The organism is Streptomyces sp. NRRL S-87 (assembly GCF_000719335.1).
GTDB lineage: Bacteria > Actinomycetota > Actinomycetes > Streptomycetales > Streptomycetaceae > Streptomyces.
In genome coordinates this window covers 112,839-170,509 of the sequence record NZ_JOGB01000009.1, presented here as the reverse complement: position 1 = coordinate 170,509, position 57,671 = coordinate 112,839, and the positions used below count along the sequence as shown (strand labels likewise).

General features: G+C 74.5%; 42 protein-coding genes and 2 pseudogenes (2 of these 44 cut by a window edge). 29 read left to right on the top strand and 15 right to left on the bottom strand.

Annotated features, from left to right (window positions below; translation table 11 throughout):
* Window positions 1-53, bottom strand: the start of a protein-coding gene (locus IF43_RS0108195; protein ID WP_030196090.1) for an alpha/beta fold hydrolase. Its footprint begins 817 nt before the window's first position; 53 of the gene's 870 nt are visible here — the first part of the coding sequence; the start codon lies at window positions 51-53; the stop codon falls past the left edge of the window.
* 290 nt (window positions 54-343) lie between these two features.
* Here IF43_RS0108195 and IF43_RS0108190 point away from each other — a divergent pair, with 290 nt between their 5' ends.
* The 7 genes and pseudogenes from IF43_RS0108190 to IF43_RS42030 all read left to right on the top strand — a co-directional run bounded on the left by IF43_RS0108190 (window position 344) and on the right by IF43_RS42030 (window position 8,763).
* Window positions 344-763, top strand: a complete 420-nt coding sequence (locus tag IF43_RS0108190) for a molybdopterin-binding protein (RefSeq protein ID WP_030196086.1) — start codon at window positions 344-346, stop codon at window positions 761-763.
* A 445-nt stretch (window positions 764-1,208) separates the two neighbouring features.
* The gene (locus tag IF43_RS0108185; protein ID WP_030196084.1) at window positions 1,209-1,511 is read left to right on the top strand and encodes a dsRBD fold-containing protein; all 303 of its coding nucleotides are present in this window, start codon (window positions 1,209-1,211) and stop codon (window positions 1,509-1,511) included.
* 320 nt (window positions 1,512-1,831) lie between these two features.
* Window positions 1,832-2,317, top strand: coding sequence for a hypothetical protein (locus IF43_RS0108180; protein ID WP_030196081.1), 486 nt, complete (start codon window positions 1,832-1,834; stop codon window positions 2,315-2,317).
* A gap of 241 nt (window positions 2,318-2,558) precedes the next feature.
* Window positions 2,559-3,482: pseudogene (locus tag IF43_RS0108175) on the top strand (oxygenase MpaB family protein); the annotation flags it as partial.
* Window positions 3,464-6,340, top strand: a complete 2,877-nt coding sequence (locus IF43_RS0108170) for a serine/threonine-protein kinase (protein ID WP_051794927.1) — start codon at window positions 3,464-3,466, stop codon at window positions 6,338-6,340. The pseudogene IF43_RS0108175 and the gene IF43_RS0108170, both read left to right, overlap by 19 nt.
* A gap of 89 nt (window positions 6,341-6,429) precedes the next feature.
* A complete protein-coding gene (locus IF43_RS0108165; RefSeq protein WP_030196073.1) occupies window positions 6,430-8,013 on the top strand; it encodes an NAD(P)/FAD-dependent oxidoreductase in 1,584 nt (527 codons plus the stop codon).
* Between the two features lie 174 nt (window positions 8,014-8,187).
* Window positions 8,188-8,763 carry a hypothetical protein gene (locus tag IF43_RS42030; RefSeq protein WP_199922689.1) on the top strand — a complete coding sequence of 192 codons (576 nt, stop codon included), beginning with the start codon at window positions 8,188-8,190 and terminating at the stop codon, window positions 8,761-8,763.
* Window positions 8,764-8,794: 31 nt separating this feature from the next.
* Here IF43_RS42030 and IF43_RS41490 read toward each other — a convergent pair whose 3' ends face one another.
* From IF43_RS41490 to IF43_RS36175, 3 genes are all read right to left on the bottom strand, one after another.
* On the bottom strand, window positions 8,795-9,436 hold the full coding sequence (locus IF43_RS41490) for a hypothetical protein (RefSeq protein WP_158939204.1): 642 nt from the start codon (window positions 9,434-9,436) through the stop codon (window positions 8,795-8,797).
* Between the two features lie 286 nt (window positions 9,437-9,722).
* Window positions 9,723-10,442, bottom strand: a complete 720-nt coding sequence (locus IF43_RS36180; RefSeq protein ID WP_051794890.1) for a YoaK family protein — start codon at window positions 10,440-10,442, stop codon at window positions 9,723-9,725.
* The gene (locus tag IF43_RS36175; protein ID WP_051794888.1) at window positions 10,442-12,694 is read right to left on the bottom strand and encodes a serine hydrolase domain-containing protein; all 2,253 of its coding nucleotides are present in this window, start codon (window positions 12,692-12,694) and stop codon (window positions 10,442-10,444) included. Before IF43_RS36175 ends, IF43_RS36180 begins: the two co-directional genes overlap by 1 nt.
* 146 nt (window positions 12,695-12,840) lie before the next feature.
* Between IF43_RS36175 and IF43_RS0108135 the strand changes: the two genes are divergently transcribed.
* The 3 genes from IF43_RS0108135 (at window position 12,841) to IF43_RS0108125 (ending at window position 17,791) form a co-directional block, all read left to right on the top strand.
* Window positions 12,841-13,947: a nitronate monooxygenase family protein gene (locus tag IF43_RS0108135; RefSeq protein ID WP_030196054.1), complete on the top strand. Its 1,107-nt coding sequence runs from the start codon at window positions 12,841-12,843 to the stop codon at window positions 13,945-13,947.
* Between the two features lie 209 nt (window positions 13,948-14,156).
* Entirely contained in the window at window positions 14,157-15,752 is a 1,596-nt protein-coding gene (locus IF43_RS0108130; protein WP_051794925.1) for an acyl-CoA synthetase, read from the top strand.
* Between the two features lie 935 nt (window positions 15,753-16,687).
* Entirely contained in the window at window positions 16,688-17,791 is a 1,104-nt protein-coding gene (locus tag IF43_RS0108125; RefSeq protein ID WP_030196047.1) for a calcium:proton antiporter, read from the top strand.
* A 331-nt stretch (window positions 17,792-18,122) separates the two neighbouring features.
* Here IF43_RS0108125 and IF43_RS0108120 read toward each other — a convergent pair whose 3' ends face one another.
* The 4 genes and pseudogenes from IF43_RS0108120 to paaK all read right to left on the bottom strand — a co-directional run bounded on the left by IF43_RS0108120 (window position 18,123) and on the right by paaK (window position 21,896).
* Window positions 18,123-18,953 carry a sulfurtransferase gene (locus IF43_RS0108120; RefSeq protein ID WP_030196044.1) on the bottom strand — a complete coding sequence of 277 codons (831 nt, stop codon included), beginning with the start codon at window positions 18,951-18,953 and terminating at the stop codon, window positions 18,123-18,125.
* Between the two features lie 137 nt (window positions 18,954-19,090).
* Window positions 19,091-19,867, bottom strand: a complete 777-nt coding sequence (locus IF43_RS0108115) for a YhjD/YihY/BrkB family envelope integrity protein (protein WP_078909990.1) — start codon at window positions 19,865-19,867, stop codon at window positions 19,091-19,093.
* Window positions 19,868-20,324: 457 nt separating this feature from the next.
* Window positions 20,325-20,513, bottom strand: a pseudogene (locus IF43_RS43675) (hypothetical protein); the annotation flags it as partial.
* Window positions 20,514-20,603: 90 nt separating this feature from the next.
* Complete coding sequence (gene paaK, locus IF43_RS0108105; RefSeq protein WP_030196036.1) at window positions 20,604-21,896, bottom strand: phenylacetate--CoA ligase PaaK; 1,293 nt, start codon at window positions 21,894-21,896, stop codon at window positions 20,604-20,606.
* Window positions 21,897-21,977: 81 nt separating this feature from the next.
* On the opposite strand from paaK, the gene IF43_RS0108100 reads away from it, so the two are divergent.
* Entirely contained in the window at window positions 21,978-22,811 is an 834-nt protein-coding gene (locus tag IF43_RS0108100; RefSeq protein WP_030196033.1) for an alpha/beta fold hydrolase, read from the top strand.
* A gap of 213 nt (window positions 22,812-23,024) precedes the next feature.
* Window positions 23,025-24,188, top strand: coding sequence for a permease (locus IF43_RS0108095; RefSeq protein WP_030196030.1), 1,164 nt, complete (start codon window positions 23,025-23,027; stop codon window positions 24,186-24,188).
* Window positions 24,189-24,231: 43 nt separating this feature from the next.
* Here IF43_RS0108095 and IF43_RS0108090 read toward each other — a convergent pair whose 3' ends face one another.
* Complete coding sequence (locus tag IF43_RS0108090; protein ID WP_037887635.1) at window positions 24,232-25,872, bottom strand: acyl-CoA synthetase; 1,641 nt, start codon at window positions 25,870-25,872, stop codon at window positions 24,232-24,234.
* Between the two features lie 186 nt (window positions 25,873-26,058).
* Between IF43_RS0108090 and IF43_RS0108085 the strand changes: the two genes are divergently transcribed.
* The 8 genes from IF43_RS0108085 to IF43_RS0108050 all read left to right on the top strand — a co-directional run bounded on the left by IF43_RS0108085 (window position 26,059) and on the right by IF43_RS0108050 (window position 33,114).
* The gene (locus tag IF43_RS0108085) at window positions 26,059-26,859 is read left to right on the top strand and encodes a crotonase/enoyl-CoA hydratase family protein (protein ID WP_030196026.1); all 801 of its coding nucleotides are present in this window, start codon (window positions 26,059-26,061) and stop codon (window positions 26,857-26,859) included.
* A gap of 165 nt (window positions 26,860-27,024) precedes the next feature.
* Complete coding sequence (locus tag IF43_RS0108080) at window positions 27,025-27,972, top strand: OB-fold nucleic acid binding domain-containing protein (RefSeq protein ID WP_030196023.1); 948 nt, start codon at window positions 27,025-27,027, stop codon at window positions 27,970-27,972.
* The gene (locus tag IF43_RS0108075; protein WP_051794885.1) at window positions 27,972-29,054 is read left to right on the top strand and encodes a thiolase domain-containing protein; all 1,083 of its coding nucleotides are present in this window, start codon (window positions 27,972-27,974) and stop codon (window positions 29,052-29,054) included. Before IF43_RS0108080 ends, IF43_RS0108075 begins: the two co-directional genes overlap by 1 nt.
* Window positions 29,051-30,217 carry a thiolase domain-containing protein gene (locus IF43_RS0108070; protein ID WP_030196016.1) on the top strand — a complete coding sequence of 389 codons (1,167 nt, stop codon included), beginning with the start codon at window positions 29,051-29,053 and terminating at the stop codon, window positions 30,215-30,217. Before IF43_RS0108075 ends, IF43_RS0108070 begins: the two co-directional genes overlap by 4 nt.
* 128 nt (window positions 30,218-30,345) lie before the next feature.
* Window positions 30,346-30,573: a DUF397 domain-containing protein gene (locus IF43_RS0108065; RefSeq protein ID WP_030196013.1), complete on the top strand. Its 228-nt coding sequence runs from the start codon at window positions 30,346-30,348 to the stop codon at window positions 30,571-30,573.
* 338 nt (window positions 30,574-30,911) lie between these two features.
* Window positions 30,912-31,892 (top strand): threo-3-hydroxy-L-aspartate ammonia-lyase, encoded by a 981-nt coding sequence (locus tag IF43_RS0108060; RefSeq protein WP_030196012.1) that lies wholly within the window; start codon window positions 30,912-30,914, stop codon window positions 31,890-31,892.
* 80 nt (window positions 31,893-31,972) lie between these two features.
* Complete coding sequence (locus IF43_RS0108055) at window positions 31,973-32,389, top strand: ACT domain-containing protein (protein WP_030196010.1); 417 nt, start codon at window positions 31,973-31,975, stop codon at window positions 32,387-32,389.
* Between the two features lie 224 nt (window positions 32,390-32,613).
* Window positions 32,614-33,114: a hypothetical protein gene (locus IF43_RS0108050; RefSeq protein WP_030196008.1), complete on the top strand. Its 501-nt coding sequence runs from the start codon at window positions 32,614-32,616 to the stop codon at window positions 33,112-33,114.
* 52 nt (window positions 33,115-33,166) lie between these two features.
* On the opposite strand, the gene kstD is transcribed toward IF43_RS0108050, so the two are convergent.
* Together kstD and IF43_RS0108040 are read right to left on the bottom strand one after the other, a co-directional pair.
* On the bottom strand, window positions 33,167-34,957 hold the full coding sequence (gene kstD, locus IF43_RS0108045; RefSeq protein WP_030196000.1) for a 3-oxosteroid 1-dehydrogenase: 1,791 nt from the start codon (window positions 34,955-34,957) through the stop codon (window positions 33,167-33,169).
* Between the two features lie 163 nt (window positions 34,958-35,120).
* Window positions 35,121-36,257, bottom strand: a complete 1,137-nt coding sequence (locus IF43_RS0108040) for an aminoglycoside phosphotransferase family protein (protein WP_030195997.1) — start codon at window positions 36,255-36,257, stop codon at window positions 35,121-35,123.
* Window positions 36,258-36,522: 265 nt separating this feature from the next.
* Between IF43_RS0108040 and IF43_RS0108035 the strand changes: the two genes are divergently transcribed.
* Window positions 36,523-38,016 (top strand): hypothetical protein, encoded by a 1,494-nt coding sequence (locus tag IF43_RS0108035; protein ID WP_030195994.1) that lies wholly within the window; start codon window positions 36,523-36,525, stop codon window positions 38,014-38,016.
* Between the two features lie 98 nt (window positions 38,017-38,114).
* Here IF43_RS0108035 and IF43_RS0108030 read toward each other — a convergent pair whose 3' ends face one another.
* Entirely contained in the window at window positions 38,115-39,542 is a 1,428-nt protein-coding gene (locus IF43_RS0108030; RefSeq protein WP_030195992.1) for a PP2C family protein-serine/threonine phosphatase, read from the bottom strand.
* A gap of 553 nt (window positions 39,543-40,095) precedes the next feature.
* Here IF43_RS0108030 and IF43_RS0108025 point away from each other — a divergent pair.
* From IF43_RS0108025 to IF43_RS0108000, 6 genes are all read left to right on the top strand, one after another.
* The gene (locus IF43_RS0108025) at window positions 40,096-42,303 is read left to right on the top strand and encodes a xanthine dehydrogenase family protein molybdopterin-binding subunit (protein WP_030195989.1); all 2,208 of its coding nucleotides are present in this window, start codon (window positions 40,096-40,098) and stop codon (window positions 42,301-42,303) included.
* A gap of 70 nt (window positions 42,304-42,373) precedes the next feature.
* Window positions 42,374-42,832 (top strand): (2Fe-2S)-binding protein, encoded by a 459-nt coding sequence (locus tag IF43_RS0108020; protein WP_030195987.1) that lies wholly within the window; start codon window positions 42,374-42,376, stop codon window positions 42,830-42,832.
* A gap of 425 nt (window positions 42,833-43,257) precedes the next feature.
* Complete coding sequence (locus IF43_RS0108015; protein WP_030195985.1) at window positions 43,258-44,793, top strand: helix-turn-helix domain-containing protein; 1,536 nt, start codon at window positions 43,258-43,260, stop codon at window positions 44,791-44,793.
* A gap of 89 nt (window positions 44,794-44,882) precedes the next feature.
* Complete coding sequence (locus IF43_RS0108010) at window positions 44,883-46,793, top strand: APC family permease (protein WP_030195984.1); 1,911 nt, start codon at window positions 44,883-44,885, stop codon at window positions 46,791-46,793.
* A 202-nt stretch (window positions 46,794-46,995) separates the two neighbouring features.
* Window positions 46,996-47,244 carry a helix-turn-helix domain-containing protein gene (locus IF43_RS0108005; protein ID WP_051794883.1) on the top strand — a complete coding sequence of 83 codons (249 nt, stop codon included), beginning with the start codon at window positions 46,996-46,998 and terminating at the stop codon, window positions 47,242-47,244.
* Window positions 47,245-47,358: 114 nt separating this feature from the next.
* Entirely contained in the window at window positions 47,359-47,751 is a 393-nt protein-coding gene (locus IF43_RS0108000; RefSeq protein ID WP_030195968.1) for a VOC family protein, read from the top strand.
* Here IF43_RS0108000 and IF43_RS0107995 read toward each other — a convergent pair.
* Entirely contained in the window at window positions 47,724-50,324 is a 2,601-nt protein-coding gene (locus tag IF43_RS0107995; RefSeq protein WP_078909989.1) for a DEAD/DEAH box helicase, read from the bottom strand. The genes IF43_RS0108000 and IF43_RS0107995 overlap by 28 nt on opposite strands.
* A 124-nt stretch (window positions 50,325-50,448) precedes the next feature.
* On the opposite strand from IF43_RS0107995, the gene IF43_RS0107990 reads away from it, so the two are divergent.
* Complete coding sequence (locus tag IF43_RS0107990; RefSeq protein ID WP_030195966.1) at window positions 50,449-51,015, top strand: dihydrofolate reductase family protein; 567 nt, start codon at window positions 50,449-50,451, stop codon at window positions 51,013-51,015.
* A 65-nt stretch (window positions 51,016-51,080) separates the two neighbouring features.
* Here the strand turns inward: IF43_RS0107990 and helR are convergent, their stop codons facing one another.
* Window positions 51,081-53,396 (bottom strand): RNA polymerase recycling motor ATPase HelR, encoded by a 2,316-nt coding sequence (helR, locus tag IF43_RS0107985; protein WP_051794880.1) that lies wholly within the window; start codon window positions 53,394-53,396, stop codon window positions 51,081-51,083.
* Between the two features lie 333 nt (window positions 53,397-53,729).
* Between helR and IF43_RS0107980 the strand changes: the two genes are divergently transcribed.
* The gene (locus IF43_RS0107980) at window positions 53,730-54,677 is read left to right on the top strand and encodes a DMT family transporter (RefSeq protein ID WP_234332009.1); all 948 of its coding nucleotides are present in this window, start codon (window positions 53,730-53,732) and stop codon (window positions 54,675-54,677) included.
* Between the two features lie 40 nt (window positions 54,678-54,717).
* On the opposite strand, the gene IF43_RS0107975 is transcribed toward IF43_RS0107980, so the two are convergent.
* Window positions 54,718-57,671, bottom strand: the 3' portion of a protein-coding gene (locus tag IF43_RS0107975; protein WP_030195960.1) for a poly(A) polymerase. It continues 34 nt past the right edge of the window; 2,954 of the gene's 2,988 nt are visible here — the last part of the coding sequence; its start codon lies beyond the right edge, outside the window — the gene reads right to left on this strand; its stop codon occupies window positions 54,718-54,720.

Below are 57,671 nucleotides of genomic sequence, written 5' to 3'. Positions count from 1 at the left end.
CACCAGCGGCCGATCTCCTGCTGCCCGGCGGTACTGCGGTAGATCGACTCCATCGGACCCCTCGCCCCTCGACTCGCGCGCTGCCCTCGGGTTCTGCTGACGGCACTACGACGACGGGGGCGCGCCGCGGGTTCCGGGCGCGACGGTCACGGCCGTGGGTGCGGTGCCGAGGCGGCGCGGGGCGCCGGAAAGGGCCGCGCGGCGGCGGTGCCGCGGGGTGACAACCGGTAGGGAAGTGCCGCGTATGTGACGGGGTGAGGGTTTTGATCCGGTAGCTTCGCCGGTGGCGCGGGTCACCGTCGTGCTCGCGCTTCCGAACCCGACCTCGTGAGGTGTGGTCTTCATGGGCATGTCCATCCGCAACCAACTCGCCGGCACCGTCACCTCCGTCGCCACCGGGGAGGCGATGGCCTCGGTGAAGGTGCGTCTGGCCGGCGGACAGGACATCACCGCGGCGATCACCGCCGACGCGGTCAACGACCTTGGCCTGGCCCCCGGTTCCGCCGTGAAGGCGCTGGTCAAGGCCACCGAGGTGGCCGTCGCCACCGGACCCGTCGAGGGCATCTCGATCCGCAACCAGCTGGCGGGCGCCGTCGTCGGCGTCTCGACCGGCAGCGCGATGGCCTCCGTCAAGATCGCCGTCGAGGGCGCCGAACTGACCTCCGCGATCACCAAGGAGGCCGTCGACGCCCTCGGCCTCTTCCCCGGCTCCTCGGTCGTCGCGCTGATCAAGTCGACGGAGATCTCCCTGGCCGCCGCCTGACCGCTCCTGCGGGCCGGGCCCACATGCGCGCCGACCGGTCCCCGTCAGAGGTTCGGCGCGGCCCGCAACGCGCCCGGCGGCGACGGGGAACGCCGCGCCGATCAAGGCCCGTCCGGCTCGTCCGACCGCCAGGGCCGGACGGCCCCCGAGGGGGCCGTCCGGCCCTGGCGGCCGGGGGTGGGGCGTGGTGTCATGTAGAGGACGGAAAGAGTCCGGAATTCGAGGACGCGGAGAAGCGGCCCACGGTCGCGCACCGCACAATCAGGATCCGCGAGAAGCGGGTGGACTCTTTCCGTCCGCGGCCACGGACGCGCTGCCGTCGAGCCACGGACGCGCTGGCGTCGAGCCCCGGGTGCGCCGCCTGCGCCCCCGTGCCGGGCAGGATGGGGAGGCGTACGCTCGGACCGGGGGCAGGGACCCGTGGACGCAGCGGCGGAGGCCCACCATGTCGCACACCACCGAATGGCGCGTACGCCTCGACCTCGTCGAGGACGACCGCATGACGAAGGCCCGCGTGGAGCTGGACACCGGCACGGCCACGCTCACGGGGCACGGCACGGCCCGCCGCAGCCCCCAGGACGCGGACGTACCCGTGATCGGCGACGAGCTCGCCGCCGCCCGCGCCATGGAGAACCTCGCCGACCAGCTCAAGCGCGCCGCCTACGGCGACATGGCGGCGTCCGGATCCGCCGCCGGGCCGGAGTCCCTCCGCCCCTACGCCGGCTGGCCGGACCTCACCACCTCCTGACGCCGCCACCTCCTCCGCCCCCACCCCGCCGACATGCCGGGGCGTCCCGAACTGCGGTCACGGAGCCCTCGGTTGTGCAGCGGCGACCCCGTACGCCGGCCCGGCCGGACGGACTTGGGCCGCCCACCCGCCCCACCCGCCACCCCCGGCGGGCCGGGCGCGGTAACGGCGTACACGCAACTCGACTCCGGATTCCAGCCGGCCGACCCCGCCACGGCAGGGCGGCGGACGCCCGGGCGCCCCGCGGGGTGAGCGGCGCGGAACCGGCTCCGTCCCCCGTACGTCCCAATCGCACCACCGCCGCGTACGGAAGGCACCCCATGAACCCCACGCACCCCCTGCGCCCCCTCCGTCGCCTCGCCCCCCTGCTGCTCGGCTTCGCCCTGGCCGCGGCCGGCTGCGCCGGGACGGCCGACGCCAGCTCCGCCGCGGGCACGTCCGTCCGCCCGGCCACCGGCACCGTCTCCGACGACCGGGCCGACGACGGTCGGCCCGCGCCCGGCCCGGTCGACCGCGACGACCCCGCCGTCGGGCCCGCGTCGGCCGCGGTCGGAACCTGGTACCGCTTCGACCTGTACACGCACTGCGGGGTCAGTACGCTGAAGTTCTCGGGCCGGTACTGGCGGCTGATCCAGATGCGCACCGACTTGGAGTCCGGCGTGGCCGGGCCGCGGGTGGACTGGGGCCAGGACTACACCCCGGGATACGTCCAGCTGGAGTCCGACCGGGTCGCGGTGTTCGAGACGGCGGGACAGCCGCCGCTCGTCTTCGAACCCACCACCAGCCCGGTCATGCTCTGCAAGTGACTCGCACAGGGGGAGCGCGGGGATGAGCATAGGAGCGGGAGCGGGACCGGGGCCAGAAGCAGCGGCACGGCCGGACCAGGAGCCGGAACCGCGGCGGGGCTCGGGAACGGGACCAGGGCCGGAACCGGGAACGGGCCCGGGCCCGGGCCCGGGCCAGGAGCTGACCCCGGCGCCCCCGCCGGCGTCCGCAGCACCCGCTGACCCCGGCCCCGACCCCGGCCCCGGCCCTGACCCCAGCCCCGACCCCGGCCTCTACGGCCCGGGGTCCGTCACCTGGCAGTGCCACGGCGACCCGATCATGTGGCTGGCCGGCGTCCGGGCGCTCTACCTCCAGGCCCTCCACCCCCGCGCCGTCCGCGGCGTCATCGCCAACTCCGACTTCCGCACCGACACCTGGGGGCGCCTGCTGCGCACCGCCGACTTCGTCGGCACCCTCACCTACGGCACCACCGAGGCCGCCGAACGCGCAGGCGCCCGCGTCCGCCGCATCCACACCCACCTGGGCGCCATCGACCCGGCCACCGGAGCCGAGTTCCGGATCGACGACCCCGAGCTGCTCCTGTGGGTCCACTGCGCACAGATCGAATCGTTCCTGCACGTCCTGCGCCGCTCCGGCGTCCGCCTCACCCCCGCCCAGGCCGACCGCTACGTCGACGAGAACCGGGTGAACGCCCGCCTCGTGGGCCTCGACCCGGCCACCGTCCCCGCCACCACCGCGGAGCTGGCCGCCTACTTCGCCGCCGTCCGCCCCGGCCTCGCGGCCGGATCGGACGCCCGCGAGGTCGACGCCTTCCTGCGCCGCCCTCCCGTCCACCCCCTCCTCGTCCCACTCCGCGCCCTGCTGTGGCGGCCGCTCGCGACCGTCGCGTACGGATCGCTGCCCGACTGGGCCCACACCCTCTACGGCAGACCCGCCCCAGCCCCCCGCGCCGTGACCCGGCGCCTGCGCCTCACCGGCCTCCTGCTGCGCCTGATCCCCGCACGTCTTCGCTGGCAGCTGCCCCCGGGTCACATCTTGAAAGCAATGGCCCGCCTGGGGCCCGCCACGCGTCCCTCGCCGTACACACTGCGTAGAGTGGCGGCCATACTGAACGGGCCGGGGAGGGCGCAGCACGACAACGGGGGCGGCAACACGAGATGGCGGAGTTGGCTGAAAGCACACTGATCCAGGGCCGATATAGGCCGCTCGACCTGATCGGGCGAGGCGGAATGGGCGAGGTCTGGCGCGCCCATGACGAGTCCCTCGGTCGACACGTAGCGGTCAAATGCCTTAAGCCGCTCGGACCCGGACAAGACCCCCACTTCACCCAGGTGCTCCGCGAACGCTTCCGCCGCGAGGCCCGCGTCGCCGCCTCCCTCCAGCACCGGGGTGTCACCGTCGTCCACGACTTCGGGGACGACAGCGCCTCGGGCGGCCAGCTCTACCTCGTCATGGAGCTCCTCGACGGGCGCAACCTCAGCCAGCTGATGGAGGCCTCGCAGGGCCGCCCGCTGCCCGTGGCGGAGGTGATCGACATCGCCGAGCAGATCGCCGCCGCCCTCGCGTACACGCACGAGCAGGGCATCGTCCACCGCGACCTCAAGCCGGCCAACATCATGCGGCTCAGCGACGGCACCGTGAAGATCTGCGACTTCGGCATCGCGCGCCTGGCCCACGACATCGGCTTCACCGCCAAGCTGACCGGCGGCGGCATGGCCATGGGCACGCCCCACTACATGTCGCCCGAGCAGATCGCCGACGCCGAGGTCGACCACCGCAGCGACCTCTACTCCCTCGGCTGCGTGCTCTACGAGATCGCCACCGGCGCCCCGCCCTTCGACCTCGGCGACTCGTGGTCGGTGCTGGTCGGCCACCGCGACACCCCGCCGGTGCCGCCGCGCGCGCACCGCGAGGAGCTGCCCCTGTACTTCGAGGAGGTCGTCCTCGACCTGCTCGCCAAGGCCCCCGAGGACCGCCCGGCCGACGCCCGCCGGCTCCACCAGCGGCTGCTGGCCGGCCGCACCGGCGGCACCGCCGCGGTCCGGGTGGCCGCCCCCCGGCCCCCGGCCGAGCCCACGGGCCTGCCGCACCCGCACGAGGCCCCGGGCCTGGCGCACCCGCACGAGCCGCCGGGCCCGGCGCAGCCTCACGAGGCCCCGGGCCTCGCGTACCCGGTGGAGGCCCTGGGCCTGCCGTACCCGGCGCAGGCCGACGCTGCGGCGTACCCGGCGGAGGCCCCGGGCCTGGCGTACCCGGCGGAGGCCGCGGGCCTGGCGTACCCGGCGGAGGTGGCGGGCCCGGCGTACCCGTCGGAGCTCGACGGCCTGTCGTACGCCGGTGGGACCGTAGCCGCCCGGCACGCAGGCGAGGTCACCGGCCTGCCGTACGCCGTCGAGCCCGTCGGCTCGATGCCCGGCAGCGGGTCCACCGGCACGCCCCCCGCCGGCGGAGTCACGGCGGAACCGCTGTACGCCCCCGGGGTCACCGGAAACCCGTCCGTACACGGGGTCGCCCCCGGGGCGTACGTCGCCGAGACGGGGTGGCACGCCGCGCCCACCACTCCGGAAGAGGCCTGGGGCCCGCCGCTGCCCCCGTGGGCCCGCGCCATGGTCACCGGGCCCAGGGCGGTACGCCCCCCGGCCCCGCCCGCCGCCGACGCCCCGGCCCCGCACGCCCTCACCGGACCGTGGACCCTCGCCGCCCAGGCGGTCGAAGCCATGGCCGCCCCGACGGCCGTACCCGCCCAGGCTCCCTCCGCCGTGCCCGCCCAGGCCCCTTCGGCCATGACTGTCCCGGCACCCGCCGCCGAGCATGCCCCGGCGCCGGGCGCCGACCTCGGCGACCCCCGGGTGCCCGGCCAGCGCGGCACGCCCACCCCCGAGTACCTCGGGCTCCTGGAGGTCCGCCACGGCACCGGACTGAGCCTGGGCCGGCTCGGCCGCTGGGCCGAGGCGGCCGAGGTGCACCGTTCGGTGGCCGCCGCCCGCGCCGAGGCCCTGGGCCCGGACCATCCCGAGACCCTGGCCAGCCGCTACGAGGTCGCGGTCACGCTCAGCCGCACCGGCCGGGCCGGCGACGCGCTCATCGAGTACGGCAAGGTGGCCGAGGGCCGCCGCCGCACGCTCGGCCCCGATCACCCGGACACCCTCGCGGCCCGCCAGGAGGCGGCGTACGTCCTCGGCCAGCTCGGCCGCCACCAGGAGGCGCACGAGCTGTACGCCGAGGTCCTGGCGGCGCGTGAACTCGCCATGGGCGGGGACCACCCCGACACCCTCCGCTGCCGCCACAACCTCGCCGTCAACCTCTCCCGGCTCGGCCGCCCCGAAGAGGCGTACCGGGCCGTCGAGGAAGTGGCCGCCGCCCGCGCCCGCGTACTCGGCCCGCTGCACCCGGACACCCTGCTCACCCGCTACGAGGCGGCATTCGCCCTCGGTCAGCTCGGCCGCTGGGACGAGGCGCTGGCCGGCTACAGCGAAGTGGCCACGGCCCGCGAGCGGACCCTCGGCCGGGACCACCCGGACACGCTCGCGGCCCGCTACGAGGTCGGCATCAGCCTCGGCCGCCTCGGCCGCGGCGCGGAGGCGCTCACGCTCTACCACGAACTCGTCGCCGACCGGACCCGGGCGTACGGCGCCGCGGACCCGGAGACCCTGCGCGCCCGGCACAGCCTGGGCGTGAACCTGGGCCGGCAGGGGCACTGGGAGGCGGCCCTCGGCGAGGCGCACCACGTCAGCGGGCTGCGCGCGAACGTCCTGGGGCCGCGGCACCCCGACACGCTGGTGAGCCGTCGCGAGGTCGCCGTCGCGCTCGGCTGGCTCGGACGGTGGGCCGAGGCGCTCTCCGTGTACGAGGAGGTCGCCCGGCTCCGCGAGGAGACGCTGGGCGCCGACCACCCGGACACCCTCGCCGCGCTGGGCGACCAGGGGCACTGCCTGGAACGCCTGGGCCGGGCGGCCGAGGCCGCCGAACTGCACCGGCGCCTGGCGGCCCTCCGCCACCACAGCCTGCCCTTCGGCAGCCCGATGCCCCCGGTCGCCGGCTGACGCCACCGCCACCCATGCCACACACGGCTCCGCCGCACCACCCCCACGCACCCTGGCAGTCACCGATCCCGCCGTGCTAGGCAAGGGCCATGACCGCACGCGCCGATCTCCCCAAGCCCGCGCAGGACGTGTACGACGCCGTGATCGTCGGCGGTGGCCACAACGGCCTGGTCGCGGCTGCGTACCTCGCCCGGGCGGGCCGCTCCGTGCTCGTACTCGAACGCCTCGGCCACACGGGCGGGGCCGCCGTCTCCACCCGCCCCTTCGCCGGTGTCGACGCCCGCCTCTCGCGCTACTCGTACCTCGTCTCCCTCCTGCCCCGGAAGATCGTCACCGAGCTGGGCCTGGAGTTCGCCGTCCGCAAGCGCACCGTCGCCTCGTACACGCCCACCGTCCGCGCCGGCGCACCCACCGGCCTGCTCGTGGGCGGCGGCGAGGAGCGGACCCGGGAGTCCTTCGCCCGGCTCACCGGCTCCGACCGCGAGTACGAGCGGTGGCGCGCCTTCTACGAGACCACCGGCCGCGTGGCCGAACGCGTCTTCCCCACCCTCACCGAACCCCTCCCGACCCGAGCCGACCTGCGCCGGCGCGTCGACGACGAGGCCGCCTGGCGGATGCTCTTCGAAGAGCCGCTCGGTCGCGCCGTCGAAGAGCGCTTCACCGACGACCTGGTGCGCGGCGTGGTCCTGACCGACGGCTTGATCGGCACCTTCGCCGACGCCCACGACCCGTCCCTCGCCCAGAACCGCTGCTTCCTCTACCACGTCATCGGCGGCGGCACCGGCGACTGGGACGTCCCTGTCGGTGGCATGGGCGCCCTCACCTCCGCGCTCGCGGCGGCCGCCCGGTCCACCGGGGCCGAGATCGTCACCGGCCACGAAGCGGTCCGGATCGAGACCGACGGGGCCGCCGAGGCGGCCGTGGACTACCGCACCCCGTACGGAGAGGGCCGCGTCGCAGCCCGCCAGGTGCTCGTCAACGCCTCCCCGCAGGCCCTCGCCCGGCTCCTCGGCGAGGACCCGGTGACCCCCGCCGAGGGCGCCCAGCTCAAGGTCAACATGCTGCTGCGCCGACTGCCCCGGCTGCGCGACCGCTCGGTCGACCCGCGCGAGGCCTTCGCGGGCACGTTCCACATCGCCGAGGGGTACGAGCAGCTGGCCGCCGCCCACGCCCAGGCCGCGGCCGGCGAACTGCCCGCCGCCCCTCCGTCGGAGATCTACTGCCACAGCCTCACCGACCCGACGATCCTCGGGCCGGACCTGATCGCCGCCGGGTACCAGACCCTGACCCTGTTCGGGCTGCACACGCCCGCCCGGCTGTTCGAGAAGGACAACGACGGGACCCGCGAGCGCCTGCTGGCCGCCACCCTCGCCCAGCTGGACGCCCACCTCGACGAGCCGCTCGCCGACTGCCTCGCCGTCGACGAGGACGGCCGGCCCTGCATCGAGGCGAAGACACCGCTCGACCTGGAACACGAACTGCGACTGCCGGGCGGCCACATCTTCCACCGCGACCTCGCCTTCCCGTACGCGGAGGCCGCCGAGGGAGCGGGCCGCTGGGGCGTGGGCACGGGCCGCGCCAACGTGTTCCTGTGCGGCGCGGGCGCCGTCCGCGGCGGCGGCGTCAGCGGGATCCCGGGCCACAACGCGGCGATGGCAGCGCTCGAGGCGTAGTCCCCCGCCCCCCCCGTCGCGCCCCGGCCCGGCTTTTACCAAATTCGACTCCCGGGGTCAAGCCACGCATTCGTGGGACATGACCCGTCCGTCTCCATCCGGTTTATTTGAAGCAGGTCCTCACCGGGGGAATTCCCCAGAAATACGGACCACGACACCGAATGGAGAAATCCGATGAAGAAGACGTCTCGCAAGATCATGCTGGCTGCGGCTTCCGTGGCACTGGCCGGCGGCGGTATCGCCCTCCCGGCCACGGCGATGGCCGCCCCGGCCCCCCAAATCGCCGCGGCCGACAATACGCCGAACACCCCCAACACCCCGAATACGCCGAACACCCCCGGCGGCGGCAACACCCCGAACACGCCGAACACGCCCAACACCCCGAACACCCCGGGCGGCGGCGGCAACACCCCGAACACCCCCAACACCCCGAACACGCCCAACACCCCGGGCGGTGGGGGCAACACCCCCAACACGCCCAACACCCCGAACACCCCCAACACCCCGAACAAGGGAAAGGGCAAGGCCAAGGCCAAGGTCAAGACCCCGAACACCCCGAACACGCCTAACGCAACACCCCGAACACCCCGAACACGCCTAACACTCCGAACACCCCGGGTGGTGGCGGCAACACCCCGAACACCCCGAACACGCCCAACACCCCGAACACCCCTGACTGAGGTGATCCCCTCTGAACACATGGCGGAGCCGCGCAGTGACCTCACTGCGCGGCTCCGCCGCGTGATGTAGAGAGTCGAGCGCCCTCGGCCTCCGATGGCGCCTACGGCGTGTTCGGCGTGTTCGGCGTGTTCGGGGTGTTCGGCGTATTCGGCGTGTTCGGGGTGTTCGGCGAATTCGGGGTGTTTGGCGTGTTGGGCGTGTTGGGCGTGTTCGGGGTGTTGGGAGTGTTCGGAGTATTAGGCGTACTGGGGGTGTTCGGAGTATTAGGCGTATTGGGGGTATTGGGCGTATTGGGAGTGGTCGGGGTGTCGGGGGCCCCGTGCGCCGCCGCGTAAGGCGCATACGGGGCGTAGGCCGAGTACGGGCTGTACGGCACGTACGGCGCGTAGGTCGACGGTGCCGAGCGCTGCTCGCTCTTCTCGGTCGCCTGCTTCTGCAGCGTCGCCAGGTGCCTTGTCTGGAGGAACTGCGCAGGTGGCGTCAGGACGGCGATCCGCGGGAGCGCCGGGAGCTGCGGGAGCCGCGGCAGTTCGGGCAGCCGCGGGAGTGCCGGCAACTGCGGCAGTTGCGGGAGCTTGACGGCTTGCGGCGTGAGCGGCGACGACACTGTTCGCCCGCCCCGGACGTCGGTGCCGTGGGATGAATGGCCACGTGCATCCGCCGCGTGAGCACTCCCCGCGCCGAGGGCGGACAGACCTGCCGCCACCACGGTGGCGATTACGACCTGCTGGAGCTTCTGCATGAATTCTTACCCTCCGTGCCTTGCTTGCTCGACCACCCGATTACGGATTGCAAGCGATGGTCGCCAAAAGTACACACGGGAGGGGACGTGCACCGGCCGGGGCCAACGAGTCGCCCGTTCCATCACCCATTCGTCGGGCGAAGCCCCAAAGCCCTCGGGGTGGGCCTGCCGCAGGGCCTGCAGGCCGCCCCTGTCAAGCGCCGAGGGGACCCACACACCACGGGACCCACCCCCCGCGAAGCCACCTTCCCCTGCACCTCCTGCACTTCCTGCACCCCCCTCACCCTCACCGACTCCGCAGCCGAGCCTGAGGCACGAACGCCGCCGCCACCAGCAAGCTGATGCCCCCGGCGCTCCACAGCAGGGCGGACAGGGGCCAGTCCCACCGGATGAAGGCCGCGCCGACCACGCCCCCGGCGAACATGGCCCCGACCGACGCCGCCCGTCGCTGCGTGGCCCCGGGCCCGCGCCCGAAGGCCGGGTCGCGGCCGAGCAGCGACCCGGCGAGGAAGGCCGTCATCGCCCGGGTCACCAGAGTGGTCGGCATGTCCGGTACGGCCACCCGCATGGCGGTGACGTTGCGGAGGCCCATCGCACAGGCAAGGGTGGCGATGACGGCGAGGTGCCGCCCGGTCGGGGCGCTACTCAGCGGCTGAACCCCCCAGGCCACTCCGCCGGCCGCCGCCACCAGCAGGCCCTCCGCGGTGACGGCGAGCACGAACCAGCGGTGCCGGTGTGCCTCCAGCCGCCCCTCCAGCCGGGCGCCGGCGACCGCACCCAGCACGAACGCGCCGAGCGAGACCGCGGGAGCGCTGACCGACAGCCCGCCCTGTCCCATCAGCCCGAAGCCCAGGAAGAGCAGGTTCCCGGTCTGCATGGCGGTGAACACCGGACCCAGCCCCAGCAGGGCGGCCGCCTCGACGAGCCCGGTCGCGAACGTGAGGGCCGCCAGCAGCCGAGTCAGCGTCCCCGCCGGCGCGGCACGGGTCGGGAGGGGGTGTGCCATCAGTCCGCCGACCGGGTCCAGCCCACCGCCACGAGCCGGGCCGCGTCCGCAGGCCGCTCGTCGGAGAAGACGATGGGTTCCCCACCCCCACCCCCAAGCTCCGCCCCCGCGCCAGCCGCCACCCTTCCCTCATCGCGCACCTCAGCCCTCCCCTCATCCCGCGCCTCAGCCCTCCCCCCATCCGGCACCTCAGCCCTCCCCCCATCCCGCGCCCCCACCCGCACCCGAATCCGGTCGACGTAGACCCCCCGGCCCACGTACCGCCCCTCGGCCCGGTGCCGGAAGCGCAGCCGGAGCTCCTCGTCCGCCCAGCGCTCCAGGGGCGCCGTCAGACGGTGCCAGACGCGCCCCGACCAGCCGGTGACCATGCCCTGCGGCCACTGCTCGCGGCCCACCCCGTGGGCGGGGGAGACGGTGCCGGAGGAGACGGCGCCAGAGCGAACCGCGCCGGAGCGAACCGCGCCGGAGCGAACCGCGCCGGAGGAGCCGGCGCCCGAGGAGCCGGCGCCCGAGGAGCCGGCGCCCGAGGACCCGCCCCCCGAGGACCCGCCCCCCGAGGACCCGGCACCCAAGGACCCGGCGTCGAACCGCACGGACGCCAAAGGCACGGTGTCGAAGGGCACAGGCTCCCAAGAGCCACCACCGTCGACGGAGGCCTCCAGGTGCGCCGAGCCGTCGCGGGGCACGGTGTCCCACCACAGGTCGCACTCCAACCGCGCGTGTGCCCCGAGCGGTCCGAGGGCGGGCAGGGTCAGCGTCCCCGTGCCGCCGGTGGCCATCCCGGAGTACCAGGCGGGTCCGCCGTGCGCGGTCCGTACGGGCACGGCCCGGGCCACCGCGTTGGCCACCGCCACCCGCGGCGCGCTGCCGGCCCGCCAGGTGCGCACCGGGTGCACCGAGTTGCCCAGCAGGATCAGGTACGAGTCGGTGGACGGGTCGAGCACGAGGGACGTGCCGGTGAATCCCGTGTGCCCGGCCGCGTGCGGGGTGGCCATCGCGCCCATGTACCAGTGCTGGTAGAGCTCGAAGCCCAGGCCGTGGTCATCACCGGGGAAGGCGGTGTTGAAATCGGTGAACAGCAGCTCGACGGAGGCCGCCGACAGGATCCGTACGGCGCCGTACGCCCCGCCGTCCAGCAGCGTCCGGGCGAGGACGGCGAGGTCCCAGGCCGTGCCGAAGACCCCGGCGTGGCCCGCGACCCCGCCCAGCGTGTGGGCGTTCTCGTCGTGCACCGCACCCCAGACCAGTCCCCGGTCCAGCCCGGACCAGGGCGGCCGCTCGACCTCGGTGGCCGCGGTCAGCGGGCGCCACGCGGCGGGCGGCCGGAAGCGCGTGCGGTGCATCCCGAGCGGAATGGTGATCTCGTCGCGCAGCAGGACGTCCAGCGTGCTCCCGGTGACCCGTTCGAGGAGCAGGTGCAGCGCGATCAGGTTCAGGTCCGAGTACCGGTAGACGCTGCCAGGCGGGTCCTGCGGCCGCACCTGCCACAGCAGCCCCAGCTGTCCCTCACGGGTGGACTCCCGGTAGAAGGGCACCCAGGACCGTAGCCCAGAGGTGTGCGTCAGCAGCTGACGCACCGTGATCAGCTCCTTGCCGCCACCGGTGAACTCCGGCAGGTACCGGTCGACGGGCGCCTCCAGCTCCAGCGCCCCGCGCTCCAGCTGCTGCACCGCCAGCACGGAGGTGAAGAGCTTCGTCAGCGAGGCCAGGTCGAAGACGGTGTCCCGGCGCATGGGGATCCGCTCGGCGGGCGGCAGTTCGCGGGCGGTGTCGGTGCGCCCGTCGTAGTCGGCGTACCGCAGGGCGTCCCCGACCGCCTCGTGCAGTGCGACCGTCCGCCCCCGCCCGGCGAGCACCACGGCCCCCGCGTACCACGGGTGCGTCGGCGAAGGCCCCAGGAAGCGGCGGGTCTCGTCGAGCGCCGCGTCCAGATGCTCCTCCAGCAGCCCCGCCTCGCGGGCGCTCCCGTACCGCAGGCTGCGCCACCCGCCCGGTACGCCCCACCGGCGGCCGGGGCCTCCGCTGCCGCCGTCCGGGCCGCCGTCCGGGCCGCCCTCCGGGCCGGTCCCGTGACCGCCGTCCGGACCCCCGCGGCCGCCGTCCGGCCCGGTGCCTCGGGCGGCCGCGGCCCCCGGCAGCGACTGCGCGGCGAGCACGCCACCGAGTACGCCGCCGAGTGCCAGCAGGTGCCCTGCCAGCCTCCTGCGGCTCAGCCGGCCGGAAACGCCGTCCTTGTCCTCAGCCTCGCCCATGACCGGCCTTCCTCCCTCGCGGCGGCGCGTCCCCCAGTATCTGCCCGCGCACCGGCCCCACCCCGCTCCGACGGGCCCGCAAAGAATCTGACACAGCATCAGAAAATCTCTTCCCTCGGCCGTCGCCCTGCGGCATCCTGCGCCCCATGGAGACGGAGCTGAGCAAGAAACTGGGAGTCGAGCACGCCATCTTCGGCTTCACCCCCTTCCCGGCGGTGGCCGCGGCCATCAGCCGCGCCGGAGGCTTCGGCGTGCTCGGCGCGGTCCGCTACACCGCCCGCGACGACCTCGCCCGCGACCTCGACTGGATGCAGGACCACACCGGCGGCAAGCCGTACGGCCTCGACGTGGTCATGCCCGCCAAGAAGGCCGTCGACGGCATCAGCGAGGCCGACATCGAGGCGATGATCCCCGACGGCCACCGGGAGTTCGTCCGCGACACCCTCGCCAAGCACGGCGTCCCCGAGCTCCCCGAGGGCGAGGCGTCCGGCTGGCGCATCACCGGCTGGATGGAGCAGGTCGCCCGCAACCAGCTCGACGTCGCCTTCGACTACCCCATCAAGCTCCTCGCCAACGCCCTCGGCTCCCCGCCCGCCGACGTGGTCGCCCGCGCCCACGACCACGGCGTCCTCGTCGCCGCCCTCGCCGGCAGCGCCAAGCACGCCCGCAGGCACGCCGAGGCCGGGATCGACGTCGTCGTCGCCCAGGGCTACGAGGCCGGCGGACACACCGGCGAGATCGCCTCCATGGTCCTCGTCCCCGAGATCGTCGAGGCCGTGGACCCGCTCCCGGTCCTCGCCGCCGGCGGCATCGGCAGCGGCGAGCAGATCGCCGCCGGCCTGGCGCTCGGCGCGCAGGGCGTCTGGCTCGGCTCCCTGTGGCTGACCACCACCGAGGCGGAACTGCACTCCCGCGCCCTCACCGAGAAGCTGCTCTCCGCCGGCTCCGGCGACACCGTCCGCTCCCGCGCGCTGACCGGGAAGCCCGCCCGCCAGCTGCGCACCGAGTGGACCGACGCCTGGGACGACCCGGCCGGGCCCGGCGCGCTGCCGATGCCGTTGCAGGGCCTGCTCGTCGCCGAGGCCGTCTCCCGGATTCAGAAGTACGAGGTCCAGCCGCTGCTCGGCACCCCGGTCGGCCAGATCGTCGGCCGCATGAACACCGAACGCAGCGTCCGGGCCGTCTTCGACGACCTCACCCGCGGTTTCGAGAGGGCCATCGACCGCATCAACCGCATCGCCGGACGAGCCTGAGGAGCCGGACCGCCATGACCGCCCCCGAGAACGCACCGGAGAACGCCCCCGAGAACGCCCCCGAGAACGCACCGGAGAACGCCCCCGAGAACGCACCGGAGAACGCCCCCGAGAACGCATCGGAGAAGGCCCCCGCGACCGCGCCGGCCTCGGCCACGGCGGCCGCACCGGCCATGGCGGCCGCACCGGCCATGGCGGCCGCACCGGCCATGGCGGCCACACAGGCCACACCGGCCACGTCGGCCGCACCGGCCACGGCCCAGCCCCCGAACGGCTTCTGGGCGCAGGCGGTGGCCGATCCCGACCGCATCGTGGTCACCGCTCCCGACGGCGAGCAGTGGACCGCCGGCCGCCTGCACCGGGCCGTCAACCAGCTCGTCCACGGTCTGCGCGCGGCCGGACTGGAGCGCGGCGACGCCTTCGCCGTCGTGCTGCCCAACGGCGTCGAGTTCTTCACCGCCTACCTCGCCGCCAGCCAGGCCGGCTTCTACCTCGTCCCGGTCAACCACCACCTCGTCGGCCCCGAGATCGCCTGGATCGTCGCGGACTCCGGTGCCAAGGTGCTCATCGCCCACGAGCGGTTCGCCGCCGCCGCGACGGCCGCCGCCGACGAGGCCGCCCTGCCGGCGAGCCACCGCTACGCCGTCGGAGCGGTGCCGGGCTTCCGCCCGTACGCCGCACTCCTCGACGGACAGCCCGGTTCCGCCCCCGCCGACCGCACCCTCGGCTGGGTCATGAACTACACCTCCGGTACGACCGGGCGCCCGCGCGGCATCCGGCGCCCGCTGCCCGGGAAGCCACCGGAGCAGACGTACCTGGGCGGCTTCCTCGGCATCTTCGGAATCCGACCCTTCGAGGACAACGTCCATCTGGTCTGCTCGCCGCTCTACCACACCGCGGTGCTGCAGTTCGCGGGCGCGGCGCTGCACATCGGGCACCCGCTCGTCCTCATGGACAAGTGGAGCCCCGAGGACATGCTCCGCCTGATCGACCGTCACGCGTGTACGCACACCCACATGGTCCCCACCCAGTTCCACCGCCTGCTCGCGCTCCCGCAGGAGACGAAGGACGCGTACGACGTCTCGTCGATGCGGCACGCCATCCACGGCGCCGCGCCCTGCCCGGACCACGTCAAGCGCGCCATGATCGACTGGTGGGGGACCTGCGTCGAGGAGTACTACGCGGCCAGCGAGGGCGGCGGCGCCTTCGCCACGGCTGAGGACTGGCTCAAGAAGCCCGGCACCGTCGGCAAGGCCTGGCCCATCAGCGAGCTGGCCGTCTTCGACGACGACGGCAACCGGCTGCCGCCCGGCGAACTCGGCACCGTCTACATGAAGATGAGCACCGGTTCCTTCAGCTACCACAAGGACGAGGGCAAGACCCGCAAGAACCGCATCGGCGACTTCTTCACCGTCGGCGACCTCGGCCTGCTGGACGACGAGGGCTACCTGTTCCTCCGGGACCGGAAGATCGACATGATCATCTCGGGCGGGGTGAACATCTACCCCGCCGAGATCGAATCCGCCCTCCTCACCCACCCGGCCGTGGCGGACGCCGCCGCCTTCGGGATCCCGCACGCCGACTGGGGCGAGGAGGTCAAGGCGGTCGTCGAACCCGCCGAGGGCCACGAGCCGGGACCGGCGCTGGCCGCCGAGATCCTGGCCCACTGCGAGCGGCTGCTGGCCGGCTACAAGCGCCCCAAGACGGTCGACTTCATCACCACGATGCCCCGCGACCCCAACGGCAAGCTCTACAAGCGCCGACTGCGGGATCCGTACTGGGAGGGGCACGACCGGGTGATGTGAGGGGCACGACCGGGCCATGTGAGGGCTGGGGGCGCGAGGGCGGGGTTCGGGGGTTGGGCGCGGGGCTTGGGCGCGGGGGTTGGGTGCGGGGGTGAGGTGGGGAAGCGGAGAGCGGGGTTCGGGGGTTGGGTGCGGGGGTGAGGTGGGGAAGCGGAGAGCGGGGTTCGGGAGCGGGCCGGGGTCGGCGGGGCGCCGGGGTCGGGGCGTGCAGGACGTGGCGTGACGCGGAGTCGGGAGGGCCGGCGGGGTGGGGATGACGCGGCGGCGGGGGCCGTCTCGTGGTGTGTGGGTCCCCTCGGCGCTTGACAGGGGTGGCCTGCAGGCCCTGCGGCAGGCCCACCCCAGGGGCTTTGGGGCTTCGCCCTGGCCGTCGGCCACCCCTGGCCCGGGCCTGCCTCCGGTCCAGCCTGCCACCCCTGTCAAGCGCCTCCCCCACACACCACGAGACGGCGGGGGGCTGGCGCGAAGCCCAGGGCGTCTGGGTGGGCCGGTTCGGCGGGGGTGGGGTCGGTTTCCGCAGGCATCAGGGGACGGTGGCGGGCGGTCGGAGTCCCACGCATCACGAGATGGTCGCGGCGGGCTGGCGGGCTGGCGGGCTGGCGGGCTGGCGGGGCCAGCGTGCGCGCGGGAGCCCCTCAGGTTGCCCGTCGCACGGAGCCGATGAGTCCTCATGTGGCGGTCCGTCACCTCTCGGGCCCTGCCCGCCCGCCCTCTCCGGGCTTGCCGCTTCGTCTACGGCCTGCCCTCGCCCGGCCTGCGCGCCCTGCCGGCCTCCGCCCTGAACTACGCCACCATCACCGGCGTCGCGCGCTACGACCTCGAGGACGGCGGCGCCCTCCCCACCCGACATCCACCCCACCTGTCTGACACCCACCCAACCTGCCCGACGCGTTCGCACCCGTCGCAGGCGGGAGCGGCGTGGCAGGGTGGAGGTCATGAACGCGGCAGTCGTCAGGTCCCCCGCCACCGACTGGACCTTCGTGGTCCCCGTCATCGCGCTCGTCGCGCTGGTCCTCACCTGGGGGCGCGACCTGCCGGGTTGGGCCGTGGCGCTGGTCGCGCTCTGCCTGGCCGGCGCGGTGCTGGCGGCGGTGCACCACGCGGAGGTGGTGGCCCACCGGGTGGGGGAGCCGTTCGGCTCGCTGGTCCTCGCCGTCGCCGTCACGGTCATCGAAGTGGCCCTCATCGTCACCCTGATGGCCGACGGCGGCGACAAGACCGCGACGCTGGCACGGGACACCGTGTTCGCCGCCGTGATGATCACCTGCAACGGCATCGTCGGCCTGTCCCTGCTGCTCGGCGCGCTGCGCAACCGCGTGGCCGTCTTCAACGCCGAGGGTTCCGGGGCCGCCCTCGCCACCGTCGCCACGCTGGCCACCCTCAGTCTCGTCCTGCCCACCTTCACCACCAGCAAGCCCGGCCCCGAGTTCTCCGGCGCCCAGCTGACCTTCGCCGCCGTCGCGTCCATCTGCCTGTACGGGCTCTTCATCGCCGTCCAGACCGTGCGGCACCGTGACTACTTCCTGCCCGTACCGACCACGAGGTCCGCCGAATCCGACGAAGAGCACGCCGAACCGCCGACCGCCCGGGCGACGCTGATCAGCCTCGGACTGCTCGTCGTTGCCCTCGTCGCGGTGGTCGGCGATGCCAAGTCCGTCTCGCCCACCATCGAGTCCGTCGTGGCCGACGCTGGCCTGCCGCAGGCCGTCGTCGGCGTGATCATCGCCCTTCTGGTGCTGCTGCCCGAGACCCTGGCCGCGGTCCGGGCCGCCCGCCGCGACCGCGTACAGACCAGCCTCAACCTGGGCCTCGGCTCCGCCATCGCCAGCATCGGCCTGACCATCCCCGCCATCGCCCTGGCCTCGATCTGGCTGTCCGGCCCGCTCGTGCTCGGGCTGGGGGCCACCCACATGGTGCTGCTCACGCTCACGGTCGTCGTCGGCGGCCTGACGATCGTCCCGGGCCGGGCCACCCTGCTGCAGGGCGGCGTCCACCTGGTGATCCTCGCCGCCTACCTCTTCCTCGCCGTGAGCCCGTGAGGCACGTCCCCCGGGCGGGCCGCGGCCGTTCGGCCGTGCCCGCCTGGCGGGGACGCAGGCGCCGTCGAAGGATGCTGCCGACAGCTGTCCGCCGCTGCCTCCGGGAGCCCGCCGTGCGCGCCACCTCACCGAACCGTGCCGCCCCGCCAGGCGGGTCCCGGACGGCCGCCCCTGTCAAGCGCCGAGGGGACCCACACACCACGGGACCCACCCCCGAAGCGAGCCGCCCGAAGCCCCCGCCCTACCATCAAAGCGAGCAGCCCCTCGACACCGGACCATCCCCGCCCCCACACCCTCCGACACCCGCCCCCGCCCCGGCCCGCCCCCGCGGTCAGGCGCCGGTCGCCACCGGCAGGTCGGACGGCAGACCCCACTCGCCCCACGAGCCGTCGTACACCGACAGCTCGTCGTATCCGGCGATTTCGGCGCCGAGGGCCAGTACGCAGGCCGTGACCCCCGACCCGCAGCTGAAGTACAGCCGCTCCCGGCCTCCGGCCAGGCCGCTGAAGGCCTCGCGCAGCTCGGGCGCCGACCGCATCCGGCCCGCGGCCTGCACCTCGCCGAAGGGGAGGTTCAGCGAACCCGGCATGTGGCCGCCGCGCAACCCGGGTCGGGGCTCGGGAGCCGTCCCGGCGAACCGTTCCCGCGTCCGGGCGTCGAACACGGCCGAGCCGGGGTCGGCCAGCGCGGCCGTCACCTCCGCGCTTCCCACGAGCAGGCCGGGGCGCGGCCGGGCGGTGAAATCACCGCGCCGCCACGAACCCGTCGCGAGGGGCCGCCCGGACTCCACCGGCAGGCCGGCCGCCTCCCAGGCCGGCAGTCCGCCGTCGAGGACCGCCACCCGGTCGAAGCCCATCGCCTTGAACATCCACCGGGCGCGGGCGCTCGAGTAGATTCCGGCGGCGTCGTAGACGACCACGGCGCCGGCGTCGTCGATGCCGAGGGCCCGCGCCTCCTCCGTGAACGCGTCGGCACCCAGCATCGTGTGCGGCAGCGGGCTGGCGTGGTCCGAGAACGCTCCGTCGATGTCGAAGACCCGCGCGCCGGGGATGCGGCGCTCGGTGCCGCGGTGCCCGCCGACCGACGCGTCGAGGACGACCAGATCCGGGGTACCGAGCCGGGCGGCGAGCCACTCGCCGTCGGTCAGGGGGCCAAAGGGCATGGTGAACCGCCGTTCGCTCGGATGACCGGACGATCAAGATCGCAGCGCGCGTCGCGGCCTGTCAACCGCCGTGGCACGCACCCGGAACAGCACCCGAACGGACGTGCGCCCGACCCCTCGACCCGTACGGAATCCCGTCATTCGATCGGGTCAGGCCGGTGCTCCTCTCCCGGCTCCGGCAGCAGGCCGGCCTCCCGCAGCCGGGTCAGCGTGCGCTGCTCGTGCACCAGGCGCCCCACCAGCGCCCCGCCGTACACCACGAAGCCCACGCCCACCAGCCAGGACTGCACGACGAGCAGCGTGCCGAACGGGCCGTAGACCACGGCATTGGAAGCGATCAGCGGCGAGAACACCAGCTGCGAGAAGATCCGCAGGCCCAGCAGCCCCAGCGTGGTGGCCACCGCGCCGGGCAGCAGCGCGCGCCAGCGGACCCGCCCGCCGAGCAGCAGTCGCTGCGAGACCCAGAAGAACAGGCAGGTGCCGACGACGTCGGCCAGGCCGGACAGCAGGGTGCCGGCCAGGCCCGCGGTGGGGGAGGAGACCGCGATCAGCACCCCGAGGAAGAAGACCAGCAGCGCCAGCCACACCACGTGCCGCCACATGGTGTGCCAGCGGGCGGTGGGCAGGTCCCACACCTTTTCGTAGCCGGTCTGCACGGCCGACCCGAAGGTCAGGCCGAAGACGGTGAGGGCGGCAAGACCGAAGGCGGTGGTCCGCTCGAGGGCCTGGCCGCCGGAGTCGAAGAGCAGCTCGATCTGGCGCCGGGAGGCCTCCGAGACCGCGAGGCCCTGCCCCAGCCACCGGCCGAAGCCCCGGAAGCTCTCGGGCGCGGCCGCGGCGACCACGATGAGCAGCGGGACGAGCGTGAGGAAGCCGAGCGCCGCGAACCCCATGGCCCGGTGCATCAGCTCCATCTCGCGCCCGCGGCTCCACGCCAGCCCGACGGCGGACCCGGTCACCCGGTCGTGCAGGTGCCGGAGCCGACGGGCGTCCCCGGATCCCGTGCCCGACGTCTTCGGTGTCACACTTCCTGACTACCACGAACCGGGCCATACCCTGCCGAACCAGCGGCAGACGGGTGGTTTCCGGAAGGCTCCCGGGCGTGTCCCGTCCCACGGCTGCGCCGCATGTGCGCGGCCGAAAGGCGAGGCCCGCGGCCTCCACCTCCGGGCCGGAGTGGTCGTTGAGGCCGAGCAGGACGGAGCGCAGTACGTCGGGATGCTCCTCCTCGCCGGCCCACGCGAGGAACACGCCGCGGGCCCGCTGCTCCTCGCGCGCGTCCGGGCGTATCCGCTGCGGGTCGCCGCCCGACAGCGCCCACACGGCCATACCCAGGTAGCCCGCGTCGACCGCCCGCAGCAGCGGGGTGCTGCCGTCGGGCAGCCTCCGGTGCGGGTCCGCGCCGCCGTCGACCAGTGCCTCCGCCACCTCCTCGTCGAAGGCGGCCACGGCCGCGCACAGCGCCGGCACCCCCGACCCGTCGGCGGCCCCCGGATCGGCCCCGGCCGTGAGCAGCGCCCGTACGGCGTCCGCGTCCCCGGACCGGACCGCCGCGAGCAGCGCCGCATCCTCGTCCCCGACCTTGCCCGTCCCCCCTTCCGGGCGCGCACCCGCCCGTCAGCCGAGTGAACGACCCTGCGGGTCGTACCGCTAGGCCGTCCCCCGCAGGTCCTTGATGCGCTTGATCTTGCCGACCGAGCGCTCCAGGGTCTCCGGGTCCACGATCTCGATTCCCACCGAGACGCCGATGTTCTCCTTCACCGCCCGTACGATCGCGCCGGCCGCCGCCTCGCGCTCCGCCGGGGTGGCGTCCCGGCGGGCCTCGGCGCGCACCGTCAGGGCGTCCAGCCGACCCTCGCGGGTCAGCCGGAGCTGGAAGTGCGGGGCCACCCCGGGGGTGCGGAGCAGGATCTCCTCGATCTGGGCGGGGTAGAGGTTCACGCCCCGCAGGATGATCATGTCGTCGCTGCGGCCCGTCACCTTCTCCATCCGCCGGAACGCCGGCCGCGCCGTCCCCGGCAGCAGCCGCGTCAGGTCCCGGGTCCGGTACCGGACCACCGGCATGGCCTCCTTGGTGAGCGAGGTGAAGACCAGCTCGCCGAACTCGCCCTCCGGCAGCACCTCTCCGGTGAGGGGGTCCACCACCTCGGGCAGGAAGTGGTCCTCCCACACGGTGAGCCCGTCCTTGGTCTCGACGCACTCCTGCGCCACGCCCGGGCCCATCACCTCCGACAGGCCGTAGATGTCGACGGCGTCGATGCCCAGGCGCTCCTCGATCTCGCGGCGCATCTCCTCGGTCCAGGGCTCGGCGCCGAAGATCCCGGTCCGCAGCGAGGTCGAGCGGGGGTCCACGCCCTGGCGCTCCATCTCGTCCAGCAGGGTGAGCATGTAGGACGGCGTCACCATGATGATCTCGGGCTTGAAGTCCTGGATCAGTCGGACCTGGCGTTCCGTCATGCCGCCCGAGGCCGGGATGACCGTGCAGCCGAGCCGCTCGGCGCCGTAGTGGGCGCCGAGCCCGCCGGTGAAGAGCCCGTACCCGTAGGCCACGTGGACCTTGTGGCCGGGGCGGCCGCCCGCGGCGCGGATGGAGCGGGCCACCACGTCGGCCCACGTGTCCAGGTCCCGCTCGGTGTAGCCGACCACCGTGGGCAGGCCGGTGGTGCCACTGGAGGCGTGGAGCCGCCGGATCTCCGACTCGGGGACGGCGAACATCCCGAAGGGGTAGTGGTCGCGCAGGTCCGCCTTGGTGGTGAAGGGGAAGCGGGCCAGGTCCGCGAGGGACGCGAGGTCCTCCGGGCGCACGCCGGCCTTGTCGAAGGCGTCGCGGTAGAAGGGCACCCGGTCGTAGGCGCGCCGCAGGGTCTCGCGCAGCCGGGTGAGCTGCAGCGCCTCCAGTTCCTCGCGGGTGAGCCGTTCCGCCGTGTCCAGGAGATCCGTCATGCCGAACGATCATTCGGTAGAGGGGCGGCCGCGTCAAGAACTCGGGCGCGGCAGCCTCCCCGGTCTGCTTGGATGGCGGCCATGTCGATCTTCACCTCCCCTGACGGGACCGAGCTGGCCTACCGGGTCGAGGGCACGGGCGAGCCCCTCGTCTGCCTCCCGGGCGGCCCCATGCGCGCCGCCGAGTACCTCGGCGACCTCGGCGGGCTGACCCGCACCCGGCGGCTGGTCCGGCTCGACCTGCGCGGCACCGGCGGCTCCGCGGTCCCGGCCGACCGCGGCACGTACCGCGTCGACCGGCAGGTCGCCGACGTCGAGGCGCTGCGCGTCCACCTCGGGCTGGAGCGCCTGGACCTGCTCGCCCACTCGGCGGGCGGCAATCTCGCGCAGCTGTACGCCGCCGCGTACCCGGAGCGGGTGCGCCGGATCGCCCTCGTCACGCCCACGTCCTGGGCGCTGGGGCTCGGGACGACCACGGCGCAGCGGCTGGCGGCGGCCCGGCGGCGGGCCGGCGAGCCGTGGTTCGAGGAGGCCTACCCGGCCCTGGAGAAGTTCTACGCCGGCGGCGACTGGGACGACCGCATGCTGCCGTTCTTCTACGGGCGCTGGGACGCGGCGGCCGAGGCGCACGCGGCCCGCGAGGAGGACCAGACCAACCTGGAGGCCTGCGAGGCGTTCGGCGCCGAAGGGGCCTACGACCCGCCCGCCACGCGGGCCGCGCTCGCCCGACTGACCTCCGAGGTCCTGGTCCTGGCGGGCGCGCACGACGGCAACCCGACCCCGGAGCTCGCCGAGGAGCTGGCGGCCCTCTTCCCGGCCGGCCGGTGCGTGGTCCAGCCGGACGCCGGCCACTTCCCGTGGGTCGACGCCCCGGAGTGGTTCGCGGACACGGTGGAGGCGTTCCTGGCGGAGTGAGGGACGGGGCGGAGGGACGGCCGGACGCGGCGGTGGGACGGCCGGGCGGGGCGGTGGGACGGCCGGGCGGCTCGGGGCCGGGCGGCCGTACGGCTGACCGCGCGGGCAGCCCCGGGGGCCTCGGGGCCGGGGCCGGGGCCGACGGCGTGGCCGCCGCGGGCGTTCCTGCGTGTCCCGAGGCCCCGGTCCCGTACCCGGCACGAGGCTGGGCGGATGCACGCCGTCCTGCACGCCCTGTCCATCACCGGCGCGATGACCTGGCAGATCACCTGGGCCCTCATCCTCGGCTTCACGCTGTCCGCCGTCGTCCAGGCGGTCGTCCGCACCTCCAGCGTCGTGTCGCTGCTCGGCGACGACCGCCCCCGCACGCTCGCGGTCGCCGCGGGCCTGGGGGCGGCCTCGTCCTCCTGCTCGTACGCCGCGGTGGCGCTGGCCCGCTCCCTCTTCCGCAAGGGGGCGCACTTCACCTCCGCGATGGCCTTCGAGATCGCCTCCACCAACCTCGTCATCGAACTGGGCGTGATCCTGGCGCTGCTGATGGGCTGGCAGTTCACCGCCGCCGAGTTCGTCGGCGGGCCCGTGATGATCGTCGTACTGGCGGTGCTGTTCCGGCGGTTCCTCCGCGCGGACCTGCTCGGCGAGGCGCGCGAGCAGGCCGAGCGCGGCGTGGCCGGATCCATGGAGGGCCACGCCGCGATGGACATGTCCGTACCGGCGGGGGGCTCCCTCGCGCGCCGGCTGTTCTCCCGAGCGGGGTACACGTCCGTCTCGCACGTCTTCGTCATGGAGTGGGCGGCCATCCTGCGCGACATCGTGGTCGGGCTGCTGATCGCCGGGGCCGTCGCCGCCTGGGTGCCGGACTCCTTCTGGCACGGCTTCTTCTTCGAGGGGCACCCGCTCGCCGCCAAGCTGTGGGGCCCGCTGATCGGCCCGCTGGTCGCGATCGCGTCCTTCGTCTGCTCGATCGGCAACGTGCCGCTCGCCGTCGTGCTGTGGCAGGGCGGCATCAGCTTCGGCGGTGTGGTCTCCTTCATCTTCGCCGACCTGCTGATCGTGCCGATCCTGAACATCTACCGGAAGTACTACGGACGCCGGACGGCCCTGTTCCTGCTCGCCACCTTCTACACCGCGATGGTCGTCGCCGGGTACGTCGTCGAGTTCCTCTTCGGCGCCCTGGGCCTCATCCCCGACCAGGCGGACGCCGAGCTCCCCACCGAGGGGGTGAGCTGGGACTACACCACCTACCTCAACATCGCCTTCCTGCTCCTCGCGGCCGCCTTCGTGGTGCGCTTCTTCCGCACCGGGGGCCGGGAGATGCTGCGCATGATGGGCGGCGGCCCTCCGGCGCCGGGCGGCGCGCCCGCCCACGAGCACTGACGGGGCGCCCGCCCAGGGCCGCGACGGGCGTTGCCGTACGGACCTACTCCGCGGCTGCGCCCCCGTCCGCCGCCGTGGCGACGTCGCGGGCCCACCGGTAGTCCGCCTTTCCGCTCGGCGAGCGCTGGATGGCGTCGGCTATCACCAGCTGGCGCGGGATCTTGTAGCCGGCCAGCCGGGTCCGGCAGTGCGTCTGGATCTCCTCCAGCGTGGGGGCGGGCGCGCCGGACCGGACCTGCACCACCGCCGCCACGTGGCTGCCCCACCTGGCGTCCGAGACCCCCGCGACCAGCGCGTCGTACACGTCCGGATGGGCCTTGAGGGCCTGCTCGACCTCCTCCGGGTAGACCTTCTCGCCCCCGGTGTTGATGCACTGCGAGCCGCGCCCGAGGACCGTGACGATGCCGTCCTCGTCGACCGTCGCCATGTCGCCGAGCAGCACCCAGCGCTCGCCCGAGCGCTGGAAGAAGGTCTCCGCGGTCTTCGCGGCGTCGTTGTAGTAGCCGAGCGGTACGTGCCCCCGCTGGGCCAGCCGCCCCGGCACGCCCACCGGCACCGGTTCGTGGGTGACGGGGTCCACGACCTGGGTGCGCTCGTTGACCTCCAGGCGGAAGCCCTTCTCCGGCCCCGAGTCGTCGGTGGCCCGGCCGTTGGAACCGGACTCGGAGGAGCCGAAGTTGTTCAGCAGCATCACGCCGGGGGCCAGCCGCCGGAACTCGTCGCGCACCGACTCCGACATGATCGCGCCCGAGGACGACACGCTGAAGAGGGAGGACAGGTCGGTGCCGGCCAGCGGCCCCTTGAGGGCGTCGATCAGCGGCCGCAGCATCGCGTCGCCCACCAGCGAGACGCTGGAGACCTTCTCCTTCTCGATCGTGCGGAGCAGTTCCTCCGGCACGTACTTGCGGTGGATGACGATCCGCTGGCCGTAGTTGAAGGCCACGAACGACGTCAGGGTCGACGTGCCGTGCATCAGCGGGGGAGCGGGGAAGAAGGTGAGCCCCGCGCCGCGGCCGGCCACCCGCTCGGCCAGCTCCTCCGGCCGCTTGACCGGTTCGCCCGTGGGCTCGCCGCCGAACAGCCCCGCGAAGAACAGGTCCTCCTGGCGCCACATCACGCCCTTGGGCATCCCGGTCGTACCGCCGGTGTAGATGATGAACAGGTCGTCGGGCGAGCGGGGCGGGAACCCGCGCTCCGGCGACCCCTCCGCCTCGGCGTCCGCGTACGCAACCGGCGCGATCGCGGGCTCGGGCGCCCCCTCGGGGGCGTCCCCCACCCGGACCAGGTGGCGCAGCTTCTCCGCCTGCGGCAGCGCGGCCGCCACCCGCGCGGTGAACTCGCCGTCGAAGACCAGCGCCGCCAGGTCCGCGTCACGGTAGAGGTAGACCAGCTCGTCCTCGACGTAGCGGTAGTTCACGTTCACCGGCACCAGGCGGGCCTTCAGGCAGGCCAGTACGGTCTGGAGGTACTCCACCCCGTTGTAGAGGTGCAGCCCGAGGTGCTCGCCCGGGCGCAGACCCCGGTCGATCAGGTGGTGGGCGACCCGGTTGGCCGCCGCGTCCAGCTCCCGGTAGGTCAGCCGGCGCTCGGCGCCGGTGCCCGGGTGGTCGACGTACACGAGCGCCTCGCGGTCCGGGACCACGTCGACCACCGACTCGAACAGGTCGGCAAGGTTGTACTCCACCACGTCCTCCTGACCCGGGAACGACCTCGTCCGTACGGGTTCCGTACGGATGGCTGCCGATTACAACGTCGAGCGCTCCAACAGGGAAGGGCGCCGCCCAAGAAATCTGACTGACTGTCAGAAAACTATTGAACTGCACGGGCCCCTCCTGCAACCTGTTCTAGGTCGCGAGACGGGAGGACGGCAATGGGCGGGACGGAACACCTCACCGTGGAGCGCCGCGGCGCCACGCTGGTGCTCACCATGAACAGACCGGAGGCCAAGAACGCGCTCTCGCTACCCCTGCTGGTCGGCCTGTACGACGGCTGGCTGGCGGCCGACGAGGACGACGCGGTCCGGTCCGTCGTCCTGACCGGCGCGGGCGGCGACTTCTGCGCGGGCATGGACCTCAAGGCCCTCGCGGGCCGCGGAATGGCCGGCGACCACTACCGCGACCGCCTCAAGGCCGACCCCGACCTGCACTGGAAGGCCATGCTCCGCCACCACCGGCCCCGCAAGCCGGTCATCGCCGCCGTCGAGGGGTACTGCGTCGCCGGCGGGACCGAGATCCTCCAGGGCACCGACATCCGCGTGGCCGGCGAGAGCGCCACGTTCGGGCTCTTCGAGGTCAGGCGCGGACTGTTCCCCATCGGCGGCTCCACCGTCCGCCTCCAGCGCCAGATCCCCCGCACCCACGCACTGGAGATGCTGCTCACCGGCCGCCCGTACACCGCGGCCGAGGCGGAGCGGATCGGCCTCGTCGGCCGCGTCGTCCCCGACGGCACCGCACTGGAGGCGGCCCTCGGGATCGCCGAGCAGATCAACGCCTGCGGCCCGCTCGCCGTCGAGGCCGTCAAGGCCTCCGTCTACGAGACCGCCGAGCTGACCGAGACCGAGGGCCTCGCCTCCGAACTCACCCGCGGCTGGCCCGTCTTCGACACCGCGGACGCCAAGGAAGGCGCCCGCGCCTTCGCCGAGAAGCGCCCGCCGGTCTACCGGCGCGCCTGACCCCCTCCGCCCCGGCCGCGCGCCGCACACGAGCGCGCGAGCAGCCGGAACAGCAGCGCGAGCAGCCGCCCGAAGCGCCCCAGCAGCCTGCCCGAAGCGCCCGAGCAGCCTGCCGGGGCCGCCCGAGCAGCCGCCCGAACCGCCCGAGAAGGAGCCCTGACCGCCGTGACCGAAGTCCTCAGTGCGCCCCTGGTCGTCGAGTTCCCCTTCACCCGCTCCCTCGGACCGGTCCAGAGCGCCTTCCTCACCGGCCTGCGCGAGCGGACCGTCCTCGGCGTCACGACTTCCGACGGCACGGTGATGGTGCCGCCCGTCGAGTACGACCCCGTCACCGCCGCCGAGATCCGCGAGCTCGTCGAGGTCGGCACCACCGGCACCGTGACCACCTGGGCCTGGAACCCCCGGCCGCGCCCCCACCAGCCCCTGGACACCCCGTTCGCCTGGGTGCTCGTCCGGCTCGACGGCGCCGACACCGCACTGCTCCACGCCCTCGACGCCCCCGGCCCGGACGCGGTCCGAACCGGCATGCGGGTACGGGTCCGGTGGGCCGCCGAACGCACCGGCGCCATCACCGACATCGCCTGCTTCGAACCGGCCGGGGACGACGCCCCGGAGGCCGCGGCCGCCCCGCACGACGGCGTCTTCGCCGACCCCGTCACCGGCATCGTCGCCGAGGCCCGCCTCGACTACACCTACAGCCCCGGACGGGCCCAGACCGCGTACCTCGACGCCCTCGCCGAGCGCCGCACCGTCGGAGAGCGCTGCCCGTCCTGCCACAAGGTGTACGTACCGCCCCGCGGCGCCTGCCCCACCTGCGGCGTCGCCACCACCGACCGGGTCGAGGTCGGACCCGCCGGCACCGTCACCACCTTCTGCATCGTCAACATCAAGGCCAGGAACCTCGACATCGAGGTGCCGTACGTGTACGCGCACATCGCCCTGGACGGTGCCGGCCTCGCCCTCCACGGCCGGATCGGCGGCATCCCGTACGACCAGGTCCGCATGGGCCTGCGGGTGGAACCGGTGTGGACCGAGGGCGGCCGCCACCCCGACCACTACCGGCCCACCGGCGAGCCGGACGCCGACTACGACGCGTACAAGGAGCTGCTCTGATGGCACACACCGCACCGGCGAACGGCACCGACGACCGCGACATCGCCGTGGTCGCCTTCGCACAGAGCGACCACCTGCGCCGCACCGACGAGCTCAGCGAAGTCGAGATGGTCATGCCGGTCCTCCACGAGGTCCTGGTCCGCACCGGACTGAAGACCGGCGAGATCGGCTTCACCTGCTCCGGCTCCAGCGACTACCTGGCCGGCCGCGCCTTCTCCTTCACCATGACCCTCGACGGCGTCGGCGCCTGGCCCCCCATCTCCGAGTCCCACGTCGAGATGGACGGCGCCTGGGCCCTGTACGAGGCCTGGGTCAAGCTCCGCACCGGCGAGGCCGACACCGCCCTCGTCTACGCGTACGGCAAGTCCTCGCCGGGCTCGGTGCGCGACGTCCTCACCCGCCAGCTCGACCCGTACTACCTCGCCCCCCTCTGGCCGGACTCCGTCGCCCTCGCCGCCCTCCAGGCCCGGGCACTGATCGACGCCGGCGACACCGACGAGGCCGCCCTGGCCGCGGTCGCCGCACGCAGCCGCAGCGCGGCCGCCGACGCCAACCCGCACGCCCAGCTGCGCGGCGAACTCCCCCTGGGCGACTACGAGGTGGCCCCGCTGCGCACCGGGGACTGCCCGCCCGTCGGCGACGGCGCCGCCGCCGTGATCCTGGCCGCCGGGGACACCGCCCGCAGGCTCTGCGCACGCCCAGCCTGGATCCGCGGCATCGACCACCGCATCGAGGCCCACGGCCTGGGCCTGCGCGACCTCACCGACTCGCCCTCCACCCGACTGGCCGCCCAGCGCGCCGGCCTCTTCGACCGCCAGGTCGACACCGCCGAACTGCACGCGCCCTTCACCTCCCAGGAGGTGGTCCTGCGCAAGGCCCTCGGCCTCGGCGACGACGTCACCGTGAACCCCTCCGGGGGCGCCCTGGCCGCCAACCCGATGATGGCCGCCGGCCTCATCCGCATCGGCGAGGCAGCCGCCCGCATCCACCGCGGCGCCTCCGACCGCGCCGTCGCCCACGCCACCTCCGGCCCCTGCCTCCAGCAGAACCTGGTCGCCGTCCTGGAAGGAGACGCGTCATGAGCAAGGAGCCCGTGGCCGTCGTCGGAATCGGCCAGACCAAGCACGTGGCCGCCCGCCACGACGTGTCCATCGCCGGCCTCGTCCGTGAGGCGGCCCGGCGCGCCCTCGACGACGCCGGACTCGACTGGGCGGACGTCGACGCGGTCGTCATCGGCAAGGCCCCCGACTTCTTCGAGGGCGTCATGATGCCGGAGCTCTACCTCGCCGACGCCCTCGGCGCGGTCGGCAAGCCCATGCTCCGCGTCCACACCGCCGGCTCCGTGGGCGGCTCCACCGCGCTCGTGGCAGCCAACCTGGTCGCGGCCCGGGTCCACCGCACCGTCCTCACCCTCGCGTTCGAGAAGCAGTCCGAGTCCAACGCCATGTGGGGCCTGTCCCTGCCGGTCCCCTTCCAGCAGCCGCTGCTTGCCGGCGCCGGCGGCTTCTTCGCCCCGCACGTGCGCGCCTACATGCGCCGCACCGGCGCCCCCGACACCGTCGGCTCCCTCGTCGCCTACAAGGACCGCCGCAACGCCCTGAAGAACCCCTACGCCCACCTCCACGAGCACGACATCACCCTGGCGAAGGTCCAGGCCTCGCCCATGCTCTGGGACCCCATCCGCTACTCCGAGACCTGCCCGTCCTCCGACGGCGCCTGCGCCATGGTCCTCACCGACACCGAGGGCGCCCGGCGCGCCCCGCACCCGCCCGCCTGGCTGCACGGCGGGGCGATGCGCAGCGAGCCCACCCTCTTCGCCGGCAAGGACTTCGTCTCCCCGCAGGCCGGCAAGGACTGCGCCGCCGACGTCTACCGGCAGGCCGGCATCACCGACCCGCGGCGGCAGATCGACGCCGTCGAGATGTACGTCCCGTTCTCCTGGTACGAGCCCATGTGGCTGGAGAACCTGGGCTTCGCGCAGGAGGGCGAGGGCTGGAAGCTCACCGAGTCGGGTGTCACCGAACTCGACGGCGACCTGCCCGTCAACCCCTCCGGCGGCGTGCTCTCCACCAACCCCATCGGCGCCTCCGGCATGATCCGCTTCGCCGAGGCGGCCCTCCAGGTCCGCGGCCGCGCCGGCGAGCACCAGGTCCCCGACGCCCGGCGCGCCCTGGGCCACGCCTACGGCGGCGGCGCCCAGTTCTTCGCGATGTGGCTGGTCGGCTCGGAGCCGCCGAACACGTGACGCCCGCGGCCGCCCGTTCGTACGGACGTACGGGCGGCGCCGGGGGCCCACCGCGGCGATCTGTCCGGCACCCGGTCGCGTCGCTACCCTGGGCCACCGGACGACGCAAGCGACCGGAGGGAGCCAGCATGACCATTCAGCCGATGACCGGGTGGGGCAAGCCGGACCTGGACCTGAGCAACGCGGACTGGCAGTCCAGCAGCCAGGGGGCGGGGGACGTCCAGATCGCGTTCGTCGAGGGATTCATCGCGATGCGCAACAGCGAGCGCCCCGAGAGCCCCTCCCTGATCTTCGCCCCGGACGAGTGGCGGGCCTTCGTCCTGGGCGCCCGCGAGGGCGAGTTCGACCTCACCTGACGCCCAGGGGGCGTCTCGACGCCCGGGTCACCGACTCACGGGAGTGCCGCCCCGTGGTGTGTGGGGGAGGCGCTGAGGCAGGAGGGCAGGCTGGTCCGGAGGCAGGCCCGGCAGGCCGTACCGGCTCACGCGCCGAGGGGACCCACGCACCCCGGGACGGCCCGCACTGGACGGCCGGTGGCCGGGGGCCAGGTGCCGGCCCGGCGCGTCGGCTCAGGGCCGCCCCGGCGGCAGGTTCGGGCGGCGACTAAAATGTCCCGCATGGATCCGGTACGGGCGATCGCCGAGGCCCCGGCCGCGAGCGAGGCCGCCCCCACGCGGCAAGAAGGGCCCGCGTGATGACCGACCCCGTCACCGTTCCGACGTACGACGACGTGGCCGAGGCCGCGCTGCGGATCGAGGGGCACGCCCACCGCACCCCGGTCATGCGCTCCCGGCAGGTCAACGAACAGCTGGGCCTCGACGTGCTGTTCAAGTGCGAGAGCTTCCAACGCATGGGCGCCTTCAAGTTCCGCGGGGCCTTCAACGCCCTGTCCCGGTTCACCCCCGCCCAGCGCGCCGCCGGCGTGGTCGCGTACTCCTCCGGCAACCACGCCCAGGCCGTCGCCCTGGCCGCCCGCCTGCTCGGCATCCCCGCCACCATCGTGATGCCGCTGGACGCCCCGGCCGCGAAGGTGGCCGCCACCAAGGGCTACGGGGGGCAGGTCGTCACGTACGACCGCTACTCGGAGGACCGCGAGGAGATCGGCCGCACCCTGGCCGAGGAGCGCGGTCTCACGCTGATCCCCCCGTACGACCACCCGCACATCATCGCCGGGCAGGGCACGGCCGCGAAGGAGCTGTTCGAGGAGGCCGGCGAACTCGACGCGCTGTTCGTGCCGCTGGGCGGCGGCGGGCTCCTGTCCGGCTCCACGCTGTCGGCCCGCGCCCTCGCACCCCGCTGCCGGCTGGTCGGCGTCGAGCCCGAGGCGGGCGACGACGGCCTGCGCTCGCTCGCCGAGGGCCGCATCGTGCACATCGACACCCCCCAGACCATCGCGGACGGCGCGCAGACCCAGCACATCGGGGAGCTGCCGTTCGAGATCCTGTCCCGCGAGAAGGTGGAGGTCACGACCGCCGCCGACGACGAACTCGTGGCGTCGATGCGGCTGTTCGCCACCTACCTCAAGCTGGTCGTGGAGCCCACTGGCTGCCTCGGGCTCGCGGCCCTGCGCAACATGGCCCACGAACTGCCCGGCGCCCGCGTCGGCGTCATCGTCTCCGGCGGCAACATCGACCTGGCCCGCTTCGCCCAGCTCCTCCTCGGCGGCCGGGCTTAGGGGGTGTCCGGGGCGGCCGGGCTTAAAAGGGGGGCCGGCGGATCAGCCGGCCCCGGTCCACGTGGACCTATGCTGCGCCCATGAGCGGCGAAAGCGACCTCACCAAGCTCCTCGGCGGCATGCGCCCGGAACTGAACCCCGGCCGGTACGTCTTCTGCACGGTGGCCGGCAGCTCCGTCCCGCCGGGCGTGCACCCCGTGGCCACCGTCGCCGAGGCCGAGGGGCTCACCCTCGTACTGCGCCAGGAGGAGGCCGACGCGGAGCGGCTGCCCTACGACTACGTGGCCGGCTGGATCACCCTCCGCATCCACTCCGCCCTGGAGGCGGTGGGGCTGACCGGCGCCTTCGCCCGGGAGCTCGCAGCGGCGGGGCTGAGCTGCAACGTGATCGCCGGCTACCACCACGACCACCTCTTCGTACCGGTCGACCGGGCGTCCGAGGCGGTGGCCCTCCTCGAAGCCCTCGCCGCCCGCTCGGCCGCCGGGACGCAGGCCTGAGCCGGCCCCGGAAACAGGCCTGAGCCCCCGGCGCGCGGGCCCGAACCGGCCCGGCACCAGGCCTCGGCCGCCCCGGGGCACCCGCCCGAGCCGCCCCGAGCACCCGGCCCGCACGGCCCGCCGGGCCGCCGCGGCAAGGCCCCGTCCGGCCCCCTGGCGACGTCCTGGGCGGCCGCAACGCACCCCGCACCCGGAAACACCCGCCCGACCCGTACCATGGCCGCATGTCCTTCCTCCGCCGCCGCAGCGCCGCCACTCCCGCGGGCCCGGACTTCGACGTCCTGGCCATGGACCCGGAGGACTGGCCCGGCAACCTCGGGGCCGGTCTGCTCCCGGCCCCCGACGGCAGCTGCCAGGGCGTCTTCCTGCGCTACGACCTGTTCGGCGGCCGCGGCCCCGCGATGATCATCGGCAACCTGCCCGAGGGCTCGCCCGCCCGCGAGCTGGCCGACAAGCAGGTCCCCTTCGAGGTGTCCCAGCTGCTGGCCGCCCTGGAGAACGACGAGGAGGTCGAGGTCACCGGCACCGAGGACGTCCCCGTCATGCAGGGCGACAACCTCCTCATCGTGCGGCGGATCAAGCTCTCCGAGAGCCGCATCTCGTGCGTCCAGTTCGACCGCAGCGACAACGTCCTCGTGACGATCGCCAGCTGGGACCGGCCGATCACGGACGACCTGTACGCGCTCCTGAAGCCGCTCCCGGCGGAGCTCTTCCAGACCGGCTGAGGCGCGGCCGGACCGACCGGCGCGCGGCGTCGCCGGTCCGCGCCACCGGCGCTCACCCGCCCGCGATGTCGTTCGCCGCGACGTAGCCGAAGGTCATCGCGGGCCCGATCGTCGACCCCGCCCCGGCATAGCTGTGCCCCATCACGGCCGCGCTGGCGTTCCCGGCCGCGTACAACCCCCGGATCACCGAGCCGTCCGCGCGCAGCACCCGCGCCCGCGCGTCCGTGACCATGCCGCCCTTCGTCCCCAGGTCGCCCGGCACGATCTTGAAGGCGTAGTAGGGCGGCAGCCACAGCGGTGCCAGGCACGAGTTCGGGCAGACCGCGGGGTCGGTGTAGTAGTGGTCGTACGCCGAGTCGCCCCGGTGCTGGTCGGGGTCCGTGCCCGACCAGGCCTGCCCGTTGAACCGGTTGACCGCGGCCTTGAGCGCGGCCGCCGGGACCCCGATCTGCTGCGCCAGCGCGTCCAGGCTCCACGCCCTGCGCACCGCCCCCGACGCGTACCAGGAGTCGGGGAACACGAAGGTCGGCGCGACGTCCTTGAACAAGTAGCGGTTGCGGTAGTTCTGATCGACGATCAGCCAGGCCGGGATGTGCCCGCCGGACCGGTCCTTCTCGTACATCACGTGCACCACGTCGCTGTACGGCGCGGCCTCGTTGACGAAGCGTGCGCCCGCCTGGTTCACGACCAGGCCGCCCGGCAGGGTCCGTTCGGCCAGGCAGAAGTACGGCTCCTCCGGCAGCGGGATCGCCGGCCCCCACCACGCGTCCTCCATCAGCGCCAGCGCCGCGCCCGCGCGCTGCCCGGCCCTGATGCCGTCGCCGGTGTTCTCCTTGGCGCCCACCGTCCACGCGGTGCCGATGGGCTGCTGCTGGTACTGGGCGCGCATCGACGCGTTGTGCTCGAAGCCGCCCGAGCCGACCACCACCCCGCGCCGGGCCCGTACGACGCCCCGTACCCCGCCCTGCTCGACGACCACGCCCGTCACCGCTCCGGAGGCGTCCTGCACCAGATCGGCCAGCGGCGTGTCGAGCCACACCGGGACCCCGGCCCGCATCAGCCCGGCCCGCAGGCCGGCGGCCAGGGCCTGGCCCATGGTGAGCGGCTTCTGCCCGAGCAGGGCGGCCTTCGTGCCGCGGGCCAGGCACTCGGTGGAGACCGCCAGGCCCTTGGCGTTCACGGCGGCCAGGGTGAGCCACTTGTAGTCGGCGCTGAAGACCACCATGCCGGCCGGGACGGGCATGTACGCCGGGTTCAGGTGCGCCAGTTCGGCGCCGAGGACGTTGCCGTCGATCTGGTCCGGCTCGATGCTGCGACCGCCGGCCAACCCGCCCGGCAGATCGGGGTAGTAGTCGCTGTAACCCTCCATGTAGCGGAACCGCAGGGGGCTGTTGGCCATGACGAAGTCGAGCATCCGGGGCCCGTTGGCGAGGAAGGCCTGCTGCCGTGCGGCCGGCACGTCGGGTCCGACCACGGCGGCGAGGTACCGGGCGGCCTTGTCGGGGGTGTCCGGCACACCGGCCGCGAGGATGACGCTGTTGTTCGGCAGCCAGATGCCGGCGCCGGAGCGGGCCGCGGAGCCGCCGAAGGTGCCGGCCTTCTCGACGACCACGCAGCTCAGGCCGCGGTGGGCGGCGGTCAGGGCGGCCGTCATGCCGGCGGCACCGGAGCCGACGACCACGACGTCGTACTCGCCCAGGACGGGGGTCTCGTCCGTCCCGGCGCCGGTCGTCCCGGCTGCGGTCGCCCGGGCGGCGGCGGCCGGCAGGCCGGCGGTGATGACTCCGGCACCCGTGCCGGCGAGCACGGTACGGCGGGACGGTCGTGCGGCACGTGCGGACATGGGCGGCTCCGGCGGACGCGAGGGCGGGCGACGGCTCCTGATGGAGCGTCAGCATATGCGGGGCGTCAGCACCGTGCTCGCGGCGACAAGACAAGTCAAGGCATACGCGGGGGTAGCGCGTATGCCTTGACGTCCCTTGCCGCCGCCCCTCGGCGGCCGGAGGTCAGCGCGTGCCGACCGCCGCCCGGACCGCCCTGCGGGCCATCCCGCAGTCGTCGTGCAGCCGCCGCAGCAGCAGCCGCTGCTCCTCACCGCTGCTGAGCCCGCCCGCCGTGGGCGCACTCGGTCCGGTCCCGTGCATCGACCTCTGGACGGCGGTCTCGTACGTACGGATCTCCCGCGTCAGCACGAGCATCAGGTTCACGAGGAACGCGTCCTGCGACAGCGGCCCCGCGGCCTGCGCGAGCTGGCTGATCTGGCGCCGGGCCGCGGGCGCGTCGCCCAGTACGGTCCACAGGGTCGCCAGGTCGTACCCGGGCAGGTACCAGCCCGCGTGCTCCCAGTCGAGGAGCACCGGCCCGGCGGGGGAGAGCAGGAGGTTCGACAGCAGCGCGTCGCCGTGGTTGAACTGGCGCGGCAGCCGCCCGCCGGGGCCGGCCACGGCCAGGCCGTGCAGCAGCTTCTGCAGGTCGCCGCGGTCACGGTCGGTCAGCAGCCCCAGCTCGTGGTACCGCGCGATCCGCGAGCCGTAGTCCAGCGGCCGGCCGAACAACTCGGCCGGCGGGCGCCACTGGTTGACCCGGCACACGGCGCCCAGTGCGGCCCGTACGTCGGCGCGCGGCGGCGCCTCCACCGGATGCCGCTGCAGGGCCGCCACGCGCCCGGGCATCCGTTCCACGACCAGGGTGCAGTTCTCCGGGTCGGCGGCGATCAGACGCGGCACCCGTACCGGCGGACGATGCCGGACGAACGCGCGGTATACCGCTATTTCGTGGCGGTACCGCTCGGTCCACTCCGGCGAGTGGTCCAGTAAAACCTTGGCGACCGCGGTCGTCCGTCCTGTGGTCCCCACCAGCAGGACCGACCGGGCGCTCCTGCGCAGCACCTGGACGGGGGCGAACTCCGGGCAGATCCGGTGCACCGAGGCGAGCGCGGCGCGCAGTTGCGCACCCTGCGGGCCGGACAGGTCGAGTCTGCCGCTCAGCGGCTGCGCCGCGGCCCCCGGCATCCGCCGGGCCCGCACGGCGCCCTGCACCGGCACGGCCGCGCCGCGGCCGGGATCGAGGAAGGGGCCGCCGCCGGCCTGGAAGGTGCGGTGCGGTCGGGTCGGGGCGGTCACGGAGGACGATGCTGCGTACATGATGAATACGTATCCCTTCGTGCGCCGACGAGTTGCGTACGCTTCCCGCCCCGGCACCCCACGGAGAGCACCATGGGGAACCATGGGATTCCGCGACACCCTGGGGAGTGCCGGCCGGTGGACCGGGTCGGGAAGGCGCATTCCTACCTGACACCCGGCGGACCGTTGCGTACCATCTGGCGGACCCTGGCGAACCCTGGCGAATAGTCGCTCGGCATCTGACCGGGGGTTAGTGTCAAGTCAGCCGAGAACCTGGGGGCTTGACGTGAGCAGAGGACCCAACACCCGCCTGAACGACCTCTTCGGCCTCGCCGGGTGGTCCAAGGGAGAACTCGCGAGGCTGGTCAACCGGCAGGCGGCGGCCATGGGCCACCACCAGCTTGCCACCGACACCTCGCGGGTGCGGCGCTGGATCGACATGGGGGAGAGCCCCCGCGAACCCGTGCCGTCGGTGCTGGCCGCCCTGTTCACCGAGCGACTCGGTCGTGTCGTGACCATCGAGGACCTCGGGTTCGCAAGACCAGGGCGCACCAGCAGGCGGCAGCCGGGCGGGGCGAAGGACAACCCCGACGGGTTGCCGTGGGCGCCGGAGCGGACGGCCGCGGTCCTCACCGAATTCACGGGAATGGACCTCATGCTCAACCGACGCGGACTGATGGGCGCGGGTGCCGCGCTCACCGCCGGCTCCGCCATCAGCGGCCACATGCACGACTGGCTGCACACGGACCCGGCCCTGTCGATGGACGCCCCCCGCTTCAACGACCCCCTCCACGCCGACCCGGCCGGCTACGACCGGTACGAGGCCGCCCCCATCGGTTCGCAGGAGATCGAGGCCCTGGAGCGCTCCGTCGAGGTCTTCCGGGCCTGGGACGCCTCGCGTGGCGGCGGCCTCCAACGCAAGGCCGTCGTGGGCCAGCTCAACGAAGTGGGCGGGATGCTCGCGTACCGCCACCCCGAGCACCTCCAGCGCCGGCTGTGGGGCGTCGCGGCCAACCTGGCGGTGCTCGCCGGCTGGATGTCCCACGACGTGGGGCTGGAGCCCACCGCGCAGAAGTACTTCATCATCGCCGCGCACGCCGCCCGCGAGGGCGGTGACCGCCCGCGGGCCGGCGAGGCCCTGTCCCGGGCGGCCCGCCAGATGGTGCACCTGGGCAAGCCGCACGAGGCCCTCGACCTGATGAAGCTGGCCCAGTCCGGTTCCGGGGAGCGCACCCTGCCGCGCACCCGCGCCATGCTGCACACCGTCGAGGCGTGGGCGCAGGCGGCGATGGGCCGCGGGCAGGCGATGCGGCGCACCCTCGGCGAGGCCGAGGACCTGTTCGTCTCGGACAAGAACGACGTCCCGCCGCCGAGTTGGATGCAGCACTTCGACGACGCGGACATGCACGGCATGCAGGCGCTGGCGTACCGCACGCTGGCCGACCACGACCCGTCGGCGGCCCCCGTCGCCAAGCGGCACGCCCTGGAGGCGCTGCGGCTGCGCGGCACCGGCTACCAGCGCTCACAGATCTTCGACTACCTGTCGATGGCCTCGGCGTGTTTCATCGCCGACGACCCCGAGCAGGCCGACCGCTACGCACGGCTCGCCCTGGTGTCGATGGGGGAGACCTCCTCGCACCGGACGTGGGACCGGCTGCGCGAGATGTACCGGCTCACCGGGCAGTACGCGGGGTACGGGCGGATCGACGACCTGCGCGAGGAGATCCGGCTCGCGCTGCCGAAGAGCCCGACGCGGAAGGCGCGCCCGGCCGAGGTCTGAGCCCGGCGTGCGGTCCCCGGCCGGCGAGCGGAAGCACGAGGGAACACGAGGGAAGGGGGCCCGCCGCAGAGCGAGCCCCCTTCGGTCTCGTGACGCACTCAGGCGCCGACGCGGGCGACCAGCACGCAGGCGTCGTCCTCGCGCCCGGTCTCGCCGAACTCCTCGACGACCAGGCGCAGGCAGTCCTGGGCCGACCTGGCGGCGGCGAACCGGGGCGCCATCGCCAACAGGCGCTCCGCACCGTCGGTGCGGCTGAACTCGATGGTGCGGGGGGTCAGTCCGTCCGTGTGGAGGACGAGCAGGTCGCCCTCCTCCAGGCGCTCCTCGGCCTGCCCGTACACCGCGCCGGTGGTGGCGCCGAGCAGGACCCCCTCCGGGGGCTGGAGCGCGCGCCCGGTGCCGCGGCGGAAGAGCAGCGGTGCCGGGTGGCCGGCCTGGGCCCAGGACAGGGTCCGGGTGGCGGGGTCGAAGCGGCAGCACACGGCGCTGCCCAGGGCGGGCTGCACGGAGTTCTCCAGCAGTTGGTTGAGCCAGCCCATGAGGGGTCCCGGCGCGATGCCGGCCATCGCCATGCCGCGCAGCGCGCCGAGCATCATGGCCATCCCGGAGGTGGCGGTCACGCCGTGTCCGGTGAGGTCGCCGACCGTCAGCATCGAGGTGCCGTCGGGGAGTTCGAGCGCGTCGTACCAGTCGCCGCCGATCAGGGCGCTGGTGGTGGAGGGCATGTAGTGGGCGGCGAGATCGAGGGCTCCGGTGCTGCCGTGCGGGAACCGGAGGGAGCCGCGCCACGAGGGCAGTACCGCCTCCTGGAGCTCCACCGCGAGCCGGTGCTCGGTCTGCGCGATCTGGCGCTGGCGCTGGAGGGAGTCGAGGGTCTCGCGCACCGCCCGCTCGCTGCGCCGCAGTTCGCTGACGTCGCGCATGACGGCCCACATGGAGGCCGTGCAACCGTCCTGGTCGAGCACGGGCTCGCCGCGCATGTGGAGCGTCCGCACGCAGCCGTCGGTCCGGACGATGCGGAACTCGCCGTCTATGGCCTTGCCGTCGACGAGGCAGTCGGTCACCATCGTCGTCAGGAGCGGCTGGTCCTCCGCGAAGAGGGTGGAGCCGAGCTCGTCGAGGGGGAGGGGGCCCTGCTCGGGGGCGCGGCCGAAGATCTGGTACAGCTCGTCGGACCACGTGACCTCGTCGGTCAGCAGGTTCCATTCGGCGCTGCCGACCCGTCCCTGCGCTTCGGCCCCGGTCTCGGGAGCGGCGGCGGGCTGGGAGAGGTCGAGGGCCTCGGGAGCCGGCGGCAGTCCCTCCTTGAGCTGCCCCAGGTGTTCGCCGAGGTCGTCGAGGTGATGGACCGCCAGGTCGCACAGGGCGCGGTGCCAGCGGCCCTGCGCGTCGTCGTCGTCGACGACGGTGTCCCGTCGTACGGCGTCCACGTCCCCGCGCAGGCGGCGGGTCCGCGAGATCAGCGCGTCCACCGACCCCGGCTCGGGCGGCTGCGCGGGACGGTCCGCGTAGGTGTGGGACGGCATGGAGAACTCCGATACAGGCGCGGCTCGGCCAAGTCTGATGGAAGGGCCGGTTACGACTGTGGCACAGGCCGCGACGGCCTGTAAGGGAATTGGCAACATCCGTTACGTTCGTGCTTGTGGCATATGCCAAGGGCCTCGCTTGTCCCGATTCTTGTGCGAATGTTTCCGGTCAGGGGCTACTCCGGCGTAGCGGTGGACCGTAGCGCCTGAGGCGCCGCGGACGGGCGGTGCGCGGCACCTGACCCGGGCATCCCCACCCCGTTCCGCGGTCCCGTAGCCGCCACTGTCCACTCGGCACCTGAGGCCGAAACCAGCCCCTCCGACCCCCGCCTTCGTGCACCTGACCGAAGATCGCGTAACCCACTCTTTCGCCGTACCGCCCGTCACCGGGACGCCGCCCCGCCCCTCGGAAGGGTTGGGCCCGCCGACCGCGCCGAGGGGCCCCCGCGTACCCGCCGGCGAAGGGGAGGACCGGTTCCGCAGGACGGGTTCCACGCGACGGGAGTGATCGCTACGCTACGTGCCGGTAATCGGACGCGCGGGCGGGAGCGGCATGGCGGAGCAGGGCAGACGAACGTTCCTCACCCAGTTGGTGGCCGCGCCCACACTGGCGCTGGCCACCCGGATCGGGGCGGACGCCCTCGCGCCGCAGCCGGCGCACGCCGTGATCCCCTCGCTGCCCGCGCCGGCCGACCTCGTCGATCTGGGCGACCTGTTCATCCTGGCCGGCGCCCCGACCTCGCACCTGCTCACCCTGGTTCTGGAGACGGACGGCACCGTCGTCTTCCGGCTGCCCCGCGAGGAGGTCGGGCAGGGCCTGACCACCGCCGTCGCCATGCTCGTCGCCGAGGAGTTGGACGCCCCCCTGGCGACCGTGCGCGTCGAACTCGACGACGCCCGGCCCGAACTGGTCTTCAACCAGCTCACCGGCAGCTCCAACAGCATCCGCTCGCTCTACGACCCGGTCCGCCACACCGCGGCCGCCGCCCGCGCCCGCCTGCTCGCCGCCGCCGCGCGCCGCTGGTCCGTCACCGTGCGCGAACTCGACACCCGCGACGGGGCCGTGCACGCCCCGGACGGCAGGAGCGCCGACTACGGCTCCCTCGCCGTCGAGGCCGCCGCCCCCACGCTGGCCGTCCTCGCCGCCACCCCGAAGCCGGAGGCCCGGCACGCCCTCGTCGGCCGGCCGACGGGCCGCATCGACGCCCGTGCCATGGTCACCGGCCGCCAGCGCTACACCCTGGACCTCGACGTACCCGGCGCCAAGCCCTGCGTGCTGCGCCGCCCGCCCACCCTCGGCGGCACCGTCCGGGGCGTCGCCAACGCCGACGCCGTCCGGGCGATGCCCGGCGTGCTCGCCGTCGTGACCGTCCCCACCGGGGTCGCCGTCGTCGCCGAGACCTTCGGCCAGGCCCTCGACGCCAAGGCCGCCCTCCAGGTGTCCTGGGGTCCCGGCCCCGCGGACGACCTCTCGGACGCGGGGATCCGTACGAAGCTGCGCGCCGCCACCCCGGCCCCGCTGCTGCCGCCCCTGCTCACGCCGTACGTCGACGCCGAGTTCGACTTCGCCTTCGTCAGCCACGCGCCCATGGAGACCAACTGCGCGGTGGCCGACGTCCGCGAGGACCGGGCCGAGATCTGGTCGGGCCTCAAGTCCCCGATCGTCGCCCGGGAGACCATCGCGGCGGCCCTGGGCCTGCCGCTGGGCAAGGTCACCGTGCACGTCGTCCAGGCGGGCGGGTCCTTCGGCCGCCGGCTCTTCTTCGACGCCGCGCTGGAGGCCGCCCTCGTCTCGCGCGCCGCGGGCCGGCCCGTCCGCCTGATGTGGACCCGGGTCGACGACACCCGGCACGGCCGGATGCGTCCCGCCACCCACCACCGCATCCGCGCCACCTACGCGCTCGGGGAGGTGCTCAGCTTCGAACACCGCGTGGCGGCCGCCGAGACCGACTTCCGGCACGGCCTGGGCGAGATCATCACCGCGACCGCCGCCAGCCTGCCCGGCGGCCTCGGCAACGGCGCCCTCGCCCAGACCCTGTTCGCCACCACGGTGAAGTCCCCCTACCACTTCGGGCTCACCACCCAGACCCTCACCGAGATACCGACCGGCATCCCCACCGGCTCCTGGCGTTCGGTGTACTCCGCCAACACCCGCGGCGCCGAGGAGATCGTGGTCGACGAACTCGCCGCCCGGCTCGGCAAGGACCCCGTCGCGTTCCGCCGCACCTTCCTCAAGACCGACGCCCAGCGCGCGGTCCTCGACAAGGCCGCCGCCGAGGGCGACTGGGGCCGGCCCATGCCCCCCGGCTGCGCCCAGGGCATCGCCTTCCACGAGGAGTACAAGTCCCGCACGGCCTGCCTGGTCGAGATCGACACCCGCGACAGGGACCGGGTGCGCGTCACCAAGGCGGTCATCGTCGCCGACGTCGGCCGGCCGATCAATCCGCGCGGTCTGGAGGCCCAGCTGCTCGGCGGCCTCACCGACGCGATCTCCACCACCCTCCGCGCGGGGCTGCACATCGACAAGGGGCTGCCCATGGAGGGCAGTTACAGCCAGTTCCACTACGCGCAGCAGCGCGACACCCCCAAGGACGTGCGCATCCACGTCCTGCCCGCCACCGGTGAACCGGGCGGCGCCGGCGAACTCGGTGTGCCGGCGGCCGTCGGCGCCATCGCGAACGCCTACGCCCGCGCCACCGGGACGAAGCCGCGCAGCTTCCCGCTCGACTTCGACGTCGACTTCACCCCGTACCCCCGCTGAGCCCCACGCCCTGGCCGTAGCCGCGCTCCGCGCCCATCCCCACACGCCCCGCTAGTCCCTGGAGTCCCCCGTGCCCACGCACACCTTCACCGTCAACGGGCGCACCGTCAGCGTCGACGCCCCCGACGACCTGCCCCTGCTCTGGGCGCTGCGCGACCTGCTGGGCATCCGCGGCCCCAAGTACGGCTGCGGCGTCGACGTCTGCAAGGCCTGCACGAGCCACCTCGACGGCGAGGCGGTCCGCCCGTGCGTGGTGCCGGTGGCCGCGGCCGCGGGCCGCGAGGTCACCACGATCGAAGGGCTGGCCGACGGGGACGAGCTGCACCCGGTGCAGGAGGCCTGGCTGGAACAGGACGTGGCGCAGTGCGGCTTCTGCCAGCCCGGCCAGATCATGGCCGCGGTCGCCCTGCTCCAGCGGACCGCCGAGCCCACCGACGCCGACCTCGACGCCATCGCCAACATCTGCCGCTGCGGTACGTACTTCCGCATCCGCGAGGCCATCAGGAGCGCGGCGGCCCGGATGAAGTGACGGGACGCCCGACATGACGTCCCTGGCTTCCATGACGTCCCTGGCTTCCATGACGTCCCTGGCTTCCACGGCTCCACGACGTCCATGACCCCGTCCTCCGTCCGGTGAGGGCCCGGCGCTCCCCTGATCGCGCCGGGACCCCACCGCGGGATCCCGGGAGCCGGACGGTCACACCCGTCTGGCAGGTGCCGCTCCGCCGTCAGGCCCGGTACGACACAACCTAGATCGGCGCGCGGCCGATGACAGGGTTCGCTCTGCCCAGTGGCCGCGCGAGACCGGTATCACAGCGCACAGGCAGCGCCGGATGCTTCAATGCGGGTCCGGACGCCGCCGGTTGCCGTCCGGACCGCGGAACGCAGCGAAGGGGTCCGACGATTTCGATCCAGCCCGCCGCCGGAGCCACCGCCCGGTCCCGACCCGACGACGTGCTCAAGGCCCACCGGCTCGCCCACAGCGGCGGCTCCGAAGCCCTGCTGCGCTGGTTGGCCCAGCGCCTGGACGCCTGGACGGCGGTGGTGCGCCCCGACGGCTCCGCCGTCCGCGCCTCCGCGCCCGCCCCTCCCGCGGCCGGTGAGGCCGAGCTCGTCACCCGCGGCGCGGCCGAGCGCAGCGCCCGCGGGGTCCGGTCGGCGGTGTTCGAGGGGAGCGGGTCCGCCGCCCTGCTCTTCGCCCTCGACGAGGAGCCGCCGAGCGGGGTCCGCCGGCCCGGGGGCGGCCGCGCCCTGGCCGCCGTACTGGCCCGACCGTACCCGCCGGGCGCCGCCGGCCTGCTCGCCGACGCGGCCGTGCCGCTGGCGCTCAGCCTGCGCGTCGAGGACGCCGAGCAGCGCCACGAGCAGGCCGCCCTGGCCGAGTCCCGCTCGCGCGAGGCGGTGCTGCACCTGCTGATGAACGGCCGGGTCTCCACCGCCCACCAGATCGCCGAGGCCCTCACCCCCTCGCTGCCCGACCCCTTCCGGATGTACGTCGTCGAGTGCCGCGCCGGCCGCCGCGAGGCGGTCGCGCGCCGGTGCGGCGAGCTCACCGACGGCCGGGCCTGGGTGGTGCGCTGCCCGGTCTACGTGCGCCACCTCATCGTTCTCGCGCCCACGCCCCGCCCGACCGCCGCGTCCCGCCCGACCGCCGCGTCCCGCCCGACCGCCGCGTCCCGCCCGGCGCCCGCGCCCCGGCCGGCCGCCGGGGCCGGCCGCAACCCGCTTGCCGAAGCGCTGGCGGCGGCGGACCGCGAGTGCCTGGTCGGGGTCAGCGACGAGGGGTCGCTGCGCGACAGCCGGGAGGCGTACACGCAGGCCTTCCACGCCCTCGCCGTCGCCCGCGGCCGCGCCGAACGGTACGCGTGCTTCGGCACCGGGGCCGAACTGGCCCTCGCGGCGCACCGGCCCGGCGCGGCCTGGGCGGCGGCCCTGCTCGCGCCGCTGCACGCGTACGAGCCCAGGCGGCCGCAGGACCCGGGCGGCCAGGAGCTGCGCGCCACCGTGCACGCCTGGCTGAACTTCAGCTCGCACGCCACCCGACTGCTCAGGATCCACCGCAACACGCTCGCCACCCGGCTGCGTCTCGTCCAGGGCGTGCTCGGCCTCGACCTCGCCCGGCTGCCCGACCAGTCGGCCCTCTCCCTGGCCCTGCGGCTGACCCCGCGCGGCGTACCCGCGCCCGCCGACCCCGGCGGCGGCCTGGACGAGGTGCTCGCCCACCCCGACGTCGTCCGCTGGGCCGCGGGCCACCTCGCCCCGCTCACCGCCCCGGGGGCCCCGCCCGGCGCCCGCGAGACGCTGGGCGCCTGGCTGCGCCACGACACCCAACTCGTGCCCACCGCCGCGGCCCTGGGCATCTCCGTCCCCGGCGCGCGCAAGCGGCTGACCCGGCTGGAGGCCCTGCTGGAGCGCTCCCTCCTGCAGTCGCCGAGCGCCCGCCACGACCTGTGGCTCGCCCACCGCGCAGAGGCCCTCGCCGGAGCCTGACCCCGTCGCGCCGCGTCCCGGCGGCGGCCCCGTGCTCCGCAGCGTGTGTCACACGCCCCGGCGCGGACCCGTGCGCGGATCATGCCCGCATGAGGCGTATCACTCCGAAACGCGTGCTGGTCGGTGAGCCGCTGGACACCGCCCGGCTGGGCGAGACCCTGCTGCCCAAGCGACTCGCCCTGCCGATCTTCTGCAGCGACCCGCTCTCCTCGGTGGCCTACGCCACCGAGGAGATCCTCCTGATCCTGGCCCTCGGCGGCGTCACCCTCCTGCACCTCACCTGGTACGCCGCGGCCGCCATCGTCTTCCTGCTCGTCGTCGTGGCCTCGTACCGCCAGACCTGCCACGCCTATCCGGGCGGGGGCGGCGCGTACGTCGTCAGCTCCGAGAACCTGGGCCGGACGGCCGCCCTGACGGCGGCGAGCGCCCTGCTCGTCGACTACGTCCTGACCGTCGCCGTCTCCGTCGTCTCCGGCGTCGCGGCCATCACGTCCGCGGTCCCCTCGCTGAGCGACCACCAGGTGGTGATGTCGGTGGCCTTCGTGGTGGTCCTGACCGTCATGAACCTGCGCGGCGTGCGCGAATCGGGCCGCGTCTTCGCCATCCCCACCTACGGCTTCGTCCTCGTCATCTACGTCATGTTCGCCGTGGCCGCGGTCCGCATGGCCACCGGGAGCACGATCCGCGCCGAATCCGCCGACCTGCCCCTCCACGCCGTCGGTACCTACACCGGCATCGGGCTGGTACTGCTGGCGCTGCGCGCCTTCGCCTCCGGGTGCACGGCCCTGACCGGTGTCGAGGCCATCAGCAACGGCGTCCCGGCCTTCCGCAGGCCCAAGAGCAGGAACGCGGCCAACACCCTCGCCGTGATGGGCCTGCTGTCCGCCACCATGTTCGCCGGCATCACCACCCTCGCGATGGTCTACGAGGTGCACGTGGCCGCGAGCCCCACCGAGCTCGGCCTCCCCGCCGACACCCCCACCTCCACCGCCCTCGCCCAGATCGGCAGGGCCACGTTCGGCGACTGGCACGTGCTGTTCTACCTGCTCCAGGCGGTCACCGCGGGCGTCCTCGTCCTGGCCGCCAACACCGCCTTCAACGGCTTCCCGATGCTCGCCTCGATCCTCGCCAAGGACCGGTACGCGCCCGTCCAGCTCTACAACCGGGGCGACCGGCTGGTGTACTCCAACGGCGTCGTGCTGCTCGCCCTCACCGCCATCACCCTGATCGTCGCCTTCGACGCGGAGCTGACCCGCCTCATCCAGCTCTACATCATCGGCGTGTTCGTCTCCTTCACGCTCTCCCAGGCGGGCATGGTCCGGCACTGGCGGCGTGAACTGGCGCGCCCCACCACGCCGGCGGCCGAGCGGGTCCACATCCACCGCCGCATGGCCATCAACGCCGTGGGCGCCGCCATGACGGCCCTGGTCCTGGTCATCGTCCTCATCACCAAGTTCACCCATGGGGCGTGGCTCGTCGTCATCGCCATGCCTCTGCTCTTCCTGGGCATGAAGGGGGTGCGGCGCCACTACGACCGGGTCAGGCAGCAGGTGGCGGTCCCCGCCGAGGTGAAGCCCCGGGAGCCGCTGCGCTACCACATGGTGGTCCTCGTCTCGAACGTGCACGCGCCCACGCTGAAGGCGCTGGGCTTCGCCCAGGGGCTGCGGCCGACCACGCTCACCGCCCTGACCGCGGCCGCCGACGAGGACGCGGAGGCGCTGCGCCGGAAGTGGGAGTCGCACGACCTCGGGGTGCCGCTGCGGATCCTGCACTCGCCGTACCGGGAAGTGGTCGGACCGATCGTCGCGCACGTGCAGGAGATGGCGGCCGAGGACCCCGGGGGCGTGGTGTCCGTCGTCATTCCGGAGTACGTCGTCGGTCACTGGTGGGAGCAGCCGCTGCACAACCAGAACGCGCTGCGCCTGAAGGCCAGGCTGCTCTTCACGCCCGGCGTGACCGTCATCGACGTGCCCTACCTGCTGGAATCGGCCCGCCCCTGAGCCGGACGGACCGGTGTCCGCGCTCAGCGACACCCGGTCCGGGATCGGGCACTCTGTGTATCGGTCCTGTATCAGAGAGTGACATTGGGCGGATTCCGTGTCTCGACGGCCCTCGGGAGCGGCATGATCCCGGCCAAGATCCCGCCGCTTCCGGCAGTCGGACGGTCGGGTCCCTGTCGCACACGATCTGGGGGAGCACATCATGGACACCGCCCACGCAGCCAAGGACGGCACCCTCATCGGATCCGTCCAGCGCGCGCTGCGCCTCGTCGAGGCCATCCACGCCGAGGGCTCCGTCACGGCCAAGCGCCTCTCCCGCCTGACCGGGATCCCGTTGCCCACGACGTACCACCTGCTGCGCACCCTCATCCACGAGGGTTACGTGCACCGCGAGGACGGCGCGTTCCGGCTCGCCGAGCGCCTGCCGCTGCCCGAACCGCTCGCTTCGTGAGGCGACACGGCCGGCGGCGGAGCAATGAGGACGGAAACTGACCTGGTTCGCCCCTACGGTCGACCCAGGCGCCGGGGCCCCACCGGGCGCCACGACCCCGAGGGGGACACCGTCATGCTGCGAGGACTCGCCACCGTGAGCTTCTGGGCCGCCGACCTGGCCGCCGCCAAGGACTGGTACACCGACTTCCTGGGCGTCGAGCCGTACTTCGAGCGCCCCGGGTACGCCGAGTTCCGCATCGGGGACTACCAGCACGAACTCGGCCTGATCGACGCGCGGTTCGCGCCCCCGGGCGCCCGCGAGACCCCGGGCGGGGCGATCGTGTACTGGCACGTGGACGACGTCGCCGACACCGTCGGGGCGCTGCTCGCCCGGGGCGCCCGGGAGTACCAGCCCGTCACCGACCGCGGCCACGGCTTCGTGACCGCCTCGGTCACCGACCCCTTCGGCAACATCCTGGGCGTGATGAGCAACCCGCACTACGTGGAGGTGCTCGCCCTCACCTGACCGGAGTCCCGGTCCGCCGCGGAGCCCGCCCGGTCGCGGGCCGCGGTCCGCTCCGGCGCGGTCCGCTCCCTCACGGGTGCCGCGCGCCCCGACCAGCGCATGTCCAGGGCGGTCAACTGGGCCACCCGCTCCGGCGACAGGCGGTCCGCGCGGCTGCGGGCGTTGGACACCCACGCACCCAGCCGGTACGGGAACCCGGCGACCGTCTCGACGTGCGGCCGCGGCACGTTCAGGTGCCGCTCGCGGCGGTGGAACTGCCGGGCCGCCGCCAGGTGGGCCGCCCACTTGTCCGCCTGCGGGGTGCGCTCGCGGGGCCGCTCCGCCGCCCCGGCCGCGCGCACGCCGAGGACGTGCTCCAGCATCCACCGCTGGGCCATGGACCGCCGGTCCCAGTCCAGCCGCTGCCGCAGCAGCCAGCGGCCGAGGTCCTCGCCCTGGACCACGAGTTCGCCCGGACCGGCCGGGATCCGCCCGCCGCCCTCGACGTGCAGTCGGGCCAGCCGGAAGCAGCGCTGCCAGGACACCGGCCAGGTGGGGCACCAGGCCGGATCGATCTCGTCCAGCGCCTCCCGGCGCTCCGCGGTCAGGGCCCCCGGCGTCCCCTCGGGCCGCCGGGCCGCGGCCCGGTTGTTCTTCAGCCACACGCCCAGCGGGTAGTCGCGCCAGGTCGCGTCGAACGAGGCGAGCAGGTGGCCGTGTTCGGCCGCCCAGCCGCGCGCGGCCGCGAGCCCCTCCTCGTACGCCACGTCGACGTGCGACCACACCATCCCGAGGGCGTCCAGGTGCGCGATCCGCTCCGCCGACAGCGCGCCCCGTCTGCGGGCCCGCCGGGCGTCGGCGATCCACTGGCCGAGCGGGAAACCGGCCGTCCCGGGCCCGACCTCCGTCCTCCGGGGCCCGACCTCCGTCCTCCCCGGTCCGCCCTCCGCACCCGCCGGTCCGACCTCCGCCGTCTCGGGCCCGGCTTCCGCCGCCCCCGGTCCGACCTCCGCCGTCCCGCCCGGCATCCGGTACCCGAACGGCACGCGCAGGTCCCCGGTCAGCTCGGCGTACCGGCGGGCCGCCTGCAGACCCCGCCTCCAGTGCGAGGTCTCCGGGTCGAGGATCCGCAGGCGGATGAACTCCGCCAGGGCGACGGGGTCCCGCGGGGTCGAGAACCTGAGCAGCTCCCGGGCGGGCCCGCTGATCCCGCCCCGGCCACCGGCCCCCGCGCCCCGCCCGGTCGGCTGGTACGCGCCCGGCGCCTGCGGCTGCGCCAGCGCCTCCACCACCCGGGTGTCGTGGGCCCGCAGGGCCTCCAGGAGCCGGGCCAGGTCGTCGTACGCGCGGGAGGTGAGCATGGAGTCCGGGGTCTCGCCCGGCCCGAGCAGCACGGGCACGACGAGCGAGGCCACCTTCCCCTCGCCGGGCCGGATGCGCAGTGCCCGACCGACCGCCTGGACCAGGTCGGGCATCGCACCGCGCAGGTCGGCCCAGAAGACGGAGTCGCACGCGCGGGTGTCGACGCCCTCGCCGAGCACCCGTACCGAGCTCAGGAACGCGGGCCGGGCCCGCTCGAACGCCTCCAGCACGCGCCGGCGGTGCAGCGGCTTGTGCTCACCGCACAGCCAGTCGGCCCAGACCGGGTCGACGCGCAGCCGGGCCGCCACCGCCGGGAGCCCGGCCGCGAACGCCTCGGCCTCCTTCGTCAAGTGGTGGAAGACCAGCGTCCGCTCCAGCCCCTGCTCCACCGCCGTCTTCACCGCCGCGGTCTGCAGGGCGGCGAGCCGGGCCCCGCGCACCGCGTCGGACCTGGCGTCCGGTCCCAGCAGGCGGGCCGCCCGGAACCGGGCGTCGCTGACGTCCACGCACACCACCTGGTACGGGGCCACGATGCCGCGGTCGATCGCCTCCGACAGCGTGAGCCGGTGGCACACCGCGCCGAACGGCCCGTCGGGGTCGTCCTCCATGGACGCCACCAGCCCGGCGCCCCCGCCCGGCTCCTCCTCGTCCCCGCCGGCCTGCCACAGGCGCGGGGTGGCCGTCATGTACAGCCGCCGGTCGGCCGGGATGCGGGAGTTGTCGTGGACCACCGCCCACGCCTTGCCGATCCGCCCGGACGTGCGGTGCGCCTCGTCCACCACGACGAGGTCCCAGGCCGCCAGTCCGGCCCGGTGGGCGCGCTCGACGGTGCCCAGGCCGAGCGAGGCGTACGTGGCGAACACCGTGACCTTCGCGGTCCCGGCCCTCCGGCACCACGCGGCCAGCTCTTCGCCGGACGTGGTGTTGGGGAACCCCGCGTCGCGCTCCCGCAGCGACGAGACGCCGAGGACGGTCCCGCGCCGCCCCGCCGCACGCCAGGCCGCCACCGACTGGGTGAGCAGGTCGAGGCTGGGGACCAGCACCAGGGTCCGGTCGGCCCGCAGTTCCTCGGCGCAGCGGGCGGCCACGAACGTCTTGCCCGAGCCGGTGGCCATCACCACCTGCGTGCGCAGTCCGCCGGCCGGCAGCCGCCCGCCGGGCCCCGGCTCCAGGGCGCGCAGCACGGCGTCGACGGCCTCCCGCTGGTGCGCGCGCAGCTCCTGCCTGCCCATGCCCTCGCCCTCGTCCACGTGTCGTCGTCCGCCGTCCCCATTCTGGCCCACCGGCCCGGACCGTCCCGGGGGCAGCACGGCCCGTCGGCGGGGCCGTGCGGTCCGGCGGACGTAGGCTGCCCGGGTGAGGAAGATCATCCTGATGATTTCCGTCTCGCTCGACGGGTTCTTCGAGGGCCCGGACCGCGAGATCGACTGGCACCTGGTCGACGACGAGGTCCACACGTACTTCAACGACCGGCTGCGGACCATGGGCGGGTTCATCCACGGCCGGGTCACCTACCAGCTGATGGCGGACTTCTGGCCGACCGCCGACTCCGATCCCGCGAACGCCGGGCCGATGGCGGAGTTCGCCGGCATCTGGCGGGACATGCCGAAGACGGTGTACTCCCGGACCCTGGCCGAGGCGGGCTGGAACACCACCATCGAGCGCGAGGTCGACCCCGACCGGATCCGGGCGCTCAAGGCCCGGCCCGGCGGCGACCTGGTCGTCGGCGGACCCGACCTCGCGCGCAGCTTCGCGCGCCACGACCTGATCGACGCGTACGAGATCTCCGTCCACCCGGTGCTGATCGGCGCCGGCCGGCCGCTCTTCCCGTCCGGGGAGCGGATGTCGCCCCGCCCGCTCCGCCTCACCGGGACCCGCACCTTCGGCAACGGCGTGGTGGTGCTCCGCCACGAGCACGTCTGACCCGCCGGCCGGGCCGCCCGCGAGCTCCGCGGGCGGCCGCCGGGCTCAGGGGGTGCCCGCCGGGCTCAGGGGGTGCCCGCCGGGCTCAGGGGGTGCCCGCCGGGCTCAGGGGTGGTGAGGACGACCAGCCGGCGCGTCGCCCGCGTCATCGCCACGTACCGGTCCACCGCCCCCTCGGTCCCGCTCCCGAAGCGGTCCGGGTCGATGAGGACGACCAGGTCGAACTCGAGCCCCTTCGACAGCCGGGGCGTCAGCGCGCGGACCCGGGAGGTCTCCCGGAACCCGGCCGGCGGCCCGCCGATGACACAGGCCGTCCCCTCGGCGTGCTCGGCGAGCCAGGCCTCCAGCACCGCGTCCAGGTCAGCCACCGTCCCGCGGCCGACGGGCACCCCGGAGCTGCGGACGGAGGCCGGCACGTTGGCGTCCGGCAGCACCGCCCGGATGACCGGCTCGGCCTCCGCCATCACCTCCTCCGGCGTGCGGTAGTTGACGCTCAGCGAGGCCACCTCGATCCGGTCGAGCCCGATGCGCTCCAGCCGCTCCCGCCAGGACTCGGTGAACCCGTGCCGGGCCTGCGCGCGGTCGCCGACGACGGTGAAGCTGCGCGACGGGCAGCGCAGCAGGAGCATCTGCCACTCCGCGTCGGTCAGCTCCTGCGCCTCGTCCACGACGACGTGCGCGAACGGCCCGGCCAGCAGGTCCCGGCCGGCCGCGTCGGGCAGCGCCGTCCCGTCGACGAGGCTGTCCCGCAGGTCGCGTCCGCGCAGCATGGTCACCGCCCCCTCCCCGTCCTGGTCCGCCGCGAGCACGTCCTCGATCACACCGGCCAGGCGCTCGCGTTCGGCCGCGGCGGCGGACTCCCGGCGGCGCCGGCGCAGCGACGCCGCCGGGTCGCCGAGCCGCTGCCGTGCCGCGTCCAGCAGCGGCAGGTCCGGCACCGTCCAGGCCCGCGGGTCCTCGCGCTGGAGCGTGCGCACCTCCTCGCGGGTGAGCCAGGGAGCGCACATCCGCAGGTACGCGGGCACCGACCACAGGTCCCCGACCAGGTCGGCCGCGTCGAGCAGGGGCCAGGCACGGTCGAGGGCCCCGGCCAGCTCCCGGTCCTTCAGCAGCCACGCGCGCAGCGGGCCGGCCGGGACGTCGTCGTCGCCGTCCCCGTCCCCGCCCCGGTGGTCGTGGTCGTCGCGGTCCCGGTGGTCGTAGACGTCGTACGCGTCGGGCTCGTCCTCACCACCGCGGTAGCCGAGGCCGTCGTCGGTGCCCGTCGCCTTGTCGACCAGGATCGAGACCAGCTCCTCCAGGATCCGGTCGCGCGCCTCGTTGTGCGGTGCGCCCGGGCCGGGTACCCGGAACGCCTCGGCCCAGTCGTCGGCGGTCAGCCGCACGTCCGCCCACGGGGTCGAGAGCACCAGCGCCTCGGTGGGCGGCTCCTCGTAGAAGCGGACGGCCGTCTCGACCGCCCCCACCATGGCCGCCGACGACTTCAGCCGGGCCGCCTCCGGGTCGGTGTCGGGGCCCGCGCCGGCGCCCTCGGCGACCAGGTCCCGCAGGGTGCACGTCTGGACGCCCTCCTCGCCCAGCCGGGGCAGGACGTCGGCTACGTAGTCCAGGTACGGCTGGTGCGGCCCGACGAACAGCACGCCGCCGCGACGGTGGGCGAGGCGCGGGTCGGAGTGGACGAGGTAGGCGGATCGGTGCAGCGCGACGACCGTCTTGCCGGTACCCGGACCGCCGTCGACGACGAGCGCTCCCCGGGACCCCGCCCGGATGATCGCGTCCTGGTCCGCCTGGATCGTCGCCAGCACGTCCCGCATCCGGGGCGAGCGGCTGCTGCCCAGACTGGCGATGAACGCCGACTGGTCGTCGAGCGCGGCGTGCCCCTCCAGCCCGTCGGGGGTGAACACCTCGTCCCAGTAGTCGCTCACCCGGCCGTCGGTCCAGCGGTACCTGCGACGGCTGGTCAGGCCCATCGGGTGGGCGTGGGTCGCGGCGAAGAAGGGTTCCGCCGCAGGGGAGCGCCAGTCGACCAGCAGCCGGCGCCCGGTGCTGTCGGTGAGGCCGAGCCGGCCGACGTAGAGGGGCCCGGTGCCGTCCGCGGGGACGATGCGCCCCAGGCACAGGTCCAGGCCGAAGCGGCGCAGCGCGCGCAGCCGCCCGGTCAGCCGGTGGACCTCCGCGTCGCGTTCCATGGCCGCGCGGCCGGCGCCGCCGGGCGCCCTGAGCACGGCGGCCAACTGGTCGGACAGCTCGGTGATCGTCCGCCCCAGGCTCTCGGCGACGGCGGTGAAGTGCCGCTCGTCGTCGGCGATCAGCGTCGGATCGGCCTTGGGGGAGAGGCGGTCGGGAAGGTCGAACGCGCTCATGGTGGTCGGGCAGGTCATCTCATCGGCTCCGTCCGCACGAACCGACACATGCGCATGCACTCCGTGAATCTCCGATTTCCGCAGGTCCTGGCAGAGGCCAGTGATTGTGCGCCAGGACCGGGGCCTTGCCGCAAGGCCCCCCGTGCGCTATACGTTGAGAGTGGCAAGGAGTGGGTTTCCCCCTTGCCGCTTTTCTTTTGCCCGGCGGGTGCGCTCCGCCCCTGCCGGGCGCCGCTGCGTCCCGGCGGCGGTCCCCCCGGCCCCGCGGCCCGCTCCGCACCCGTACGGCGCGTGTCCTCACCGGCGTGTGTCGCGGCCGTGCCGGCGCGGCACGCGGCTTACGGTGGGCCGGTGCTGCGTGGTGGCGTGGATCGGGTGGCGCTGGGCTCGTTCCTCGGGTGCGCCCTGCTCGGTGGCGGGAACGCGGTGGGCGTGCGGTTCAGCAACCGTGAGCTCGACCCCCTGTGGGGTGCCGCCCTGCGCTTCGGCGGCGCCTCGCTGGTCCTGCTCCTGCTCATGGCCGTGTTGCGCGTGGGGTTCCCGCGCGGCCGGGCCCTGGCGGGGGCCGCGCTCTTCGGCACCCTGAACTTCGGCGTCACCTCCGCGCTCGCCTACTACGCCCTGGTCCACATCCACGCCGGACTCGGCCAGACCGTCCTGGCGCTGGTACCCCTGGTCACGCTGCTGCTGGCGGCGGCCCAGCGGCAGGAACGCTTCCGCGCGTCCGCCGTGTTCGGCACGCTCCTCGCCGCCACGGGCGTCGCGCTGGTCTCGCGGGCGCCGCTCCAGGCGGACGTACCGGTTGCGTCGCTGCTGGCGGTCTTCGGCGCGGTCCTGTGCTTCGCCCAGGCGGCGGTCCTCGTCCGCCGGTTCCCGCACGTGCACCCCGTGGCCATGAACGCCGTCGGGATGTCGGCCGCCACGCTGCTGCTGTTCGCCGGTTCGCGGGCCGCCGGGGACCGGTGGGAGCTGCCGGAGCGGGCCGCGACGTGGTGGGCCGTCGCCTACATGGTCCTCGCCGGGTCGGTCCTGACGTTCGTGCTCTACCTCGTGGTCATCGATCACTGGGGTGCCTCGCGGGCCGCGTACGTGTTCGTGGTCATCCCACCCGTCACGATCCTGCTCTCCGCCCGGCTCGACGCCGAACCCCTCAGCGCCTCCCTGCTGTTGGGCACGCCGCTGATCCTGCTCGGGGTATACCTCGGGGCCCTGCGCGGCGGCTCCGGGGGCGCGGGGCGGCCGGCGGACGGCGCGCCCGGCGACCCGGCGCCCGGGGGCCGATCCGAACGCCGGGCCTGAAGACTCCCGACGGGGCCGGGCGGCGCCTCCGGGGCGCGGGTCAGGCGAGGGTCGGGAGGGAGCCTCCCTCGACCCGGGTCACGTCCACCCCGTCCAGGTCCCGGCCCCAGGCCCGGGCCAGCCCGGCCAGCCGTTCCGCGTCCGGCGGCGTCCGGCCCAGCCCGATCACGAGCCGGGCCCGCAGCGCACCCGGGCGCAGCGGCCGCGGCCAGGCGTGGGCGTCCGGCGCGCCGGCCTCCTCCAGGGCCCCGAGCAGCGCGCGCAGCCGACCCCGCACGCGGCCCATCGACTCCTCGAACCCGGCGGATCCGTGCGCCCGTACGGTCACCACGGCCCACGCGGCATGGCGGCGGTGCAGCGGAGGCGGTGCCGTGACGTCCGTCCAGCCGCGGGGGTCGGCCTCCAGCAACTCCCAGGCCCGGTAGAGCTCCTGGGTGACCAGGTCCCGGAAGCCCGGTGACACCTGCGCGGTACAGCTCCGGACCGGGGCGGAGGGGGTGAGCACGGTCAGCGCCGCCCCTCCCGGCGCTCCCACGGCGGCGGGTACGGACGGTCCCGCGCCCGCGTCGAGGGCGACCGGTTCGTGCCAGTCCCAGGCCGCCCACGTCGCGAAGAAGTCCCGCAGCAGGGCCTCGTCCCCGGCTCCCGTGCGCGCGGTCGTGGGGGTGGCCGCGGTCGCGACCGTGTGCGCCGCCAGGACGGTCCAGGCCAGGCCGGGAAGGCCGCCGAACGGGCCGGAGTCCAGGCCGCGGGCCCCCGCCCAGGCCTTGACGCGGCGGGCGAGGCGCGTGAACTCGGGCTCGCGGCCGGCCACGGCGGACCGCACGGCCTCCGCGTCGCTCACCGCGCTCAGGGCGACGGCCGCCGCCTCGCCCAGTTCGGACCGGCGCCGCGTGGCCACGGCCGGGTCGAGCGCTCCCGCGCCCACGACCACCAGGTCCACCCCCAGCGTGCCGACCGAGAACCGCAGTCCCGGCACCCGTGCGCCCACCACCCGGCGCAGCGCCCCCGCCTCCGGGAACGCGGCCGCGATCCGGGCCTCCGCCTCCGCGGGATCGGGCGTTCCCGGAAGGACGGCCACGAGGTCCAGGTCCGCGCCGGGCAGGGCACAGCCCATGGCCCGCGAACCGACGGTCCGCACGACCCCCTCGCCGAGCGCCTCCGCCACCCGCGCGGACACGTCCCGGGCCACCCCGTCCTCGTCCGGGCCCGCGTCCAGGGCGGCGTCCGGACGAGACTGCTCCGCCCGCACCGCGGGCGCGGGGGACTCCGGCAGCTCCGGCAGCCACGTGACGGCCCCGGTGCCGAGCTCCACGAGGGCCCGCACCCGCATCGGCTCCTCGCCCCGCCGGGACAGGAGGGCCAGTTCGCCCACCAGCGCCGCCGTCGGCGCGCCGGCGAGCCGCTGCTCGCAGACGGCCGCGACGCGGTGCGGCTCCCGGGTGCGCCCGAGGGTGAGGTGCGGGGTGAAGCCGTCGGCCCGCCCCCGGCAGGCCGGGAAGCGCTCGGCGAGCGCGGCGCGCAGGTGCTGCCACGGCCCGTCGCCGTCGGCCGCCGGGTCGAGCCACACCGTGGCGTCCTCGCGGTGCCCGAACGTGTACACCCCCGCCACCCGCACCGGGAACGGCTCGGTCCGCGCCGCGACTTCGCCGACCAGGGCCGCGGCCCGCTCGAACTCGTGCTCCGGCGCGAAGCCGAAGAGCAGGTTCACGTGCGCGGGCCAGCGCCGGACCTGCGGGTCGTACGACTCCCTCAAACCGTCCACCGCCGGCAGCAGTTCCGCGGGCGGCAGCCAGGCCAGCGCCGTCCGGACCGAAGGGGCCGCGTCCAGCACGTCCGCGCCGTCCGGGCCGGCCGGCCCGTCCTGCGCCCCCGCCGGGGCGTACCGGAGGTCGGCCCGTACGCCGTAGTGGTCGGAGACGAACAGCCCGTCCGGCCCCGGCGCGTCACCCAGCAGGGCCGCCCCCGCCACGGCGGCCGCGCCCCGCACCAGGATCCGGTCCAGGCGCGAGGCCCGGCCGGTGAGCGAGGAGACCGCGGCCAGCGGGTTGACGGCCGGGTCGAAGGTCGGGGTGCTGTCGCCCGGACCGTACGCCTCCTCCCACGCGTCGCGCATCCCCAGTACGGCGGCCGGCCCTTCGGGGGAGGAACGCCCGTCGTTGAAGTCGCCGAGCAGCGCGATCTCGCCGTCCACGCCGGCCAGCCCCTCGGCGATGCGGGCCAGTTCGGCCGTCCGCCGGTCCGTCGCGCCCGCCGAGTGGTCGCTGGACAGGTGGGTGGCCGCCACCGTCAGCGGGTAGCCGGCCGCCGTGTCCACCACGACGGCGGACACGGCCTTGTGCGGGCCGAGTGCGTGCACGCCCGCCTCGCGGACGGGCAGCCGGCTGAGCAGCAGCAGTCCGCTGTCGGCGGCGTCCCGGCCGGCCGGGTCGGCGCCCAGCACGTACCCCTCGCGCACCCAGGGGGCCGCCGACAGCAGCTCCACCAGGGCCGGTTCGACCTCCTGGAGGGCGATCACGTCGGCGTCCGCGGCCGCGAGTGCGGCCAGCAGCCGGGGCCGGCGGCGCGCGGTGTCGATGCGGTCGGCGTCGTACCGGTCCCACAGGGTGTTCCACGTCAGCAGGCGCACCCGGGCCGCGGACCCCGCCGCCGTGGCCGCCCCGGCGGCCGCCGCGCCCCGGTCGGACCCGGCCGGCCCGGCCTCCGGCACCGGCTGCCAGCGCCCCTCCCGCCAGGCGTACGGGGTGCGCGCCGTGAAGAACGGCGCCCGCAGCCGCCGCGGCTCGCGCACCCGCCCGGCCGCCGAGCGCCCCACCACGTCCAACCCGCTCGCCCGGTCCCACACCAGCTCGCCGTCCGCCTCCACGAACAGCACCCGGTGCCAGGGGATGTCGCCCCCGGGTACGAACGACGGCAGCGGCACGCGCTTCGGCGGCGCCCCGCGCTGGAGCAGTCCGAGCACGAACCGCGCCGGATCGAAGCGCGGATCCCACC

What these genes read in the sequence shown, in the direction of transcription:
- IF43_RS0108190 (WP_030196086.1), top strand. Translation starts at nt 344, where the DNA reads ATGGGCATGTCCATCCGCAACCAACTCGCCGGCACCGTCACCTCCGTC.
- IF43_RS0108185 (WP_030196084.1), top strand. Translation starts at nt 1,209, where the DNA reads ATGTCGCACACCACCGAATGGCGCGTACGCCTCGACCTCGTCGAGGAC.
- IF43_RS0108180 (WP_030196081.1), top strand. Translation starts at nt 1,832, where the DNA reads ATGAACCCCACGCACCCCCTGCGCCCCCTCCGTCGCCTCGCCCCCCTG.
- IF43_RS0108165 (WP_030196073.1), top strand. Translation starts at nt 6,430, where the DNA reads ATGACCGCACGCGCCGATCTCCCCAAGCCCGCGCAGGACGTGTACGAC.
- IF43_RS42030 (WP_199922689.1), top strand. Translation starts at nt 8,188, where the DNA reads ATGAAGAAGACGTCTCGCAAGATCATGCTGGCTGCGGCTTCCGTGGCA.
- IF43_RS41490 (WP_158939204.1), bottom strand. Translation starts at nt 9,436, where the DNA reads ATGCAGAAGCTCCAGCAGGTCGTAATCGCCACCGTGGTGGCGGCAGGT.
- IF43_RS36180 (WP_051794890.1), bottom strand. Translation starts at nt 10,442, where the DNA reads ATGGCACACCCCCTCCCGACCCGTGCCGCGCCGGCGGGGACGCTGACT.
- IF43_RS36175 (WP_051794888.1), bottom strand. Translation starts at nt 12,694, where the DNA reads ATGGGCGAGGCTGAGGACAAGGACGGCGTTTCCGGCCGGCTGAGCCGC.
- IF43_RS0108135 (WP_030196054.1), top strand. Translation starts at nt 12,841, where the DNA reads ATGGAGACGGAGCTGAGCAAGAAACTGGGAGTCGAGCACGCCATCTTC.
- IF43_RS0108130 (WP_051794925.1), top strand. Translation starts at nt 14,157, where the DNA reads ATGGCGGCCACACAGGCCACACCGGCCACGTCGGCCGCACCGGCCACG.
- IF43_RS0108125 (WP_030196047.1), top strand. Translation starts at nt 16,688, where the DNA reads ATGAACGCGGCAGTCGTCAGGTCCCCCGCCACCGACTGGACCTTCGTG.
- IF43_RS0108120 (WP_030196044.1), bottom strand. Translation starts at nt 18,953, where the DNA reads ATGCCCTTTGGCCCCCTGACCGACGGCGAGTGGCTCGCCGCCCGGCTC.
- IF43_RS0108115 (WP_078909990.1), bottom strand. Translation starts at nt 19,867, where the DNA reads ATGGAGCTGATGCACCGGGCCATGGGGTTCGCGGCGCTCGGCTTCCTC.
- paaK (WP_030196036.1), bottom strand. Translation starts at nt 21,896, where the DNA reads ATGACGGATCTCCTGGACACGGCGGAACGGCTCACCCGCGAGGAACTG.
- IF43_RS0108100 (WP_030196033.1), top strand. Translation starts at nt 21,978, where the DNA reads ATGTCGATCTTCACCTCCCCTGACGGGACCGAGCTGGCCTACCGGGTC.
- IF43_RS0108095 (WP_030196030.1), top strand. Translation starts at nt 23,025, where the DNA reads ATGCACGCCGTCCTGCACGCCCTGTCCATCACCGGCGCGATGACCTGG.
- IF43_RS0108085 (WP_030196026.1), top strand. Translation starts at nt 26,059, where the DNA reads ATGGGCGGGACGGAACACCTCACCGTGGAGCGCCGCGGCGCCACGCTG.
- IF43_RS0108075 (WP_051794885.1), top strand. Translation starts at nt 27,972, where the DNA reads ATGGCACACACCGCACCGGCGAACGGCACCGACGACCGCGACATCGCC.
- IF43_RS0108070 (WP_030196016.1), top strand. Translation starts at nt 29,051, where the DNA reads ATGAGCAAGGAGCCCGTGGCCGTCGTCGGAATCGGCCAGACCAAGCAC.
- IF43_RS0108065 (WP_030196013.1), top strand. Translation starts at nt 30,346, where the DNA reads ATGACCATTCAGCCGATGACCGGGTGGGGCAAGCCGGACCTGGACCTG.
- IF43_RS0108060 (WP_030196012.1), top strand. Translation starts at nt 30,912, where the DNA reads ATGACCGACCCCGTCACCGTTCCGACGTACGACGACGTGGCCGAGGCC.
- IF43_RS0108055 (WP_030196010.1), top strand. Translation starts at nt 31,973, where the DNA reads ATGAGCGGCGAAAGCGACCTCACCAAGCTCCTCGGCGGCATGCGCCCG.
- IF43_RS0108050 (WP_030196008.1), top strand. Translation starts at nt 32,614, where the DNA reads ATGTCCTTCCTCCGCCGCCGCAGCGCCGCCACTCCCGCGGGCCCGGAC.
- kstD (WP_030196000.1), bottom strand. Translation starts at nt 34,957, where the DNA reads ATGTCCGCACGTGCCGCACGACCGTCCCGCCGTACCGTGCTCGCCGGC.
- IF43_RS0108040 (WP_030195997.1), bottom strand. Translation starts at nt 36,257, where the DNA reads ATGTACGCAGCATCGTCCTCCGTGACCGCCCCGACCCGACCGCACCGC.
- IF43_RS0108030 (WP_030195992.1), bottom strand. Translation starts at nt 39,542, where the DNA reads ATGCCGTCCCACACCTACGCGGACCGTCCCGCGCAGCCGCCCGAGCCG.
- IF43_RS0108025 (WP_030195989.1), top strand. Translation starts at nt 40,096, where the DNA reads ATGGCGGAGCAGGGCAGACGAACGTTCCTCACCCAGTTGGTGGCCGCG.
- IF43_RS0108010 (WP_030195984.1), top strand. Translation starts at nt 44,883, where the DNA reads ATGAGGCGTATCACTCCGAAACGCGTGCTGGTCGGTGAGCCGCTGGAC.
- IF43_RS0108005 (WP_051794883.1), top strand. Translation starts at nt 46,996, where the DNA reads ATGGACACCGCCCACGCAGCCAAGGACGGCACCCTCATCGGATCCGTC.
- IF43_RS0108000 (WP_030195968.1), top strand. Translation starts at nt 47,359, where the DNA reads ATGCTGCGAGGACTCGCCACCGTGAGCTTCTGGGCCGCCGACCTGGCC.
- IF43_RS0107995 (WP_078909989.1), bottom strand. Translation starts at nt 50,324, where the DNA reads ATGGGCAGGCAGGAGCTGCGCGCGCACCAGCGGGAGGCCGTCGACGCC.
- helR (WP_051794880.1), bottom strand. Translation starts at nt 53,396, where the DNA reads ATGACCTGCCCGACCACCATGAGCGCGTTCGACCTTCCCGACCGCCTC.